The sequence below is a fragment of the Streptomyces sp. NBRC 110611 genome, from assembly GCF_001590865.1.
Classification (GTDB): Bacteria; Actinomycetota; Actinomycetes; order Streptomycetales; family Streptomycetaceae; genus Streptomyces.
The window spans coordinates 557,554-614,282 of the sequence record NZ_BBUY01000001.1; the positions used below are offsets into that span (position 1 = coordinate 557,554).

Below are 56,729 nucleotides of genomic sequence, written 5' to 3' on the forward strand. Positions count from 1 at the left end.
CGCCACGGCGGGAAAGCCAAAAGCGTGGGAGGGCAGCCAAGCGCTGCGGAACGGTGGGAATGCCGACAACGCGGGAAGGGAATACCCCTGGCAGGTCGGCGTCCGGAACAAGCCATCGGGCGCCGCATCTCAGCGGACGGCATGGGGCCGTCCGCCCGGGAGGCCCTTTGCACATCACGGACATCCGTGCGGACCGCACGGGCGACGCGAGGGGCCGGTGCTCGGCCCGTGCATCGGGGCCCGGCCCGGTCCGGTCAGGAGATGGCCGGGGGTCCCGGGGGGCCACGCCCCTTGGGAGCACACCGCCCCGCGACGCCGTCGCACCCCAACCTCATCCGAGGGGGTTCGTCCACCCGTGGTGAACAGCAAGCAGCGCCGTGATAGCGACCGGCGTACGTATGTCCTCGACACCAGTGTGCTGCTGGCGGATCCAGGAGCCATGGCCCGCTTCGACGAGCACGAGGTCGTGCTGCCGGTCGTGGTGGTCACGGAGTTGGAGGCCAAGCGGCACCATCCGGAGCTCGGCTACTTCGCCCGGAAGGCGCTACGCCTCCTGGACGAGTACCGGGTGCGGTTCGGGCGGCTGGACGCGCCCCTTCCGATCGGAGAGCTCGGCGGGACACTCCGGGTCGAACTCAACCATTCCGACCCGGGCGTGCTGCCGGCCGCGTTCCTGAACGGGCACCGGCTCGGTGACAACGACTCACGGATCCTCGCGGTCGCGCGCAACCTCCAGGCGGAGGGGCTCGACGTCACCGTCGTCTCCAAGGATCTGCCGATGCGCATCAAGGCGTCCTCGGTCGGCCTGCTGGCCGAGGAGTACCGCGCCGAACTGGCCATCACGGACTCCGGCTGGACCGGTATGGCCGAACTGACCGTGCCCGCCGAGCAGGTCGACGAGCTCTTCGCCGCCGAGACCGCGAACGTACCCGGCGCCTCCGAACTTCCGGTCCATACCGGACTTGTGCTGCAGTCCGAGCGCGGCAAGGCGCTCGGCCGGGTCACCGCCGAGGGCGCGGTCCGGCTGGTGCGGGGCGACCGGGAGGCCTTCGGCATCCACGGCCGCAGTGCCGAGCAGCGGATCGCGCTGGACCTGCTGCTCGACCCCGACGTCGGCATCGTCTCGATGGGCGGACGGGCCGGTACGGGCAAGTCGGCACTGGCGCTGTGCGCGGGCCTGGAGGCCGTACTGGAGCGCCGGCAGCACCGCAAGGTGATGGTGTTCCGCCCGCTGTACGCCGTCGGCGGGCAGGAGCTGGGCTATCTGCCGGGCAGCGAGGCGGAGAAGATGAGCCCCTGGGCGCAGGCGGTCTTCGACACCCTGTCCGCGGTGACCACCAAGGACGTCATCGAAGAGGTGGTGGAGCGCGGCATGTTGGAGGTACTGCCGCTGACCCACATCCGAGGGCGGTCGCTGCACGACGCGTTCGTCATCGTGGACGAGGCCCAGTCGTTGGAACGGAACGTCCTTCTGACTGTTCTGTCCCGCATTGGGGCCAACTCCCGAGTTGTTCTGACGCATGATGTCGCACAACGCGACAATCTCCGGGTCGGGCGGTACGACGGAGTAGTCGCGGTCGTTGAGAAACTGAAGGGACACCCGCTCTTTGCGCACGTCACCCTGAACCGCTCGGAGCGGTCACCGATCGCCGCACTGGTGACCGAAATGCTGGAGGACGGCAGGATCTGACCGGTTGTAGGTGTGCAGGGGCGCCGCCCGGCGAAGCGCAGGAGCATAGCCGGGCGGCGTCGTGCTGTGGGGCGATATCCGAAATTCCCCCCGGGTAAACGGGGTGTGAGCTTTCACACCCGGATCGGAATTGATTCCCGGTGTGTCGTTCGGGCAGAGTCTGGGTCCTGTCAGGCCCCGCATACGGCAGCACAAGCACCCCCAGCGGTGCGGAACGAACTGAACTTCATAGCGAGTCGCCGTGTGCCGCCCGAGCACCACGCGGACCCCGAGGGGGACGTACCGGGCCAGTGCCTCCCGTGACCAGCCGGACCCGTCCGCTCAACAGGGCCCGGAACAAGGGGAGACCAGCGCCAGGGGCACGATTGCGTCCGCGAGGTCACCTATGCGGGCGATGCTGGAAGGAAAACGTGTGAGCCGGATTTCGGTCCGGGGATTCGCCGTGGCATCCGCCACCGCGGTCACCACCGTCGGCGCCGTCGTCGGTGTCGCCGCGGGACAGCCCTCCTCGGTAGGCAACACCGAGGCCGCGGCTGCCGACGCGACGATCGCCGATATCCCCGCAGGCGCTCAGGCACAGGTGCAGACGGCTTCGCTGACGCAGCAGGCGGACGACCAGTCCGCCCAGGCGGACACGGCGGCCCTCAAGTCCGCGCAGGAAGCCGCCCGCAAGGCTGCCGCGGAGACCGCACAGAGCAAGAAGGACGCCGCGGACGAGGCCAAGGCGAAGAAGGAAGCCGAGGAGCGCAAGAAGGAAGAGCTGGCCGCGTCCCGCTCCTCCGCGCGTGACGTCGGCGACCTGCTCGGCAAGAGCTCGTACACGATCGCCGAGACGCAGGCCATCGCACGCCAGATGATCCCCGGCGACCAGTTCCAGTGCTTCAGCAACATAGTGGACCACGAGTCCAGCTGGAATTACCGCGCCAGCAACGCCTCCTCGGGTGCCTACGGGCTCGTCCAGGCACTGCCCGGCTCCAAGATGGCCTCGGCCGGTGCCGACTGGCAGACGAACCCGGCGACCCAGATCAAGTGGGGCCTCAACTACATGAACGACCGCTACGGCAGCCCCTGCGGCGCCTGGTCGTTCTGGCAGGCCAACAGCTGGTACTAGGCCGCACCACCGCGCTCCCCGAAACCCCCGAACGCGACGGCGTCGGGGGTTTCGCTCGTCCGGCACAGGTAACGTCGTGCCGTCGGAGTGTGGCGCGTGGGAGGAGAAGAGGAACGGCCATGTCCAGATTGCCTCAGTGGGTCGGCGGTATCGGCGCCGGTCTGACGCGTCTCTCGCAGCGGCTGGAGGAACAGCGCCGCCGCGCGGAGGCCGCGGCGGCGGCGAATGACCCGGTAGAGCTGAGGCGTGCCGGACACGCCGAGGCGTCGGCGGTCGACGGCTCGGTGAACGGTTCGTCTGCCGTCCCCGCGGGGGGCGCCGCGGTGAGCGGCTCCCCGGTGGGCACGCTCACCGCCACCCGTATGTCGTATCAGTTGCCGGAGGCGGGGGACGGCGTACCGCACCCCTCGGCGGACGGGGAGCACCCGCACGCGCAGTCGCGGGAGCGGGCGGCCGCCGCCGCACGCCCGCCGGAGTCCGTGCCCGCACCCCCGGACTACGCCCCGGCCGTCATGGCCCGTCCCGATCCGGTCGCCGCCGTGCCATGGGGGGTACGGGTCGCCGCCGAGGTGGGCTGGCGGCTGCTGGTGCTGGCCGCCACGCTCTGGGTGCTGGCGAAGGTCATCACCGCCATCGAGCTGGTCGTCCTGTCCTTCACCGTGGCGATGCTGATCACCGCGCTGCTGCAGCCCACTGTGGGCTGGCTGCGCCGTCGCGGGCTGCCGCGCGGGCCGGCCACCGCACTGACCTTCATCGGCGGCTTCGTCATCCTGGGCCTGGTCGGCTGGTTCGTCGTCTGGCAGGTCCAGGACAACGTCGACTCGGTCTCCAGCCGGGTCCAGGAAGGCATCACCGAACTCAAGGGCTGGCTGCTGCGGAGCCCGTTCCATGTGACCGAGAGCCAGATCAACGGCATCGCCAAGAACCTGCAGGACGCCATCGGCGCCAACACCGAGGCGATCACCTCGGCCGGGCTGGAGGGCGTCACCGTCGTCCTGGAGGTCTTCACCGGCATCCTGCTGGCGATGTTCACCACGCTCTTCCTGCTCTACGACGGCCGGCGGATCTGGGAGTGGCTGCTCAAGCTCGTACCGGGCGCGGCCCGGGAGGGCGTGGCGGGGGCCGGACCCCGGGCCTGGCGGACCCTGACCGCCTACGTACGCGGCACGGTCATCGTGGCGTTGATCGACGCCATCTTCATCGGCATCGGCCTGTACTTCCTCAACGTGCCGCTGGCCGTTCCGCTCGCCGTCTTCATCTTCCTGTTCGCCTTCATCCCCCTGATCGGCGCGGTGGTGTCGGGCGCGCTGGCGTGCGTCGTCGCGCTGGTCACCCAGGGCGTGTTCCCGGCGCTGATGGTGCTGGCGGTCGTGCTGGCCGTCCAGCAGATCGAGGGGCACGTCCTCCAGCCGTTCATCCTGGGGCGGGCGGTCCGGGTGCACCCGCTGGCGGTGATCCTCTCGGTCGCCGCGGGCGGCCTGATCGCCGGCATCGGCGGCGCGGTCGTCGCGGTCCCGCTGGTGGCGGTCACCAACACCGTCGTCGGCTATCTGCGCGCCTACTCCAGGGAACAGGCCCTGCGGATGTCGGTCGCTCCCCGCGGCGCCACCGCCCTCGACGTCGCTCCGACCCTTCCGCCGTCGGCCCACGCGGACCCATCGGACAGGCCCTAGGGCCTGTTACGTGCGGATACACACGGAACCCCGCAGACGTGGTGGTCTGCGGGGTTCCGTTTTTTGAGCCTGTGCGGGCCCGTGGGCGTTGCCTCGGGTTACTCCGAGAGGGTGGCCTCGGCGTCCAGGGTGGCGCCGACGGCCTGGAGGACGGCCGAGATCTTGACGGCCTCCAGGATCGTCTCGCGCTCCACACCGGCCTTGCGGAGTACCTGCTCGTGGGAGTCCAGGCACATGCCACAGCCGTTGATCGCCGACACGGCCAGCGACCAGAGCTCGAAGTCGACCTTGTCCACGCCCGGGTTGCCGATGACGTTCATCCGCAGACCGGCGCGCAGGTTGCCGTACTCCGGGTCCGACAGCAGGTGCCGGGTCCGGTAGAAGACGTTGTTCATCGCCATGATGGCGGCGGCCGACTTGGCGGCGGCGTAGGCCTCGGGGGAGAGGTTCGCCTTCGCCTCGGGCTCCAGCTCACGCAGCACCTTCGGCGAGCGCGAGGCGATCGCGCAGGCGAGCACCGTGCCCCACAGCTGCTGCTGCGGCAGGTCGCTGTTGCCGATCACCGAACCGAGGTTCAGTCGCAGGTCCTTGGCGTAGTCCGGAACCGCGGACTTCAGGTCATCGAGAGCCATGGGTGTCACTCACCAGCCAGCAGGGCGACCGGGTCGAGGGTCTCGTCACCCTTGCTCCAGTTGCACGGGCACAGCTCGTCCGTCTGGAGCGCGTCGAGGACCCGGAGGACCTCCTTGGGGTTACGGCCGACGGAGCCGGCGGTCACCATGGTGAACTGGATCTCGTTGTTCGGGTCGACGATGAAGACCGCACGCTGCGCGAAGCCGTCCTCGCCCTCGATGCCGAGCGCGCGCATGAGCTCGTGCTTCGAGTCGGCCAGCATCGGGAAGGGCAGGTCGGTCAGGTCCGGGTGGTCCTTGCGCCAGGCGTGGTGCACGAACTCGGAGTCACCGGAGAAGCCGAGGATCTGGGCGTCACGGTCGGCGAACTCGTCGTTCAGCTTGCCGAAGGCCGCGATCTCGGTCGGGCACACGAAGGTGAAGTCCTTGGGCCAGGCGAAGACGACCTTCCACTTGCCCTCGTAGGTCTTGTGGTCGATCTGCTCGAATTCCTTGCCCTTCTCCAGGGAGACACAGGCAGTCAGGTCGAACTCGGGGAACTTGTCACCGACAGTGAGCACACGCTCTCCTTGTTGCGCAGAAAGCCCCTTGTGGGGACTTTCGGACTTTCTCTGAGGCTTGGACGAGTTACACCGTGCCACAGGAGGCATTGATCAGGGAAATAGCTAGACTGGTTGATGTTGATCGGAGGTGGTTATCAGTGGCCTCACCAGCCAGTGGCGGACGAGCCCGCCAGCCCAGCCTCGCCCAGCTGCGCGCCTTCGCCGCGGTGGCCGAGCATCTGCACTTCCGCGAGGCGGCGGCCGAGATCGGTATGAGCCAGCCCGCACTGTCCGGCGCGGTCTCCGCGCTGGAGGAGACGCTCGGGGTGCAGCTCCTGGAGCGTACGACGCGCAAGGTGCTGCTCTCGCCGGCGGGGGAGCGGGTGGCGGCTCGCGCCCGTACGGTCCTGGAGGCCGTCGGCGATCTGATGGAGGAGGCGGAGGCGGCCCGGGCCCCCTTCACGGGCGTGCTGCGCCTCGGCGTCATCCCGACCGTCGCGCCCTACCTCCTGCCGGCCGTCCTGCGGCTGGTCCACGACGCGTACCCCGCCCTCGACCTCCAGGTGCACGAGGAGCAGACCGCCTCGCTCCTGGACGGCCTGGCGCACGGCCGGCTCGACCTGCTCCTCCTGGCCGTGCCCCTCGGCATCCCTCAGGTCACCGAACTCCCCCTCTTCGACGAGGACTTCGTCCTGGTCGCCCCCAAGGACCACTGGCTCGGCGGCCGCGGTGACATCCCCCGCGAGGCGCTGCGGGAACTTGACCTGCTCCTGCTCGACGAGGGGCACTGCCTGCGCGACCAGGCCCTGGACGTCTGCCGGGAGGCGGGCAGGGACGAGAACGCCCCTATGACGACCAGCGCGGCGGGGCTGTCCACCCTGGTGCAGTTGGTGGCGGGCGGGCTGGGGGTGACCCTGCTGCCGCGTACCGCGCTACGTGTGGAAACCAGCCGCAACGACCAGCTCACCACCGGCTACTTCGCGGATCCGGCCCCGTCGCGGAGAATCGCCCTCGCCATGCGCACGGGCGCCGCGCGCCAGGCGGAGTTCGAGGAGTTCGCGGCGGCGCTGCGGAGGGCGTTCGGGGGGTTGCCGGTGCGGGTGGTGAAGGGGTGAGGAGCGTCAGGGGCGGGCGGCTTCGAGGATCGCCCCGACGTCGAGGGTGACCTCGGCGCCGAGGGATGCGGGGAGTGTGATGCGCTGGCCCGGGGCGTGGACGTGGTGGTTGCGGTATGTGCCGCCGCACGGGTCGGTGAGGACATGGATGCGGTCGTCGCGGCGGTTGACGATGACGTAAACCGGGATCTCGGCACTGGCGTAGGCGGAGACCTTTGAACGGAGTTCGTTGCCGTTACGTTGTGCAGGTCCGCTTCGCCGAACAGGCGCAGGAGATCGGTCAGCACCAGCGCATGCGACACATTCGGGATCGGCGTCACGCTGATCTCGCCGAAGAGGACCTCGAAGCGGATGCCCGGCAGGTGGTCCATGAACCAGTCGACTTCGTCGAGCAGGGTGGGCGGGTGGGGCGGCACAGGTGACTCCTGACGGTGGTGGCGTCAGGGCATCGTCACCGGGTGGGGAGCCGGGCGGTGGGGGAAAGGCGAGCCTTCACCCGATAGTGGATCACTCCGTACGAAGCCCCTCCGGGCGCATCATGCGCCACAGCGGCGGAAGGCTCAGGGCGGTGACGAAGAGGATCACCCCGCCGCCGATGGCGGTCATCGCCGCGACCACCGGCCAGTCGACGATCACCGCGCTCTCGATCATGGAGAGCAGCAGGGAGCCCAGTGCCAGGCCGCAGGCCAGCGCGAGGGCCAGGCCGAGGGCGACCGGGACGGCGGTCTGCCAGAGCACCGACCAGCCCAGGGTGGCGCGGCGGGTGCCGTAGGCGTCGAGGACGGACAGCAGGCGGCGGCGTTCGTAGAGCTGCTCGACGGTGGTGATGATCAGGCCCGCGCCGATCAGCAGCAGGGTGATCACCGAGCCGATGAACAGCGCGTTGCGGACGCCGCCCAGCTGCGCGTCATGGGGGTTGTCGACGACGGAGAACTCCCGCATCGGCGGGGCGAAGCGAGCGGCGGTGTTGCGGATGTACTCGACCGCGTCGGGGGTGTTCCGGTCGAAGTCGACCCTGAGCTGTGCGGTGGGGTCGGAGAGCCGGGCGAGGTTGACCGCGGAGGGGGTGAGCAGCAGGTCGTACCCGTCGAGGCCGGGGCCGTACCCGGGGTGGTGCAGCCGGGCGTCACGGGCGGTCCCGGGGATCTTCCAGGGGCGGGGCGCCACCGGCTTCTCGTCGTACTCCGGGGCGTTGAGGTCGAGGGTGAAGCCGGGCGCCAGGGCGGGGTCCCGGGCCGGGATGTTGGTGCTGAGGAAGACATCGCCGTCGCGGCAGGAGGGCAGGTCGGCGAGGCGGCGCAGTTCGGCGCAGCTGCCGACGGCGAGCGAGGTGTGCGGGGAAGCGGCCGGGTCCCGGCCGGGGGCGGGCATCCGTCCGGCCCAGGACTCGATGGTGCCGCGGGCGGACGTCACGCCGGGGGTGGTACGCAGGTCGGCGAGCGCGCGCTGGGCCTGCGGCCAGTCCCTGGTGCTGCCCCACAGCGTGAGCTGCGGCAGCTTGCCGGACTCCGCGTACGACTGGGCGTAACCGGCCTGCATCCCGGTCATCAGCATGTGGATGGCGATGGCGCCGGCCACCGCGACGGTGATGCCGCCGACCGCGCGGGTGGCCGAGGCGCTGCTCAACTGGAGCCTGCGGACGGCCAGTTGCCAGGGCACCGGGCCGCCGCGCAGCCGGCCCACCACCGCGTCCACCAGCCAGGGCAGCAGCGCGGTGACGCCGAACAGCAGCAGCATCGAGCCGGCCGCCAGCCGGATGGTGTTCAGCGGGGTGTCGCTCCACGGCTGCTCCCAGGCGAGCGGGACCAGCAGCAGGATGCCCGTGGCGGGCAGCACGAGCCGCCACCACAGCCGGCGGCGGACGGCCGGGCGGGCGCGGACGATGCCCAGCGGCTCGACCGTGACGCCGCGCTGCGCGAACAGCGTCACCAGCACCGCAGCGGCCGGGACGAGCAGCCCGATCAGCGCGGCGGCGACCGGCCCCGGCGTCACGTCGGCGGAGAAGACGTTGATGTCCCAGAGGGTGACCAGCGGGGCGAGCTGCCGGATACCGAGGAACAGCGCGCCGCCGCCGAGGAGGCCCAGCAGCGAGCCGAACAGCGCCTCGCCGGAGGCGATCCGGCGGGTGGTCCGGACGTCGGCGCCGACCAGGCGCAGCGCGGCCAGCCGGCGCTCGCGGCGCTCGTTGCCGAAGCGTACGGACGTCCCGATGAAGACCATCACCGGCATCATCAGCGCTACACAGGTCATGGTCACCAGGAGCACGACCGGCGTCCCCAGCCGGTCCGGCTCCCAGTCGCGGTGGCCGAAGCGGCTGATGTGGTAGCCGCTGGTCAGGCTGGCGTTCTGGGCGAAGTAGGTGAGCTCCCGTGGGCCGAGCAGGCCGGCGTCACCGATGGTGCCGGCGACGGTGTAGTCGAGGCGGTCGCGGAGCAGGGCGCCTTGGGGGGAGTCGAGGAGCTCCTTGAGGGCCGGTGAGACCAGCATCCGCCCCGGGCCGGGGAGGTGGGCCACGCCCGGGGGCAGCGGCGGGTGCGCACCGTCGGGACGCACCACCCGGCCGCGGATCGGGGCGCCGTGGTAGGCGGTGTCGGCCGAGGCGTAGCGCAGGGTGGTGTCGCCGGGGCGGGGCTCATGCTTCTGGCCGAGGTTCTCGCGGGCCTGCTCCCGGCCGTGCCGCGCGTCCATCAGGGTCGGTACGGACGCGCCGATGAGCAGTACGGCCACGCCCAGGGCGACGCCGACGGCGGTCAGTGCCGTACGGATCCAGCCCTCGCGGCCACCGCCGGCCGCGAACCGCATCCCCATCGCCAGGTCGCGGGCCCACGCGGCGGGGCCGGTGCGCGGGGCGGCGGGCGGGCTGCCGTACGCCGGGGCGGGGTGCGTGCGCTGCTCGCCGATGCCGCCGCCGATGCCGCCGGCGCCGTCGGAACCGGCGTCGGCGGGCGAGCGGAGCGGGTTCATATCAAGCCCGCCATCATGTCCTTCACCTTGCCGTCGCGGACGACGATCTCGCGGTCGGAGTAGGCGGCCACCCGGGCCTCATGGGTGACCAGCACGACCGCGGCGCTGGTGTCCCGGGCGGCGTCGGTGAGCAGGGTCAGCACCCGCTCGCCGTTGAGGGAGTCCAGGGCGCCGGTCGGCTCGTCGGCGAAGACCACCCGCGGCCGGGTGACCAGCGCGCGGGCGACCGCGATCCGCTGTCCCTGCCCGCCGGAGAGCTCACCGGGCCGCCGGCCGCGTACGCCGTCGACCTCCAGCCGCTCCAGCCACTCGCGGGCCTGCGCCTCGGCGGCCTTGCGCCTGGTGCCGTTCAGCCGCAGCGGCAGTGCGACGTTCTCCAGCGCGGTCAGCTCCGGGACGAGCTGGCCGAACTGGAAGACGAAGCCGAAGTCGGTCCGGCGCAGCGCGCTCCGCTGGGCGTCGCTCAGGTCGGTGAGGGTGTGCGGGCCGTAGCGGACGGTGCCGGAGTCGGGGCTGATGATGCCGGCCAGGCAGTGCAGCAGGGTCGACTTGCCGGAGCCGGACGGGCCCATGACGGCGACCACCTCGCCGGGGTGGATGGAGAACTCCACACCGTCCAGCGCGGGCGTGGGGCCGTACGCCTTGTGCAGCCCCTCCGCGGCGAGCAGGGATCCTTCCGGTGTCATGGGCGGACCGTCTCCGCCAGTTTGTCGAGGCGGGCGGCGGTCAGCTCCAGCCAGCGCAGATCGGCTTCGAGGTGGAACAGGGCGTGGTCGCAGATCAGCTGGTCGGCGAGGTCGCCGGAGCGCTTGCGCTCGGTCAGTCCGCGCATCAGCCGCAGGTGCTCGGTGCGCTGGGTGTCCAGCAGCTCGGCGGCGTTGCGGTCGGTCATCAGCGCCAGCACCACCTTGGTGTAGAGCGTCGACTGCAGATACGGCTCGGGCTTCTCCGGACGGGCCAGCCACTGCTCGACGTCGGTGATGCCGGCGTCCGTGATCGCGTACCGCTTGCGCTCCGGGCCGGCGCCGGCCTCCACGCCGTCCACCTCGACCAGGCCGTTCTTCAGCAGCCGGGACATCGTCGAGTAGACCTGCCCGTAGTGCAGCGGGCGGTCGTGGCCGAAGTGCTCGTCGAAGGCCCGCTTGAGGTCGTAGCCGTGGCGGGGGCCGGACTCCAGGAGGCCCAGGAGCGTATGACCGATTGACATGCCGACCACCTTACTCGGGGCTCTAACGCTGGTGTATACACGTGGTGAATAGGGGGAGCCCCGGGGCCGTCGGACGCCGGCCCCGGGGCGTGGCACGCGGTCGGGTGAGCACTCCGTACCCGCCCGTACCCGCGGCGTACGTCAGGGCCTGTGTCGGAAGTCCCGCCTGCCCCGCGGCGCCCGGCACGGCACCTCGCCGCGTTGTCGGGCTCGCCCCGATACGCCCAGTATCGGGACGACCCTCCGCCTTGCGATGCACCGCACCGGACGCCGCGGGGCCCGCCCTCCGGGCGGACGACGGGACTTCCGACGCAGGCCCTCACTCCGTCCGCAGTCCGTCCGGGCGCATCATCCGCCACAGCGGCGGCAGGCTCAGCAGCGTGACCACCAGCACCAGCCCGGCACCGGTCCCGACCAGCGGCCAGACCACCGACCAGTCCATGCCGGTACGGCCCACCATGCGCAGCAGGACGTACGCCAGGCCCAGGCCGCCGGCGACGGCCAGGGCGAGCCCCAGGCCGACGGGGAGCGCGGTCTGCCACAGGACCGACCAGCCCAGCGTGGCCCGGCGGGTGCCGAAGGCCACCAGGACGGACAGCAGCCGACGGCGCTCGCGCAGCTGCTCCAGCGTCGTGACGAGCAGACTGGCCGCGATCAGCGCCATGGTCGCGAGGGAGGCGATCATCAGGCCCCGGCTCACGCTCGCGAACCGCTTGTCGGTCGACGTGTCGTTGATCGTGTAGACATTGGCTCCCGGGTCGATCCGGGCGGCCGTGTTGCGGGCGTACTCGGCGGCATCCGGGACGCTCCGGTCGAGCTGCACCATCGCCTCGGCCGTCGGGTACTGCAGCTGTGCGACGTCGACCGCGGACGGGGTGGCGAACAGGCCGCTCAGGGTCCCGCCGTGCGGATCGGGCCGGGCCTCGACCGTGCGGAGCGCCGTGGGGACGGTCCACTGCCGCGGCCGCTTCCCGGAGGTGCCGTCCGGCCGGCCCGCGTCGAGGTCCACGCGGGCTCCGGGGCGGAGGAACGCATCGGAATCGGGTCCGTCGGGGGCGGGGTCGGCGCCCTTCACGAGGAAGACCTCGCCGTCCTTGCAGGAGTCCGCCTTCGTCAGCTCGCGCAGGGTGGTGCAGCTGCCGACCGAGAGCATGGCGCTCGGCGGGTACTCCGCGCCCTTGTCCGGCGGGCCGGGGCGGGTGACCGACGAGCGGACGCTGGCGATCACGCCGCGCACGCCCTTGGTGGCGTGGAACTCGTCGATCATCCGCTGGGCGGCGCCGCCGTCCCGGGTGGGCTGCATCACCATCAGCTGCGCCCGGCTCGAGTCCTGCCCGGTCGCCTTGACGTAGTCGGCCGACGCGGACGAGAAGAGCATCTGGAGCGCGATGGCCCCGGCCACCGCGACGGTGATGCCGCTGACCGCGCGGGCCGCGCTGCCGCTGCTCAACTGGAGTCTGCGGACGGCCAGTTGCCAGGGGACCGGGCCGCCCTTCAGGCGCCCCACGACCGCTTCGACCAGCCACGGCAGCAGCATGACGACGCCCAGCAGCACCAGTGCCGCTCCGCTGGAGATCTGGTACGCGTTGACGTCCCGGGTCTCGTTGTCGACGGTGCCGTACGCCACCAGCAGCGCCACACCGATGGCGGGAACCGGCAGCCGCCACCACAGCCGGCGGCGCCGGGTGGCGGCGCTGCGGACGACGCCCAGCGGCTCGATGGTCACCCCGCGCAGGGCGAGCAGCGTCACGCCGACGGCCGCGGCCGGGACGGCCAGCGCGATCAGCGCGGCCAGCGCCGGAATCGGGGTCAGGTCGGTGGGGAAGACACTGGCGCCGTGGTACTCGACGAGCTCGGCGAGCGGCCGCCCGGCCAGGAACAGGACGGCGCCCACGGCCAGCCCCAGCACCGAGCCGAGCAGCGCTTCCCCGGCGGCGATCCGCCGGGTGGTGCGGGCGTCGGCGCCGATCAGGCGCAGCGCGGCCAGCCGCCGGTCGCGGCGCTCGCCGCCGAAGCGCACGGCGGTGGCGATGAAGATGGCCACCGGCATCAGCAGGACCACACAGCCGACGATGACCAGCACCAGCAGGACGGGATCCACCCGTGCGGACTCCGGTTCCCCGCCGAAGCCGGTGATGCGCAGGGCGCCGTCCTCGGGCGTGACGCGGTCGCTGCCCGCGTAGTACAGCTGCTCGTTCGGCCCCATCAGGCCCGCGTCGCCGATGGTGCCCACGATCCGGTAGGGCAGCCGCTCGCGCAGCAGTCCCGAGTCCGGGGCCTGGAGCAGCTCCTTCAGGGCGGGGGAGACCACCATCTCGCCGGGGCCGGGGATCTTGGCCACGCCGGGCGGCAGCGGCGGCCGGCTGCCGTCCGGGCGCAGCAGCATCCCCTCGATACCGGTGCCGCGGAAGTCGGTGCCGGTGCGCTGGACGGCGACGGTCGTGGCGGAGGGCTTGAGTTCCCCCTCCGAGTCCCCGGAGCCCGCGGCGTCCCCGGAGTCCGCGGGGGACGTGATCATGCGGGCGATACTGCGTTCGTTGCGCTGGTCCTGCATCGTCGGAATGGAGGCGGCGCCCAGCAGCAGGGCCACCCCGAGCCCGACGCCGAGCGCGGTCAGGGCCGTACGGACCCAGCCCTCGCGCCCGCCGCCCGCGGCGAAGCGCATGCCCATCGCCAGGTCACGGATCCAGATGGCGGGCCTCATATCGCGGCCAGCCTCTCCCGCGCCTTGCCGTCGCGGACGGTGACCTCGCGGTCGGAGTACGCGGCGACGCGGGTTTCGTGGGTGACCAGGACGACGGCGGCCCGGGTCTCGCGGGCGGCGTCGGTCAGCAGTGTCATGACGCGTTCGCCGTTGAGGGAGTCGAGGGCGCCGGTGGGTTCGTCGGCGAAGACGACGCGGGGGTTGCCCACGAGGGCGCGGGCGACGGCGACGCGCTGGCCCTGTCCGCCGGAGACCTCACCGGGCCGCTGGCCGCGTACGCCGTCGACCTCCAGGCGCGTCAGCCACTCCAGGGCGCGCTCCTCGGCCTCCTTGCGCCGGACGCCGCTCAGGCGCAGCGGCAGCGCGACGTTCTCCAGGCAGCTCAGCTCCGGGACGAGCTGGCCGAACTGGAAGACGAAGCCGAAGTCGGCCCGGCGCAGGGCGCTCCGCTCGGCGTCGTTCATCGCGGTGAGTTCGTGGCGGCCGTAGCGGACGGTGCCGGAGTCGGGGCTGATGATGCCGGCCAGGCAGTGCAGCAGGGTCGACTTGCCGGAGCCGGACGGGCCCATGACGGCGACCACCTCACCGGCGTGGACCGAGAAGTCCGCACCGTCCAGGGCTGGTGTGGGTCCGTACGCCTTGTGCAGCGCGTCGGCTTCGAGCAGGGAACCGGCCGGGGTCATCGGCGGGCCTCCGGGAGTGCGGGCAGGGGGCATCGCCCTGCGGTGGCTATGGGCATGCCGAGCACTCTACATGAGGTGTATACCTGCGATGTATAGACGGGGTTTCTAGATGGGGGCGGGGTTCCGGCGGTGGGGCGTGGGATGCAGCGGCAGGAACGCGGCTGGGGCCTGTCCGATGGGTCGCCGCGGGCCCACGCGGACCCACCGGACAGGCCCTAGGCCGTGTCTTGTGGATCAGTCCGGCTGACCCAATAGACACGGCCTAGGCGCGCCCCTCGTCCTGGGGCGGGACCTTGGGCGGGCGGCCCCGTCGGGGGATCGCCCCCGCGCCCCGGGGGAGCCGCCCCGCGTCGGACAGTGCCTTGCGGAGCAGGAACTCGATCTGGGCGTTGGCGCTGCGGAGCTCGTCGTCGGCCCAGCGGGCCAGGGCGTCATGGATCAACGGGTCCAGCCGCAGCAGCACCTGCTTGCGCTGCTGCGGCCGTCGCGCGGGGGGCCGTCCGCTCGTGGCGTCGGCCCCCTCGGGGGGCTCCGTGCTCATCGGTGGGGGCTCACTGGTAGAGGGAGCCGGTGTTGAGGACCGGCTGCGCGGCCCGGTCGCCGCACAGCACCACCATCAGATTGCTGACCATGGACGCCTTGCGCTCCTCGTCCAGCTCGACGATGCCCTGTTCGCTGATCCGCTCCAGCGCCTGCTCGACCATGCCGACCGCGCCCTCGACGATCTGCTGGCGGGCCGCCACCACCGCACCGGCCTGCTGGCGCTGGAGCATCGCGGAGGCGATCTCGGGGGCGTAGGCGAGGTGGCTGAAGCGGGTCTCGATGATCTGGACGCCGGCCGCCTGGACCCGGGCGGTCAGCTCCACGGCGAGCTTCTCGGTGATCTCCTCGGCGTTGCCGCGCAGCGACAGACCGTCCTCGTCGTGGGCGTCATAGGGGTACTCGATGGCGATGTGCCGGACGGCCGCCTCGGTCTGGGTGGCGACGAACTCCAGGAAGTCGTCGACCTCGAAGAGCGCCTGGGCGGTGTCCTGGACCTTCCAGACCACGATCGCGGCCAGCTCGATCGGGTTGCCGTAGGCGTCGTTGACCTTGAGGACCGCGGTCTCGTGGTTGCGCACCCGGGTGGAGATCTTCCGGGCCGAGGTCAGCGGGTTGACCCAGCGCAGGCCGTCGGTGCGGATGGTGCCGACGTACCGCCCGAAGAGCTGGATGACCCGCGCCTCGCCGGGCGCGACCATCTTCACGCCGGTCATGCAGAAGAGCGAGCCGATCAGCAGCAGGATGCCGACGATGACCATCGGCACGGCGACCGCGTTGTTGCCGCGGTCGCCGAGGACGGCGGCGACGATGAACATGCCGATGCCCACCGCCACGCCGAGCACGGTCAGCAGCAGGGCGAGTCCGCCCGGGATGCTGTGCGCCGGCTTCTCCCGGACCTGGGGGGTCGGCATCTCGGGGACGTCTCCGGGCCCGGTGGTGCGCTCGGCTGGTGTCTGATCGGTCATCGGTTCCCCGTTTCTCCCGGTGCGGTCCGTGATGTCCACCGCATTCCATGCTTTCGCTGGTCAAGCAAAGTGATAGCACTTTAACCGTCGGCCGGCCGTCCGTCCAGCCCCCGCGCGAAGGCCGGATCGTGGTAAGCGCGCAGGTGAGGCGAGGGCGACGCGGAATACCCACCCCGGGGTTCCGCTCTCCCCGGGTGCTGTTTGTCACGTCGGCAAAAGCCGCGATCGATGAGTAATCGCCGACAGATGCGGTGTTAGCTTCAACAGCTGAGTTAGCTGGGGGCGGAACGACTGGAGTTGCTGGAGCGATGGGCCGAGCGGAAGCAAGACGGGCGCGGCAGGGGAGCGCCCGCCGGGCCAAACAGGCCACGAAACGGACGAAACAGCCTGGGAAGAAGTCCGGCATACGTCGCTTCTTCACCTGGAAGAAGCTCCTGGGAGCCTTCCTCGGGGTGTGCCTCCTGGGCATCCTCGGCTTCGTCGGCCTGTACCTGACGGTGGACGTGCCCAAGGTCGGCAACGAGGACGCCACCCTGCAGAGCAACATCTACCGGTACTCGGACGGCACGATCATGGCCCGCAGGGGCGAGGTGAACCGCGAGACCGTCGCCCTGGACAAGATCCCCGAGAAGGTCCAGCACGCCTTCGTCGCCGCCGAGAACAAGACCTTCTACACCGACTCCGGCGTCGACCTGAAGGGCACCGCCCGCGGCATCCTCAACACCCTCATGGGCAAGGGCAAGCAGGGCGGTTCGACGATCACGCAGCAGTACGTGAAGAACTACTACCTCACCCAGGAGCAGACGGTCAGCCGCAAGCTCCAGGAGATCGTGATCTCGCTCAAGGCCGACAACAAGTACGACAAGGACGACATCCTCGCCGGCTACCTCAACACCAGCTTCTACGGGCGCAACGCCTACGGCATCCAGGCCGCGGCGCACGCGTACTACGGCGTCGACGTCGACAAGCTGACCGTCTCCCAGGGCGCCTACCTCGCCGCCCTGCTCCAGGCGCCGAACCAGTACGACTGGGACATCGCCAGTGAGGCCGGCAGGAAGCGCGTCCAGGAGCGCTGGGCGTACGCGCTCGACAACATGGTCGAGATGGGCTGGCTGACGCCCGAGGAGCGCAAGACCCAGAAGTTCCAGATACCGATCAAGACCAAGCCCGACCCCGGGCTGAAGGGTCAGAGCGGCTACCTGATCAAGGCGGCCAAGGACGAGCTGATCAGCAAGGGCGTCGACGCCAAGCTCCTCGCCAGGGGCGGCTATGACATCACCCTGGGCATCGACCGGAAGAAGCAGCAGGCGCTGGAGAAGTCGGTCAAGGAGCAGTTCACCGACGAGCTCGACCCCGACAAGCGCAAGGTCGACCGGGACGCCCAGCTCGGCGCGACCTCGGTCGACCCGAAGACCGGCCACATCGTGGCCATGTACGGCGGCGCCGGCTACACCCAGCACTACCTGAACAACGCCCAGCGCGAGGACTACCAGGCCGCGTCCACCTTCAAGCCGCTGATCCTCGCCGCCGCGATGGAGGGCAACGCGGTGACCCAGGACGGGCGGTTGATCACCCCGAACACGATCTACAACGGTGACAACAAGCGCCCCGTGAAGGGCAGCACCATCCCGTACGCCCCGGAGAACGAGGACCACGTCGACTACGGGCAGATCAGCGTCCAGAAGGCGACCGAGAAGTCCGTCAACAGCGTCTTCGCGCAGATGGGCGTGGACGCCGGGCTGGGCAACGTCAAGAAGCTCGCGGGCCGGCTCGGCATGACCGAGAAGAAGATCGACGCCACGCCCGCCATGTCCCTCGGCTCGATGGGCGCCAGTACCCAGCAGATGGCCGGTGTCTACGCGGCGTTCGCCAACCACGGCAAGGTCGTCGCCCCGGCTCTGGTCGTCGAGGCCAAGCGCACCACCCAGGACAACGTCGAGGAGAAGGTCCAGCTCAAGGACCCGATCGGCGAGCAGGTACTGGACCGCAAGACCGCCGACACGATGACGTCCGTGCTGACCGGTGTGGTCAACGAGGGCGGCACCGGCCGGCGGGTGGTCGACGCCGCCACCGACATCGCGGGCAAGACCGGTACCTCCGACGACAACAAGTCCGCGTGGTTCGTGGGCTACACGCCCAAGCTCGTCACCGCGGTCGGTATTTTCGGCGAGGGCGCCAAGGGCAGCCAGGTCAAGCTCTACGGCGTGGGCGGTAAGGAGCGTATCGACGGCGGTTACTTCCCGGCCCTGGTCTGGTCCGACTACACCCAGTCCGCGCTGGGCTCGGACGCCGACGCCGAGTTCGAGTTGGAAACCAACCTCGGCGCCGGGGTGGCACCCCCGCCCACCACGCCGTCGAAGCCGACCCACACCCCGTCGACGCCCCCGACGCCGACCCGGACGCCGAGCAGCACCCCGTCCCCGACCCGGACGCCGAGCAGCAGCCCGCCGAGCCCGCCCCCGTCCCCGAGCCGGACGCCGAGCAGCAGCCCACCCGTCCCGCCGACCGGTGGCACCGAGGGCGGCACGGACAGCGGCGGCACCAGCTCCGGAACGACCGGTGGCGGTGACGGCGGAACCGGCGGCCAGAGCACCGGCGGCCAGGGCGGCAGCGACAGCCTGCCGAATGTCGGCTGAGACCGGCGCCCCCGCCCGGTACTGAGACAGCCGAAGGCGCCCGGAGCAGATCCGCTCCGGGCGCCTTCGCACATCGTGCGCCGGGTAGCGCCGGCGGACGCCTAGCCCCCGCTAGGGCAGGAGCAGCCCCCACCCACGGACGCCTAGCCCCCGTTCACCTTCTTGGCGATCCGGTCGCCGATGTTCTTGTCGATATTGCGCCAGTACTGCAGCGCGCGCTCCAGCACCGGCGCGCTGACGCCGTTGAGCAGATGGCCGGAGACGTTGTCGACCAGGCGGTCGCGGGCGGCGTCGTCGAGGACGTTGCGGACCATGGTGCCCGGCTGGCCCCAGTCGTCGTCGTCCCGGCGCAGCGTGTAGGCGTTACGGACCATCTCGCCCGCGGTCTCCCAGCCGGCGGCCGGGTCGAACTGGTCGGCGCCGGCGGCCGGCCCGCCGTAGGAGTTCGGTGCATACGGCCGGCCCGTCCGAGCCGGGTCGAAGCGCATCGGGCCGTCCTTGGCGTACGAGTGCACCGGCACATGCGGCCGGTTCGGCGGTAGCTGGGCGTAGTTCGGGCCGATGCGGTACCGGTGGGTGTCCGGGTAGGAGAAGATCCGGCCCAGCAGCATCTTGTCCGGCGAGACGCTGACGCCCGGAATCAGGTTCGCGGGCTCGAACGCGGCCTGCTCGATGTGGATGAAGTAGTCGTCGGGGTTCTGGTTGAGGGTCATCCGGCCGACCTCGATCAGCGGGTAGTCGCCGTGCGGCCACACCTTGGTCAGGTCGAACGGGTTGAAGTGATAGTCCGCCGCGTCCTCGAAGGGCATGATCTGCACATACAGCGTCCAGGACGGGTGGTTGCCGCCCTCGATCGCCTCGTACAGATCGCGCCGGTGGATGTCGGCGTCGGTGCCGGCGAGCCGGTCGGCCTCCTCCTGGGTGAGGAAGTCGATCCCCTGGTCGGTCTTGAAGTGGTACTTGACCCAGAAGCGCTCACCGCCCTCGTTGATCCACATGTAGGTGTGGGAGCCGTAGCCGTTCATGTGGCGGTACGTCTTGGGGATGCCGCGGTCGCCCATCAGCCATGTGACCATGTGCGCGGACTCCGGGGACAGCGTCCAGAAGTCCCACTGCATGTCGTTGTCGCGCAGGCCGTTGTCCGGCCGCCGCTTCTGGGAGCGGATGAAGTCCTGGAACTTGATCGTGTCGCGGACGAAGAAGATCGGGGTGTTGTTGCCGACGAGGTCGTAGTTGCCGACCTCCGTGTAGAACTTGAGCGCGAAACCGCGCGGGTCGCGCCAGGTGTCCGGGCTGCCCTGCTCACCGGCCACGGTCGAGAACCGGGCCAGCATGTCGGTCTTCTTGCCGGGCTGGAAGACGATCGCCTTGGTGAACTGGCTGACGTCGTGGGTGACCTCGAAGGTGCCGTACGCGCCCGCTCCCTTCGCGTGCACCACCCGCTCGGGGACCCGTTCGCGGTTGAACTGGGCCATCTTCTCGATCAGGTAGTGGTCGTGCAGGAGGATCGGGCCGTCGCGGCCGACGGTGAGCGAGTGCTCGTCGCTGTCCACCGGGACCCCGGCGTTGTTCGTCGTACGCGGCACATCGTGGGCGGTGCTGGTCATCGGAGGAATTCCTCCCATTTCGACAGGCGTGGACGGGATGCAAGGGGATAGGGCGATGGGATAATAAGTCCCTTTTGTCCACCCAAGCAGTCAACGCCTCCGACGGCATGTCGGCAAGAGTTGGACCCCATCTGGTCTCAGACGGGGTCCAATATGTGGGACGGGTTATGGGGGACGGGGTTATGTGGGACGAGCAGGGGAGGCGGCGCGCCCGGCGTCAGCGGCGCGGCGCCCCCGACGGCATGGTCAGCTCGAACCAGACGACCTTGCCCATGCTCAGACGGGTCGCGCCCCAGCGCCGGGCCATCCGGTTGACGAGGTACAGGCCCCGCCCGCCCTCGTCCGACGGCCGCGCCTGACGCAGCCGCGGCAGCTGCGGAACGTCGTCCCCGACCTCGCAGCGCAGTACGTCCGTGCGCAGCAACCGCAGCGTGATCGGCCGCTCCGCATACCGCACCGCATTCGTCACCACCTCGCTGACCAGCAGCTCCAGCTGGTCGCTCAGCTCCTCCAGACCCCAGCGGGCCAGCGCCCGCCGGGCCAGCCGGCGCGCCTGCCGGGCCGTCTCCGCCTTCGGGTCCAGATACCAGTACGCGACATCGCTCGGCGCGATCCCGTCGAACCGGGCCGCCAGCAGTGCGATGTCGTCATCGCGGTCGCCGGGCCCCAGCATGTCCAGCACCTCGTCGCACAGCGGCTCCAGCGGCGGCGGGTTGGGGCCGGTCAGCCGGGCCGTCTCCGCCAGCCGCTCCCGCAGCTGCTCGATACCGGTCCACACGTCCCGGATCCGCGACTCGACCAGACCGTCGGTGTACAGCACCAGCGTGGCGCCCTCCGGGGCGTCCAGCTCCACCGCCTCGAAGTCCACCCCGCCGACCCCGATCGGCGCCCCCGACGGCACCCGCAGCACCTCGGCGCGCCCGCCGCGGTGCAGCATCACCGGCGGCGGATGCCCCGCGTTGGCGATCGTGATCCGGTGCGCCACCGGGTCGTACACCGCGTACATGCAGGTCGCCATGCGGTCCGTGCCCAGCCGCTGGGCCTGCTCGTCGAGGTGGTGCAGTACCTCCTGCGGCGGCAGGTCGAGCCCCGCCAGGGTCTGTGCGGTGGTCCGCAGCTGGCCCATGATCGCCGCCGAGGTCATCGAGTGACCCATGACGTCGCCGACCACCAGCGCCACCCGGCTGCCCGGCAGCGGAATCGCGTCGTACCAGTCGCCGCCGACCCGGGCCGTCTCGGCGGCCGGCAGATACCGGCTGGCCAGCCGCACCCCGGTGGGCTGCGGCACCGATCACCCGCCGACGGCCCCGCAGCGGCGCCAGGATCACCCGGTGCCCGCCGGGCAGCCGCGGATCCGGCCCCAGCAGCTCCGGCAGCGCGGTACGCGCCGCCTGCGCCTCACCGAACAGCGGCCGGACGCCCCGCAGCACCTCCGCCAGCGGACCGCCCGGCCGCACCTCGGCCAGCTCCGCCGCGCTGCCGCCCATCGCCGGCCCGAGGTCCGGCTGTGCGGGCAGTACGGGCAGCCGCACGCCGTTGGTGTCCGGCTCCTCCGGGATCCGGTCGGTGCGCCGCAGCCGCAGCACCACCGGCCCGGTCGGCCGCTCGTCGCCCACCGGCAGCGGATCCCGCAGGTACACCAGGATCGCGTCGGCGAACGTCGGCACCGTGGCCCGGCACAGGCCCAGCACGATCTCGTCCAGGTCGATACCCCGGGCGATCCGCCGGGTCGCCGCCCCGATGAACCGCAGCCGGTCCCCGCCCGCCTGCCGGGCCGCCGCCACCTCGGCGCTCTCGCCCGGATGCGCCGAGCGCGCCGGAGGCGGCGGCAGCGGGGCGGACGACAGGCCCTCCGGAGGACCGGCGGGTGCCGGCACCTGGGCCCCGGCACTCCCGCCGCGCGTCCGTCCCGCGTCCTCGTTCCGTGTCCGCCCGGCGTCCTCGTTCCGTGTCCGTCCGGGGCCCTCGTTGTTCCGGGACCGGCCGGTGCCGCCCTCGCCCGCCGGCGCCTGCCCCGGAACCCCCGGGCCCGGCTCGCCGCCGTGCGGCCGCGACCGCTGGACGTCCTCCTCCCGCGCCCGGCCGACGCCGCCGCCGGGCGGGTGCGGACGCTGCCCGCGGTGCGGCTCCTCGCCGGGATCGGGCGCCTCGACGCGGTTCACCGCACCCTGCGCCATCCGCCGCCCGGCCCGGGCCGACTCCCGCCCCGCCTCCGGCACGCCGCCCGGCCGCCCGCTCGCCGGCATGGCCACCTCCCCGTGTGAGTCACCGCCGTACGTGCTCCCGTAGGCCTCGCCGTACGGAAGGGCGGCATCGTCGCGAGCCGCACCGTGGTCCGCGGGCGGCTCGGCACCGGTGTGGTCCGCCTGATCCGCACGGTCCGCGTGCTGCCCGGCACGGCCGGCCGGCGGGCCCGCCGAGGCCGTGACGGCGGCACCCGCCAGGCCGAGGTCGTCACCGCCGCGCACCGCGAAGCCGCTGCCGGGCGACGGGGCGAACCCGGTCGCGCCCGGCTGCTGCCGCAGGGCACTGCGCGGGTCGGGGACCGCGCCGAGCGGCGCCGTCCCGCCCGGTCCCCGCGCGGGGGACGCCGAGGGCGCGGCGGTCGATGCCGACCGCCGCGATTCGTGGGAGGTGGGGTGCTCCGTCACGCGTGGGATTCCATCCGTCCGGGGCTGCGCGCCCGACACGCCGCGTTCCGGGCGCGTCGCCCGTACGGGGCGCGCCCGACGCGCTGCGTCTCAGGCGCGTCGCAGGTGCAGAAAGAGCTGGATCTCGGGTGGTACGTCCGTACTCGCCGGGGCATATGCGTACGCGTCCTCCCCGACGACGTCGAATCCCGCGTCGCACACGACCCGGCGCAGGTCGTCCCGCAGGTAACCCGATACCCGGATCGAGTTGCCCAGGAACGGAATCGTGAAGTCGTCCACATCCGCCTCGACCATCGACAGGGCCAGCAGCCCCTCAGGACGTAGCAGATCATGCAGCAGGGCCAGTGCGTAAGGGATTTCCGCACGGGGCAGCATCAGCAGGGAGAAAAAAGCCGCTATTCCGTCGAAAGAGCCGGGGCCGCCGAGCCGGCCGCCGCGCAGATCGGCGAGATCCAGTCGGTGGAACTCGGCTCCCGGAGCATTGTCGCGGGCCAGCTTCACCATCGAAGGGGAGAGATCGATCCCCACGACGCGGTGCCCGGCCTCCGACAGTTGACGGGCCGTCGGCAGGCCCGTACCGCACCCGACGTCGAGTATCCGCGAGCCGGCGGGCAGCGCACCGGCCAGCCAGGCGCCCGAAGCGAGCTGGCCCTCCTTGTGCGGGAAGGCGTCGTCGTACCGGTCGCCGATCGCGTCGAACGCCTCGGCCTGCCCGGCCCGGTCCAGCGCTAACCGGCTCAGGCCCTCATATGCGTCGTAGCTAGTCGCCCTCACGACCTCGCTCCTCCTGCGACCGCCGGCCGCGGCCAAGCTCGTTTTTCCGTTCTGGAGTTGCGCCTGTGCAGTCTTGCGGAGGACGATCCTACGTTTGAAGACCCATGGCGCAGCAAGGGGGCTCGGCCCCGCTTCCCCCGGCGGGAAACAGCGTCACCCATAGGCGCACCTTTCCATGGTTCGCCTCCTTCACTCCCCCTTCACTCCCCCCGTTTCACTTCACACCCTCACGACCGCAAACGATCCGGTGCGCGGTCCCAGCCCTCCGGCAGCTGTGGGATGCCCCAGGCCGGATCCGGCCGCCAGTCCTCCCAGCCGTCCACGAACGGGCTCCGCCAGGCCGTGATCTGTGCGATCGCGGCCCGGCCGGCGGACCTGACCTCGGCGGCCTGGGCCGGCGACATCAGTCCGTCCTGCTGCGCCTGCGCGAACTCGTCCTCGTCCCGCCACTCCCAGCGCCGGTCCGGGTAGACGCAGATGTCGAGAAAGTGGTCCTCGGAGTCGATCCCGCCGGCCCAACGGCGGCGCGGCTCCTCCAGATTGACGTACCAGTTCTTGAACTGCCACCCGCGCTCCCAGAACAACCACACCGACCAGGGATCGCCGGGCCGCGCCAGCTTCAGCACACCCGCCCCGAACCACTCGCCGCGGGTGGTCCGGCGGGGCTTGGTGTAGCGGGTGGACAGCGGCTCGCGGTGCACGGGCGTACCGTCGGCCAGCACCGGACGGATACACGGGGTGCCGGGTGCCATCCACACCACGAGCAGCTCCTCGGTGTCCTGCACCACCGTCATCGGCCGGCAGATGTGGAACTGCCGCCGGTCGGCGTTGTCCCGATAGCGCCACAGAATGTGCTCCCCCACGACCCAGCGCCCGTCCGCCGTACCGCCCTCCGCCGTACCGGCGGCTTCCTCCACGTCCCCCGATTCCCCAGATTCCCCCGATTCAGCCGATTCCGCCGTGCTGCCTTCCGCTGTGCCCACCATGTCCGCTGTCATGAGCGAATTTTAGTGGCGCCCCAAGACGCGCGCCGTGATATGGACCGCACCCACCGTTACGAGCGGGATAACGCGCCCCCACCGCGCTGTTACGGCTTGGTGGAGGCGCGTGCGTACGCCCGTACGTACTTACTTACGGCCGCGTCATCCGCAGCACATCCAGCGCCGCGTCCAACTGCTCCTCGGTCAGCAGCCCGCGCTCCATATACCCGCCCTCGACGACCACCTGACGGATCGTCTTCCGCTCGGCGAGCGACCGCTTCGCCACCTTCGCCGCCTCCTCGTACCCGAGGTACTTGTTCAGCGGTGTCACCACCGACGGCGACGACTCCGCGTACTCCCGGGCCCGTTCCGTATTCGCGGTGATCCCGTCGACCGTACGGTCCGCCAGCAGCCGCGCCACATTCCCGAGCAGCCGAATGGACTCCAGCACATTCCGCGCGATGACCGGCAGCATCACATTCAGTTCGAAATTGCCGGACGCCCCCGCCGCCGCCACCGTCGCATCATTTCCGGTGACCTGCGCCGCCACCATCAGCACCGCCTCCGGAATCACCGGGTTGACCTTCCCCGGCATGATCGACGACCCCGGCTGGAGGTCGGGCAGGTTGATCTCGGCCAAGCCCGTCCGCGGTCCGGAAGCCATCCACCGCAGGTCATTCGCGATCTTCGTCAGCGCCACCGCGATCGTCCGCAGCTGCCCGCTGGTCTCGACGATCCCGTCCCGCGCCCCCTGCGCCTCGAAGTGGTTGCGCGCCTCCGTCAGCGGCAGCCCGGTCGCCCGCGCCACTTCGGTGATCACCGCAACCGAGAACCCCGGCGGCGTATTGATCCCCGTCCCCACCGCTGTACCGCCCAGCGGCAACTCCGCCAGCCGCGGCAACGAACTCCGCAGCCGCTCGACGCCGTACCGCACCTGCGCCGCGTACCCCCCGAACTCCTGCCCCAACGTCACCGGCGTCGCATCCATCAAATGCGTCCGCCCCGACTTCACGACCCCCGCGAATTCCTCGGCCTTCCGCTCCAGCGCCTCCGCCAGATGCTCCAGCGCGGGAATCAGGTCGTGAAGAACGGCCGAAGTCGCCGCGATATGAATCGACGACGGAAACACATCATTCGACGACTGACTCGCATTGACATGGTCGTTCGGATGCACAGCCCGCCCCAGCCGCTCACCGGCCAGCGTCGCGATGACCTCATTGGTATTCATGTTCGACGACGTCCCGGACCCCGTCTGGAACACGTCTACGGGGAAATGCTCGTCCCAGTGTCCTCCCGCTACCTCCGCGGCCGCCTCTTGGATCGCCCCGGCAATGTCCTCGTCCAGCACCCCCAGCTCGGCGTTGACCTTGGCGGCCGCCCCCTTGATACGCGCCAGCGCCTCGATGTGCGCCCGCTCCAGCCGCTGCCCGGAGATCGGGAAGTTCTCCACCGCCCGCTGCGTCTGCGCCCGCCACTTCGCATGCGCGGGGACGCGCACCTCACCCATGGAGTCGTGCTCGATCCTGAAGTCACCGTTTTCGCTCATGCTTATGACAGTGCACGCGACCGCCGATCTGTTCCCGGCGACAGCACCGCGTCACACCACTTCAACCACTTCAGCCGATTGTTCAGCTGTTCAGCTACGACATCGGCGAGAATTCGTACTGCAGCTCGTACAGATGGCCCGCTTCGACGGTGTCGTTGACCTCGACCGGCCGGTCGTTGTCGCTGTACACCACGCGGAACGTCCGCAGCACCGGAAGGCTGCTGGGCAGCCTCAGCAGGGCGTACTGCTCCTGGGTCGGTATCCGGGCGGACACCGAGTCCACACACCGGCGCGGCGGATAGCCCAGCTGTGACAGCAGCGTTGGGGTACCCCCGCGAACCCTGCGGCGTTCCATCAGGGCGGTGCCACGAGCGATATCCAGGGGGAAATACGACTTGACCACTCCGACAGGCTCGTCGTCGAACGTCAGAACCTGGGAGCGCAGGACGGCGGCGCTCCAGGCGGCGCTCAGCCTGAGCGCCTGAACCACCGGAGCCGGGGGTTCGGCCACGACCTTGACCTCCAGCAGGGCACAGCTTGCACGGACCCCACGCTTACGGGCCTCGACGATCCAGCGGTACGGCTGACCGGGGACGGCCGGAGTCAGGCCCCGCGACGGCCGCATGGTCTTCTGCCGGTGCTGAAGTACCAGCACGTCCGGTGCGGCCGCTATCCCCGCATCCCCTGTGATCAGGCCCTCGTCCTCAAGCATTTCCAGTGCGCGGAGCACGGCCGGCCCGGAGGCGGCGAACCGATGGCGGAGTTCATCGGACAGCAGGGCGGTGCCCGGGAGGACCGCTCCCGACAGGATCTCGTCCCGTAGATCCGCGGCGATGCGCTCGTGCAGGGGGCGCCGGTCGGTGGTCTGTTCGCCTGTGGTCGTCATGGCTGCCAGTTATGCGGGAACGCCTGCCGCATGGCCAGAGCGCCGTTTCAGACACCGAGGTCCCCGGCTCGCACGCCCGCCACGAACGCGGCCCAGGCTCTGCCGGGTATGAGCAGGACTGGACCGTGGGGGTTCTTGCTGTCCCGTACGGGGACGAGGCCGGGGAGGCCGTCGGCGACCTCGACGCACACGCCCCCGTCGTTGTTGCTGTAACTGCTCTTGCGCCACTGGGCAGCGCCGGGAAAGCCTTCCGCCACCTCGACGCACTCGCCTCCGTCAGCGTTGCTGTAGCTGCTCTTGCGCCAGACAGCCGTGCTCAGGTCCGGGGTGGTTCGCATGGCGTCCAGTCCTCCATTGCCGCTCGAATCATCGCCTCGGAGTCGGGAGGCGAGAGGGCGTGGGCCCTTAGCAGATCGTAGGACTCCCGGCGCTGCGCCACCTTGTCCGGATCCTCGATGATGGTCCCGGACCGGCTGCCTTCTTCGTAAGCCACCAGCGGTTTATCGGGCACGGTGTAGAGCGTGAACGCGCCGCCCAGCACATCCGGGAACTCTCCTGCTTTGAACGGCAGGACCTGCAGAGTGATGTGGGACGCTGTCCCACGCTCGATCAGGGACAGCATTTGGCGGCACATCACCTGCGGCCCGCCCACCTGGCGGTGTAGCACCGCCTCGTCGAGGATGAACCAGCAGCGCGGCGGCTTCTGGCCGCTGAGACGCGCCTGTCGGTCGATCCGAGCTTTCACCAGTGCTTCGATCTCCGCATCCGGGGCGTGGGGATGCCCGCATCGCAGCCATCTCTGGACCGTCTCCGGCGTCTGAAGCAAGCCCGGGACAGAGCCAGTCACGTACTGCTCGATGACAGTGGCCTGGCTCTCGATCTCGATCACACGCCGGTACTTGCCGGGAAACGGCTCCTTCTTCGCGAGCTCGTACAGGCTCACGAACAGCCCCTCCGTGCCGAAGCAGGCGTCCAGCTTCTGCGGCAGGTCGTCGTACGGCAACGACTCCGCCTTTTCGTACCGCGCGAGTTGGGACTTGCTGTAGTAGTCCAGCACCTCGGCGAGCCGCCTCAGCGACATCCCCGCCTTCTCGCGGTGATGCCGGAGCCTGGCGCCGAACAGATCGCGCGCCGAGCGGTCCGGTGAGAGAGCGTGCGGCTGGAACGTCATCGGCCCATCTCCTCCATGTCCCCGTCGAGTCCCGGGACAGAAACCCTCTGTCGATCGTAGTCAGCACAGGGCAACTATGGGGCCACACAAAGTAATTGCACCGAACGCGGCAGACCCCGGCGACCGACGCGACGGCCCCGGGGCACGGCCGCCAGCTAGTAAGGGAGCTGACGACAATGCTGGACTCTATCGGGCGCTGCCTCGCCTGGGCGAGGGCGATGTTCGCCCCGGGTGGGCGCCATCGCGCCAAAACCGGCGCGCACACCTGCACTTGTCGCACGGTCGTCGTCTGGCCGTGGAATCCACCGCACGTGCCCTCCGCAGCGCGTGCCCGCAAGCCGCGCGCCGTCGACTTGCCGATCGACGGCGACAGGTCGCCCCTCGTACGCCCGTACTACCGCGTCTACGAGCAACAGCCGCAGCCTGTCGAGGTGGTCTGGTGAGTCCCGACCGCGAGCAACCAGGTCCGCCCCGGCCCCAGCAGTCCCTGATGACCCTGCGCGTCTATACCACCGGCCCCGACGGCTCCGTACGGGAGGAACGGGGGCAGATCCGCGTTCTGGCCGGCGAACCGGTCAACGTGTACGGGCTCAGCCAGGTATGGCCCCCGTGCGCCTGCCCCCGCCACCGGGGGCGCTGGTAAGCACGGAGCCCCCGGCCAGTGCGGCCGGGGGCTCCGTGTCTCAGGCTGTGTCTCGGGCTGCTGTCAGGACGACCGCACCGGGATCGACGTGAACGTGGGCGTCGTCGGGGCCGGGTCCTGGAAGAAGTCGTTGCCCTTGTCGTCGACGACGATGAAGGCGGGGAAGTCCTCGACCTCGATCCGCCAGACGGCCTCCATGCCCAGCTCCTCGTACTCGAGGACCTCGACCTTCTTGATGCAGTCCTGGGCCAGGCGGGCGGCGGGCCCGCCGATGGAGCCGAGGTAGAAGCCGCCGTGGGCGGCGCAGGCGTCGGTGACCTGCTGGGAGCGGTTGCCCTTGGCGAGCATGACCTTGGAGCCGCCGGCGGCCTGGAACTGCTCGACGTAGGCGTCCATCCGGCCGGCGGTCGTCGGGCCGAAGGAGCCCGAGGCGTAGCCGTCGGGGGTCTTGGCGGGGCCCGCGTAGTAGACGGGGTGGTCCTTGAGGTACTCCGGCATGTCCTCGCCGGCGTCCAGGCGTTCCTTGATCTTCGCGTGGGCGATGTCGCGGGCGACGACCAGCGTGCCGGTGAGCGAGAGGCGGGTCTTGACCGGGTGCTTGGTCAGCTCGGCGAGGACCTCGTCCATCGGGCGGTTGAGATCGATGGCGACCGCGTCGAGGTCCGGGCCTGCGCCTTCGGTCAGTTCGGCGTCGGTGGTGTCCGGGAGGAAGCGGGCCGGGTCGGTCTCCAGCTGCTCCAGGAAGACGCCCTCTGCGGTGATCTTCGCGACGGCCTGGCGGTCGGCGGAGCAGGAGACCGCGATGGCGACCGGGCAGGACGCGCCGTGGCGGGGGAGCCGGACGACGCGGACGTCGTGGCAGAAGTACTTGCCACCGAACTGGGCGCCGATACCGATCTTCTGCGTCAGCTCGAAGACCTTCTCCTCCAGCTCCTTGTCGCGGAAGCCGTGGCCGGCCGGGGAGCCCTCGGCGGGCAGCTCGTCGAGGTAGTGCGCGGAGGCGTACTTGGCGGTCTTGAGGGCGTACTCGGCCGACGTACCGCCGACGACGATGGCCAGGTGGTACGGCGGGCAGGCGGCCGTACCGAGGGAACGGATCTTCTGCTCCAGGAACTTCATCATGGAGGCCTCGTTGAGGACCGCCTTGGTCTCCTGGAAGAGGAAGGACTTGTTGGCGCTGCCGCCGCCCTTGGCCATGAAAAGGAACTTGTAGGCGCCGCCGTCGGTCGCGTACAGCTCGATCTGGGCGGGGAGGTTGGAGCCGGTGTTCTTCTCGTCCCACATGGTCAGCGGGGCCATCTGGGAGTAGCGGAGATTCAGCTGGGTGTAGGCGTCGTAGATGCCGTGGGAGAGCGCCTCCTCGTCCCGGCCCTCGGTGAGGACCTGCTGGCCGCGCTTGCCCATGACGATCGCGGTGCCGGTGTCCTGGCACATGGGGAGGACGCCGGCCGCGGCGATGTTCGCGTTCTTGAGGAGGTCGAGCGCGACGAAGCGGTCGTTGGCCGAGGCCTCGGGGTCGTCGAGGATCTTGCGGAGCTGGGCGAGGTGAGCCGGGCGCAGATAGTGCGAAATGTCGTGCATCGCCTCGGCGGCCAGCTTGCGCAGCGCCTCCGGCTCCACCTTGAGGAACGTCCGGCCGTCGGCCTCGAAGGTGCTCACGCCCTCCGAGGTGACGAGCCGGTAGGGGGTGTGGTCCTCGCCGGTGGGGAGCAGGTCGGTATAGCTGAATTCCGGGTGGGCCGGGCGGGAAGAGACCGACATGAGGCGATGAATCCTTACTCGGAGGTGTGAGCTGGCTTCTACGGCAGCGCTTCCACAGCGTAGAACCCTGCGGCGTGGCTGCGGTGGTGAGGTAAGGCTCACTTGGTGCGGGCCGGGGAGACCACTAGTCGCGATCTATCGCGTTTCGGTAGGCTGGGGCCGTGGATGCTGAGAACGGGGGACGTCCGGGCCCCGAGACCCCGCCCGGAATGCTGCGGAAGCCGGAGCACATGACGCGGAAGCCGGAAGAGAGCCCTGGCTCGCCCGCGGTGAAGCTGACCAAGACGGTGGCCGAGGGCGAGATACGGGCGTCCGACGCGGACCGCGACCGGATCGCCGAGATCCTCAGGGAGGCGCTGGCCGAGGGCCGGCTGGACCCGGAGGAGCACTCCGAGCGGATCGACGTGGTCTACCGCGCCAAGACCATGGGGGAGCTGGAGCCGGTCATACGGGACCTGCCCGCCGCCGGTGGCGGACGCCCGGCCCCTGAGGCCGGTGCGCATCAGGCCCATGCGTACGCGCCAGCCGCTCCGCTGCCGGACCAGAACCTCGTCGCGATCTTCAGCTCCTCCACCCGCAAGGGCCGCTGGCGGGTCCCGGCGCGGATCAACGCCGTGGCGGTCTTCGGCTCCGTCGAGATCGACCTGACCGAGGCGGTCTTCCCGCAGCAGCAGGTCCTGATCAACGTCACGGCCATCTTCGGCAGCGTCGAGATGCGGGTCCCGGAGAACGTCACGCTGCGCAGCAGCGGCTCCGGGGTCCTGGGCAGTTTCGAGATCGAGACGCATGAGGCGGTGGACGGCGACGCCCCGCAGGTGCACATCAACGGCTACGCCATCCTGGGCAGCGTCGAGGCGAAGCCCAAGCGCGGCGCCGTGATCCGCGACCTCGTACGCGACCTGCGCCGCCGCATATAAGGGCCGGCGTGAGGACCGGCTGGCCGGGCGGCCGGGCGGCCGAGAACGCGATTTTCGCCTTGTCGCGATGTCTCGTTTCCGCACGATCGACACGGTGTGCATAAGCGTGCGTACAGCGGGTAGGGCTGGTGCATCGTCTCTCGTGCGGCTGCGGGGTGCGAAAAAAGCCGTGCGCAGCGAGACGGTCAAGGGTGAATTCTCTCGCCGAAGCCGTCGTCAGGAGTAGACCGTGCTGCTACCGCATCAGCCCCTGCAGGATGCCGCTGTCGTTCCGTCCCCGCGAGTGCCTGCGCGCGACGAGTCCGGCCCCTGGCATTCCGAGGCGGTGTGCCGCCGGGATGAAGCCGGGCTGTTCTTCGCCCCGTCCAAAGAGCCGACCGCCGCGCGGCTGGCCAGGGAGGAGGCGGCGAAGCGGGTCTGTGCCCGCTGTCCCGTGATGGTCGAGTGCCGGGAGCATGCGCTGCTCCAGCCGGAACCGTACGGCGTCTGGGGCGGCCTGACCGCGGCCGAGCGCCGGGTGGTGCTGACCCGTCGGCGGCGCCGGGAGGCCGAGCTCCAGCGTGTCGCCCGGGTGCCCGCGGCAGGCTGACCATGCTCACGGACCACCCTTGACCCGCGCGGCGGGCGGGGGTGGGCCGGATGGGGTGGATGGGTCGGGTGAGCCGCTTCGCCCCCGCCGGAGAGTCCCCGGAGCTCCCAGAGCTCCCGGAGTCTCCGGCGGGGGCGAAGCACGTGACCGGGGGGAGAGCGGGCCGGCCTGCCCGGGCGGGCAGGGGTCAGCTCGGGCGGGCAGGGGTCAGCTCGGGCGCTCGAAGTCCACCGAGCTGTACGCGCGCAGCTTGGACAGCCGGTGCTGGGAGTCGATCGTGCGGATCGTGCCGGACTTGGACCGCATCACCAGGGACTGGGTGTAGGCGGTCTCGGCGCGGTAGCGGACACCGCGCAGCAGCTCGCCGTCGGTGATGCCGGTGGCGACGAAGAAGACGTTGTCGCCGCTGACCAGGTCGTCGATCTGGAGGACCTTGTCGAGGTCGTGGCCGGCGTCCAGCGCGCGCTGCCGCTCGTCATCGTCCTTGGGCCACAGCTTGCCCTGGAACGTGCCGCCCATGCACTTCAGCGCACAGGCCGCGATGATCCCCTCGGGCGTACCGCCGATGCCCAGCAGGAGGTCGACGCCGGTGCCCTCCCGGGCCGCCATGATCGCGCCGGCCACATCGCCGTCGGAGATGAACTTGATCCGCGCACCGGCCTCCCGGACCTCCTTGACCAGGCCGTCGTGGCGGGGCCGGTCCAGGATGACCACGGTGACGTCCTCGACCGCGCACCGCTTCGCCTTGGCGATCCGCTTGATGTTCACCGCCACCGGTGCCGTGATGTCGACGAAGTCCGCCGCCTCCGGGCCGGTGGCGAGCTTGTCCATGTAGAAGACCGCGGAGGGGTCGAACATGGTGCCGCGTTCGGCGACCGCGAGGACGGAGACGGCGTTGGCCATGCCCTTGGCGGTCAGGGTGGTGCCGTCCACCGGGTCCACGGCCACATCGCATTCGGCGCCGGTGCCGTCGCCGACCCGCTCGCCGTTGTAGAGCATCGGAGCGTTGTCCTTCTCGCCCTCTCCGATGACCACGACGCCGTTCATCGAGACGGTGTGGATCAGGGCGCGCATGGCCCTGACCGCCGCGCCGTCTGCGCCGTTCTTGTCACCCCGGCCGACCCAGCGGCCCGACGCCATGGCACCGGCCTCGGTGACCCGGACGAGTTCCAGGGCGAGGTTCCGGTCCGGCGCTTCGGGGCTGACTTCGAGTGGGGACGGGAGATGATGCTCGGACATCGAGCGCACCTTTCTGTACGGCGACGGCCGCGAGTGATGAGGGTAGGTACGACCTTATCCGGCGGCCGCGAAAATGAGCAGGGGGCCCTACGCATGAGCGGCGTCAAGGAACCCCGGGGCCAGCGGCTGCCGCGCAGGTAACGGCAGGTGAGGGGGTGGGTGACGGTGGTCACCGGGGGGCCTGTCGGAGCCGCTGCGGGGATGGGAGACCATAGGGACGTGGCAGGTATGCGAGGCAGGCAAACGGTGCGGGACATGGTCCTGTCGCTGGCGGTGATCGGCGTCCTGGTCGGGGCGATCTACTTCTTCATCCCGCACGACGACAGCGCCGACGCGGAGCAGAACGCGGTCAAGAGGGTCGACTACCGCGTCGAACTGATCACGGCCCGGCGGGCGGCGCCGTACCCGGTCGCCGCGCCCGAGGGGCTCCCCGAGACCTGGCGGGCCACCTCCGTCTCGTACAAGGCGAGCAACGACCGCAGCGGCGGCGCCTGGCACCTGGGCATGCTCGACCCCGAGCAGCAGTACGCGGCCGTCGAGCAGAGCGATGCCCCGGCGCAGCCGTTCATCCGCAGCGTCACGCTCGGCGCCACGAAGGTCGAGGGCAAGCAGGCCGTCGGCAACCAGAAGTGGGACCGCTACCAGGGCGAGAAGTACCGGGCGCTGGTCCGTGAGGAGGCGGGGGTGACGACGGTCGTCACGGGTACCGCGCCCTACGGGCGGCTCGCGGACCTGGCCGCCGCGCTGGTCGCGAAGAGGGCTGAAGACGGGCCGAAGAAGGGCTGACGCCGGGCCGCAGCCGCGTACGACGAGGCCGCCGCACCCGGGAGGGGTGTGGCGGCCTCGTCGTATGGGGTGCCTGGGTGCCTGGGATGGCTGTCCTCCGGCTGTCCCTCTGGGGGCTTCCGGGGCTGTCCTCCGGCTGAGCCTCAGACGGTGGCGGCGGCCTCGTCGAAGGACAGGCGCGGCGAACGCGGGAAGAAGGCGTCCGGGCCCGGCTTGCCGACGTTGATCACCAGGAAGGCCTTCTGCTTGCCGTCGGTGAAGAACTCCTGGTTGATACCGGCGAAGTCGAAACCGGTCATCGGGCCGGCGGCCAGCCCGGCGGCGCGGATACCGAGGATGAAGTAACCCGCCTGGAGGGTGGCGTTCTGGGTGCCGGCGGCCTCGCGGACGGCGGCCTCGGAGAAGAAGGCGTCCTTGACGTTCGGCGCGTGCGGGAAGAGCGTCGGCAGCTTCTCGTGGAAGTCCAGGCCCGCGGACAGGATGACGGTCAGCGGGGCGGTGAGCGTCTTGTCGCCGTTGGCGCCCATGGCGTACTTGACCAGGCGCTGACGGGCCTCGGCGGAGCGGACGAGGGTGATCCGCAGCGGCGACTGGTTGAACGCGGTCGGGGCGTACTTCACCAGGTCGTAGATGGCCTGCACCTGCTCGTCGGTGACCGGCTCCTCCGTGAACGTATTGGCGGTCCGGGCCTCACGGAAGAGGAGGTCCTGGGCGGCGGCGTCAAGGGCGAGAGACATAAGGGCACCTCGGGGTGGGTCGGGTGGATCGGGGTCGGAACCACTGTAACCCCGTTATGTGAACCTTCAACTAAATCCGGGATGAATGTGAGCCGGTTCACGCGGGGGTGATATTGACCTTCCGGCGATAGGTGCTGGCGGGGCGCCCCTAACGCCCTGATGTCCTGGAGCTAGCCGCGCTCCGTGCCCGCTCCCGTCTCGTCGGACTCCGCCAGCGCCGCGTCCAGCCGGGCGCGCGCGCCGTCCAGCCAGCGTCGGCACACCTTTGCCAGCGCCTCGCCGCGCTCCCACAGTGCGAGCGACTCCTCCAGGGTCGTGCCGCCCGCCTCCAGGCTGCGGACGACCTCGATCAGCTCGTCCCGAGCCTGTTCGTAGCCGAGTGTGGAGTCCACGGCCGGTACCTGTGCCTCCCCGGCGGCTGCCGGGTTCCGCTCACCGTCCTGCTCCGCGTCCTGCCGCGTGTCCTGCTCCGCGTCCGCCATACCGTCCGTCTTCACCTTCGCCATGTCCTCCAGCCTATGCAGGGGGTGTGACAGCGCCGGTCGTGCCGGTCGTGCCAGTCACGTCGGTTGCGCCGTCCACCCGCACCATGAACTCGCCTTCGGCCACCCGGGCCCGCAGCATCTCGTCCGTACTGACCTCCTGCGGCGCCCGTACCGCCGCCCCGTCCGGCTTCTGGAGCACCGCATAGCCGCGCTCCAGCGTCGCCTTGGGGGAGAGCGCGACCACCCGGGCCAGGGTGTGCGCCAGCTCCGAGTCGGCGCGGTCCAGCAGATGGCCCAGCGTCCGCCGGCCGCGCTCCAGCAGCGCCGTGATCTGCTCCTCGCGCTCCTCCACCATCCGCTGCGGCCGCTGTATGCACGGCCGCTGCAACGCCCCGGCGAGCCCGCGCTCCTCCCGCTGCAGAAAGCCGTCCACGGCGCGCAGCGCCCGCTCCCGCAGCTGCCGGATCCGGGCCTGCTCCTCGCCCACGTCCGGCACCACCTTCTTCGCGGCGTCCGTCGGCGTCGAGGCGCGCAGGTCGGCGACGAGATCCAGCAGCGGGGTGTCCGGCTCATGGCCGATCGCCGAGACGACCGGTGTCGTCGCCGCACCGACCGCCCGCACCAACTGCTCGTCGGAGAACGGCAGCAGGTCCTCCACGCTGCCGCCGCCGCGCGCCACGATGATCACGTCCACCTCGGGCAGGGCGTCCAGCTCCTGGACGGCCGCGATCACCTTCGGCACCGCCTGCGCCCCCTGCACGGGCACCGTGCGCACCTCGAAGCGGACGGCCGGCCAGCGATGCCGGGCGTTCTCCAGCACATCCCGCTCCGCGGCGCTGGCCCGTCCGCAGACCAGCCCGATCAGCTGCGGCAGGAACGGCAGCGGCTTCTTGCGCTCCGCCGCGAAGAGCCCCTCCGCCGCCAGAGACTTCTTCAACTGCTCCAGCCTGGCGAGGAGTTCACCGACCCCGACCGGTCTGATCTCGGCGGCCCGCAGCGACAGCTGACCACGCGGGGCGTACCACTCCGGCTTGGCGTGCACCACGACCCGCGCGCCCTCGCTGATCACATCGGCGACCTTGTCGAAGACCTGGCGGAAGCACGTCACGCTCAGCGAGACGTCGTACGACGGATCGCGCAGCGTCAGGAAGACCACCCCCGCGCCGGGGCGCCGCGAGAGCTGGGTGATCTGCCCCTCGACCCACACCGCGCCGAGCCGGTCGATCCACCCGCCGATGAGCCGGGACACCTCGCCGACCGGGATCGGCGTTTCCGGGGACGTTGAGACAGCCATGCGACCGAGAGTAGCGGCGGCCACCGACAACGAGCGGCGACTGACGACCAGCGGCCGCTGACAACGAGGGGCACTGACGACGAGGGGCACAGTCACGCACGGCCGGCCGGCGGCCACCGTCTCACCGTCAGCCGCCCACGCTGCCGTCTCAGCCGCCCACCCCGCCATCAGCCCCCGTCCCGCCGCCCCTGCGCGCTTTCGCCCTTCGCTGCTGCACCCACATCACCACCAGCCCCACCGCACCCCACACCCCACCCACGACCTGTGCCGTACGGGACGCCGAGACGATCACCGCCACCACCACCGCCAGCCCCAGCAGCGGAACCACCCCGTGGCGCAGCACGCTCGGTGCCGCTCCCCGCCGCCGCACGTGGAACCAGCCGATCACCGAGGCGTGCAGCAGCCCGAACGCGGTCAGCGCCCCCACGTTCACCACCGACGACAGATGCGCGAGCCCGTCGTCCCGGCGGGCCGCCCACACCGCCGCCACCAGGGACACCACGGCCGCGCCCAGCAGTGCCCGGCGCGGCACCCCACTGCCCTCGTCCACCTGTGACATCGCCCCGGGCAGCCGCCGGTCCCGGGCCATCGCGAACAGCAGCCGCCCGGCGGCCGCCTGCCCCGCCAGCGCCGCGAACGCCGCCCCGATCGCCTTGCTCGCCGCCACCAGCTTCTGCAGCCACCCACCCACGGCGTCCCGCGCCGTCGCATAGAACGCGTCCGCCTGCGTGCCCGGTTTCGCCGCCAGGTCCGCCGCCGACATCGGGGCGAGCAGCGCCGCCAGGTACGTCTGGACGGCGAACAGCACCCCGGCCACCACCAGGCATGAGAGCACCGCCCGCGCCACCCGCCGCGCTCCTCCCGCGGACTCCTCGGCGAACGACGCGATCGCGTCGAAGCCCAGATACGACAGCACCGCGACCGACGCCGCCGCCAGCACCGCGCCGACCGAGAAGCCGCCCTCGCCGGTGAACGGCGCCGTCCAGCCCCGCTGCGCCCCGTGCGCGATCAGCACGTACCCGGCCGCCACGACGAAGACGACCAGCACGACGATCTCCATCGCCAGCACCGCGAACCCCACCAGAGCCGCGGCCCGTACACCCCGCAGGTTCAACAGCGTCGTCACCACCACCGCGATCGCCGTCCACACCCACGCGTGCACCGACGGCACCAGCGCGTGCAGCGCGATCCCGGAGAACAGGTACGCCACCGCCGGAATCAGCAGGTAGTCCAGCATCGCCATCCACCCGGCGACGAACCCCGCCCCCTCGCCCAGCCCCACCCGGGCATACGCGTAGACCGACCCGGCCCGCGGGACGACCCGCACCATCTGGGCGTACGAGTACGCCGTGAACGCCATCGCGGCCGTCGCGACGATGTAGACGGTTGTGATCGCACCGTGCGAGGTGGCCTCCAGCGTGCCGAAGATGCCGACCGGTGCCATGGGGGCGATGAAGAGCAGCCCGTAGACGATCAGATCCCGGAACGTCAGCGTCCGCCGCAGCGACCCCATCCGCCCGCCTTCCACCTCGTGCCACCTCGTGCGATGCCTCGTGTGGTGTACCGCTCCCAGTCTGGGCCAACGGTGCGATCAACCGGAGCCTTACGATGGACCGCATGGATGCCCGCACGTCGCCCGCCACCACCCCGAGCCGAGACGCTGCGCGTCGTAGTGACGATTCCGCCCGCAAGGTCCTGCTCGCCGCCCCCCGGGGGTACTGCGCGGGCGTGGACCGCGCCGTGATCGCCGTCGAGAAGGCCCTTGAGCAGTACGGCGCCCCCGTCTACGTACGCCACGAGATCGTCCACAACAAGTACGTCGTGAAGACTCTCGAGAAGAAGGGCGCGATCTTCGTCGACGAGACGGAAGAGGTCCCCGAGGGCAACATCGTCATCTTCTCGGCACACGGCGTCGCCCCGACCGTCCACGAAGAGGCCGAGCGCGGCAAGCTCGCCACCATCGACGCGACCTGCCCGCTGGTCACCAAGGTCCACAAGGAAGCCATCCGCTACGCCAAGGACGACTACGACATCCTCCTCATCGGCCACGAGGGCCACGAAGAGGTCATCGGCACGAGTGGTGAGGCGCCCGAGCACATCACCCTCGTCGACGGCCCCGAGGATGTCGCCAACGTCGAGGTCCGCGACCCGGAGAAGGTCGTCTGGCTCTCCCAGACCACCCTCTCGGTCGACGAGACCATGGAGACCGTGGGCGCCCTCAAGGGCCGCTTCCCCAACCTCCTCTCGCCGCCCAGCGACGACATCTGCTACGCCACCCAGAACCGCCAGACCGCGGTGAAGCAGATGGGCGCGCAGGCCGACCTGGTCATCGTCGTCGGCTCCAAGAACTCCTCGAACTCGGTCCGGCTGGTCGAGGTGGCGCTGGGCGCCGGCGCCCGCGACGCCCACCTGGTCGACTACGCCGAGGAGATCGACGAGAGCTGGCTGGAGGGCGTCGGCACGGTCGGCGTCACCTCCGGCGCCTCGGTCCCCGACATCCTCGTACAGGGCGTCCTGGAGTGGCTCGCCCAGCGTGGCTACGAGGACGTGGAGACGGTCACCGCCGCCGAGGAGTCCATCGCCTTCTCCCTCCCCAAGGAGCTCCGCCGCGATCTGCGTGCCGAGGCCAAGGCGGCCGTCGAGGGCACCGAGGACACCGACCGCACCGAGGGCGGCAAGGGCACCGAGGGCGGCAAGGACACCGAGGGCACCAAGGGCTGACACGACCGGTTCCGGTTACCGGGTCCGCGCTTCCCCCTGGGCGGCCGGAGCCGTCCCCGCCTAGCCTTTTCCCATGAAGGTCTTCGGCGTGGACATCGGCGGATCGGGGATCAAGGGCGCCCCGGTGGATCTGGAACGCGGCGACCTCGCCGAGCCGCGCTACAAGGTGCTGACCCCGCAACCGGCCACCCCCGAGGACGTCGCGGACCGCGTCCGTGAGGTCGTGGCGCACTTCGGGTGGTCGGGGCCGGTCGGGGCGACCTTCCCCGGAGTGGTCACCGGCGGTGTCACCCGCACCGCCGCCAACGTCGACAAGCGCTGGATCGGCACCGACGCCGGCGCGCTGCTCACCGCCCGGCTGGGCGGCGAGGCCGGCGGCTGCCCGGTCACCCTCCTCAACGACGCCGACGCGGCCGGCCTGGCCGAGATGCGCTTCGGCGCGGGCCGCGGCCGGGCCGGCACCGTCATCGTGCTGACCTTCGGCACCGGCATCGGCAGCGCCGTCTTCACCGATGGCCGGCTCGTCCCGAACACCGAGCTCGGCCACCTGGAGCTGAACGGACACGACGCCGAGACCCGCGCCTCCAGCAAGGCCAAGGAGGCCGGGGAGCTGAGCTGGCCGCGCTGGGCACGCCGGGTCCAGAAGTACCTCGCCCATGTGGAGATGCTCTTCTCGCCCGGGCTCTTCGTGATCGGCGGTGGGGTGAGCCGCAAGGCGGCGAAGTTCCTGCCGTTGATCGAGGGCATCAGGGCCGAGATCGTGCCGGCTCAGCTTCAGAACAACGCGGGGATCGTCGGGGCCGCGATGGCTGCGTACGCCGCTCGGGCGGGTGAGCCCCCGGGTACGGACGGCTCCCCGGCCGCCCCTCTCCGGTCGTCCGCTCGGCCGGCCGACCCCGCGGCCCGTACGGCCCGCTCCGTGGTCGACTCGCCGGTCGGCTGGCCCGACGCCGCGCGATGAGCGCCGCCCGGCGGACGAGCGCGATCAGCGCGCAGATCAGCGTGCCGGCGTAGAGCCAGCCGGCGTCCAGCGCCAGGACGGTGAAGACGCCCATCGCCACCCCGCCGAACCCGTCCCCGCCGCGCTGCACCGGCAGCGCCCCGATGGTGAACGCGAGCGGCATCGTGACCGGCGCGCAGATCAGGTCGTACGGCCGGACCCACACCGCCGCGCCCATACTGACCAGCACGAAGCAGCCGCCGTACACGGGCAGCGCACCGCCGCACAGCAGCCGGTCCAGGGACGCGAACGCCAGCAGCGCCAGTGTCGCCAGCAGCCAGCAGCCGAGTCCGGTGAGCTTGGCCGCGGGCAGCCGACGGGGCCTCCGGCCCGTCGTGCGGCCGGCGGACGCCCCCGGAACGGCAGCCCGCCGCGGCGGCCGCCCCGCCACCCCATAGCCACCCGCCGAAGACGCCCCAGGCCCCACCGGCAGCCCACCGCACCCACCGCACTCTTCACACTCACCGCACTCTTCACACTCATCCGGGCACCGGCCCGGACTCCTGGCCTCCGTGGCATCCGCACCGCCCGTCGCCCGTGCCGCACGCGCCGGCGCCCCGGGTGGCCGGGCCGGCGCCCAGAGGGGCCCGCGCGCTGCCCCCGTCGGCCCCCGCCCCGGGGCCGGGGCCGGCGCCTGGGCCGGTGAGCGCGCCGGTGCGGGAGCCGACACCGGTACGGCGATGAACCCGGAGGCCCGCATCGCCGACAGAAAGGCATCATCGGGATCGAGCTCAGCACCAGACCCGGAGCCGGACCCAGAGCCGGACCCGGGGCCGGACGCCGGCCCCTCCGCAGGCCGCGGAAACCGGCTCCCCGCACCCGTCCCCGTACCCCAATCCGTGCCGCGATCCGTATCCCAGCCCGTCCCCCCGTCGGTGGTCGCCCCGCCCGTGATCCCCCCATCCGTTCCCGAGCGTCCGGGCGGAGGAGGCGGCGGACCGTGCGGACCGTGCTGATGCGTGTGCGCTTCGTGTTGCTCCACTCGCCAACGGTAGGCCGCTAAGTGGGATTAACCGGCTGCGGGACACGCGGTTTGCCCTGAGCCGACCCGCGTTCGACACCACCCGGCGGACCCCCGCGCCCCGCCGACGCACATCAGCCGCACACCAACGGGGTCAGCCCCCGACGTCAGCCCCCGACGTACCGACGGCATCGGCCGCCGGCGACCGCTCGCCCCGGCCCGCCCCGCCCGCCCCGGCTCACCCCGGCTCACCCCGGCCCGCCCCGGCCTGCCCCGCCCGCCCCGTAGACTGGTGGATCGGCCCTCCCAGGGCCCGTGCCCGCTCCGGGCCCGGTCCCGGAGCGGTTGCCCACCCACCACCTCCCTTCGGAAGTCGAGTCGCCACGTGTCGCTCACGATCGGAATCGTCGGTCTGCCGAATGTCGGCAAGTCGACCCTGTTCAACGCCCTGACCAAGAACGACGTCCTGGCGGCCAACTACCCGTTCGCCACCATCGAGCCCAATGTCGGCGTTGTCGGCGTTCCCGACACCCGCCTCGACAAGCTCTCCGAGATCTTCGGCTCCCAGCGGATCCTCCCCGCCACCGTCGACTTCGTCGATATCGCCGGTATCGTCCGCGGCGCCTCCGAGGGTGAGGGCCTGGGCAACAAGTTCCTCGCGAACATCCGCGAGTCCGACGCGATCTGCCAGGTCATCCGCGCCTTCAAGGACGAGAACGTCGTCCACGTCGACGGCAAGGTCTCGCCCAAGAACGACATCGAGACCATCAACACCGAGCTGATCCTCGCCGACCTCCAGACCATCGAGAAGGTCCTGCCGCGCCTCCAGAAGGAGTCCCGGATCAAGAAGGACATCGCCCCGAAGGTCAAGGCCGTCGAGGAGGCCAAGGAGATCCTCGAGAAGGGCGACACGCTCTTCTCGCAGGGCATCGTCCAGGGCGGCGAGCGCTCCGAGCTCCTCCACGACCTCCACCTCCTCACCACCAAGCCCTTCCTCTACGTCTTCAACGTCGACGAGGACGAGCTGACGGACGAGGACTTCAAGAACGAGCAGCGCGCCCTGGTCGCCCCCGCCGAGGCGATCTTCCTCAACGCCAAGCTGGAGGCCGACCTCGCCGAGCTCGACGAGGACGAGGCCCTGGAGCTGCTCCAGTCCGTCGGCCAGGACGAGCCCGGCCTCGCCACCCTCGCCCGCGTCGGCTTCGACACCCTCGGCCTGCAGACCTACCTGACCGCCGGCCCCAAGGAAGCCCGCGCCTGGACCATCAAGAAGGGCGCCACTGCCCCCGAGGCCGCCGGTGTCATCCACACCGACTTCCAGAAGGGCTTCATCAAGGCCGAGGTCATCTCCTTCGCCGACCTCGTCGACACCGGCTCGGTCACCGACGCCCGCGCCGCCGGCAAGGCCCGCATGGAGGGCAAGGAGTACGTGATGCAGGACGGGGACGTGGTGGAGTTCCGCTTCAATGTGTAGCGGGTGACATACCACCACATCGCTGATCTGGCAAACATGCAGGTCAGAGGGGGTCTGATCCGTTGGGGTCAGGCCCCCTTTTCGCTCCCGTGCTGACTTGGTGCTGACCTGGAAGCACCTGTCGTCACCCCTGGGAACCCCTTCCGTGCTGACTTGGTGCTGGGATGCCGGACGGGCTGGGGTTGGTCATGTGGCCAGCCGGTCGTGCGGCTGCGGGGGAATGGCCGACAGGGCGCCACGGTTTTCCGGCAGTAGACGGCAGGGGAGTCATGGCGCCTGACCAGGAGATCACGATGACCTGCGGAGGGTGACGTGTCCGATGACCAGCCGTTCAGCCCGCAAGATGTAGAGCGGGTTTTGTCCGGACAGGCCGAGATCTATGCCAGCTACGCAGACCACTCCATCAACAAGTCGGCAGAGATGCAGTCGTATTTGATGCTGGCAAAGCATTCGTTTTCGAGCTTTGCGGAGCAGGCGTATTTGAACTGGGCAGAGGCGAAGTCCGCGGAGATCACACAGAAACTCAACGAGATGTTCGCAGGGAAGGCGCCAACAGAGTGGGGTTCCAGTGCAGCGGAAGACGTACACCGTGTTCTGTCCGAGCCGCACCTCGTGAACGCTTTCGCAGACCACTTCCTCCAGGACTCCTTTTCAGCGGGCCACCTCAGACTGCCGCAGCTCAAGTCGGCAGTGTCGCAGTGGTATCGGAGCTGGGCAGGGGAACAGTCCCCGAAGATCGCACAGGCATTCGTCGAGGTGCTCGAAGGCAACGGCGAGTGAGAGACGACCCTGTACGTGCGCGCCCGCTGCTACGGTCGCCACATGACGCTCTCGGCATCTGCAACCCCTTCTGTCGACTTGCGGGTTGAACCGGTCACTGACCTTCTTGATCGTGTGGAGCGGTCGCTACAAGCGCGCTTCGATCGAGACTCTGTGGTGCGTAAGCGCCGCTCGGTCGGCGCTCGGACTGATCGCGACACCTGGGTGCGCATCGAGAGGCGCGGGCTCGACAAGATCGGGATTCAGGGGTGGAACGGGACCGAGTGCGCCGCGCGTCTGGACGGCGTCGCCCAGCCCGCGTGGCAGGGCTGTGTGGTTTGGCGGGACGCAGACGAGCCCGTGATGTGGCGGGCTGACGAGACCGAGCTTTTGCCTGGCATGCCTATCGGAACCGCTGTGCTCAGTGAAGACCCGAAGCTGCCAGATGAGTGGTGGTGGGCGTTCAGCTCTGCGATGGATGCCCTTGCCGCTCATGAGACGCAGCGCGTTGCTACACCGGACACGGTGACCGTCACGCAGGCCCTGGTGACCGACTCCATCCGCACTGCCTTCTCCGGCGACTTCGACACGACCGTCGAGCGCTGGGTGCCGGCGCACGCGGATCTGAACTGGGCCAACATGACCGCGCCGACGTTCAGCCTCTTCGACTGGGAGGACTGGGGGAACGCACCGCAGGGGCTCGACGCCGCCTCATTGTGGGGAAGTTCCCTTGCCGTCCCAGCTCTGGCCACTCGGGTGCTGCAAGAGCGGCGATCTGACTTCGAGAGCCGGGACGGCAAGCTGATGACGCTGTTCGTGTGCTCGAAGATCCTCGGACCGCATGCGCACCCGGAGGACCCTCGACTGGAGCCCGCCCGCCGCATGGCAGAGCAGGTCATCGCAGAGCTTCAGACTGGCTGAGAGCGCAACCGATCTCGCAGTAGAGACCGGTACTCGCGGATTGCCCGCTCGTCGACCTTGCCGGCCAGGGCGCCGAGCAGCTCACCCAAGTGGGTGGGCTCGTCGGTGCCCACGGCGATCGTGCTGACCTGCGGGAGGTGAAACGCGGCGCGGAAGGCCGCCTGTATGCGGGAGAAGCCGTTACCCCCTTCGAGGAAGACTCGGGGATCGCTCTTCTCCCATATGGGGGCGCGGGTGCTGCCTCCAAAGGGACTCATCCCCCACACCGTGCCTTCCTCCAGGCCCCATGCCTCGGCAAGTGCCTCCGTAGCGTCGAGCGTTCTGGTCCCGACCAGCAGGCCAGCGCGGACCATGAGGACGGAGGGTTTTGGCACGGTCGCATCGATCAGGCTCGGCAGCGGTGACGGGTCCCAGGACGCGACGCCCCAGGCACCGCACAGCCCCTTCGCTGCGGCTGCGTTGAGGGCGGCGCACGCCTGGGCCAGGATGTCTCGGCTGTAGGGCGCGGCTTCCTGGAGCGAGTGCTCGGGGTTGTGCAGGAACACGAGATCCGGCTCCCGCCCGAGGTCCCGAACCGCCTGCTCCACAGCCGCGTGCAGCCGGTCCGGGCTCAAAGAGTGCTCCGTCCTGTCCGGCCCCGGAAAGTAGCCCACCTTGGTGGAGAGCGAGAACTTCGGCAAGAGATCGCCCGCTGCCGCCGCAAGAATCCGATGCGATCGGAAGCCGAGGTAGTTGGTGCTGGTGTCGAGCGCGGTGACGCCGAGGTCGAGCGCGCCGGTCAGGAGACGGCGTTCGTGACCAGACCGGTGTAGCCCGAGGACAATTCGGGGGTCAGCGGCGCGCATATCTCCTCCTTCACCAGGATCTCGGCTACCTCCGCAATTTCGGTACCGACGACAGCCGCAGCCTCGGCCAGCGGTACGGGCTCGCCGCCGAGCAGCAGACGCAGCGCGGGCAGGGCCTTGGCCGCGAGGGTGATCTTCTTCCCCGAGGTCACGACGACGACGGTCTCGCCGTTCTCCCGGATCTTGGGAGCGAAGTGGGTAGTGCACACCACGGCGTCGAGCGGCCCGAGGATGTCGAGGTACGGCACGTGCCGGGGCAGTGTCGTCTCCTGCTCGTACGCGGTCAGGAAGTCGGCCGGAGGGCGCTCTCCGATCAGACGGACGGCGGCCTCGGTCAGTGTTTCGCTGCCGGTTCCGTGCCGGCGGTCCAGGTCGTGCCGGAATACCTCATGTTCACGGCACCAGTCGGCCAGCCAGACGAGCCAGCTCGCCCCTGTGCGCTTGGTGATCCCGAACGTCACGTGAAGGCTTTTGCCCGAACCGCTACCCGCCCGGGTCGCCTGGTGCCAGTGGCCCCGGGGGATGTGCATGACATCGCCGGTCTTCATGGTGCCGGACCAGATGACCTCGTCGGTCGGGGTGTCGTTGGGGTCGGAGTCCCGGTACATGGGGACGTTGCGGGAGGCGCCTCGTACCTCCCACTCCTTTTCCCCGGCAAGCTGGATGATCAGGACATCGTGATCGTCCCAGTGCAGAGGGAAGCCCGCAGCGTCGTTTGTCGTCAGGTAGGCGTTGACCTGTACCCGTTCGTGGGACCACCATTGCAAGGCGCGGCACGTGACTTCCATCGTCGGGTCGAAGACGTTGACCTGATCGAGGATGAGTGTCGCGCCCTCCCGCAGGAGTCGTCCCAGGCTGCGCATATTGGCCATGGGGATGCTCTGGCCCCGGGGGCTGACGCTGTCGGTGTAGTAGATAGCCGGGTGGACTTCCTCGCCCTTCTGGAAGCAGCGGAACTGAGGGCGGTTCAGGCTCCGGCGCATCGCGATGTCGAGCAGGCGGTTCGGGGTCAGGATGCGGGAGAGGAGCGCGGGATTGTCCATGCGGCCCCGCGCGAAGCCCTGGCCCAGTTCTTCCGGTCCGTTCCATCCGAGCGTCGTTTCGATGGCGCTGATCAACTGGTGTTCCATCGTTGCCTCCTCGTAATCCGATCAGGGGAAGTGGACACAGCGGGGGCCCGACGCGGCGGACCGCTCGGACCCCCGCCAGTCGGCACTACTCGGTGTCGCTCAGGTTGCCGTCACCGCCCGGCCAGGGGGCGTCGCCGGAGCTTCCGGCGTTGTCGGACCGGAGGCTGTCGTACCGGTCGTGGACGGCGGTCAGCTCTTCCACCGCCACGAGAAGGCCGCTCTGGGCCGGAGGTGGAGTCGTGCTCTGTGTCACTTCGTGCTCCTTCCTCTTCGGTTCTCCCGCCGGCGGTTCCGGCGGGAAGCAAGGCCGCCCCCACGGCCGTGGGAGATGTGGAATGACGTGGGGGCGGGGTCAATAGGGGCCGCGCTGGGATGCGGCTCTGCGGTCGCGGCCCGTGTCGCGAAGTCGGGCCGTGCGGTTGCCGGGTAGGGCGCTCGCGTCCTTGCGCATGTTCGCGGCCAGGACTCGTTGGTCCAGTTGGTAAAGGCATGCGCGGCAGGCGTAGAGGGCAGCATGCATACCGCTGGACCGGACAGGCCCGATCCACGTCACCTCGACGTCATCGCGCCCGCACCAGAGCCAGCACTCACCCCTTGGCTGCCACTCGTGGCGGTCCCAGAGGGCGCTTTCCGTGGGCTTTCCTGCGACCGGGTCGACATCCCGGCGGGTCGGCCGGAAAACGACGTCCGGGTCGGGCAGAGGTGACCGGCGTAACGCGTGTCTCCCCATCAGGCCACTGCCAGGGTGAGTTGCTGAAACGATGACGCGCTGACGTTCGGATTCGACCGAGCCGTGAAGAACTTGCGAAGCACTGCAACTCGCATCGAGGGCACTGGCCTTGGAATCGCGACTTCGGCCCAGACCCGCTTTCCGTCCTCGACGGGCTGCCACCCCGACCGCACCGCGAAGAAATCGACCAAGGCTAGGCCGCGCCCACCTTCGTCCGTTTCTCCAGCACAACTCATCAGTGGAGCGTTGGCGTTGATGTCGAGTACCTCGATCACCAAGCGGCCGGGGCGGTGGTACAGCCAGATGGTGACGGCCCCTTGCCCGTGGACCACGGCGTTGGTGATGAGCTCGGAGGCGATGAGGCGGATGACGTCGGTCGTCTCGTCGTCCAGAGGGACACCCCACGCCCGTACTTGATCAACGACCTTACGCCGGGCAGCGGAGACTTCTTCCTTCGCACCAGCAAGGGCGATACGAGCGACGAGCGTAGGCATGGCAGACGCCTCCGAAGCGGATGGGAAAGGCGGCTCCACCCCCCGACCGGGGGGAGCACGGGTGATGGAGCCGCCGATCTGGGTAGCCGTCCGCGAGGCTGTCGCTCAGTGTGCCCGCCTTCGGAACGGCTGATGCTCAGTCAACGGCCCCAGCGTGCGGTCGCGGAACGTTTCTCGGGGGTTTCTCCTGCGAGACGCGCCCTCACCACCGCACACACAGGGAGTACCTTCGAACCACGCTGCGAGGGGCAGATGGGAGCAATGACGTGCCTGGTGAGCCGTTACCAGTCCACCCGCTGAGCTTCATCCTCCACCTGCGGGGGTGGGGGAAGATCGAATTCGCCCGACTCATGCGGACGCACGGGAAGTCCCTCGGAATACCGCTGGCGACCAACCGCACGACCGTGTGGAAGTGGGAGCAAGGGCAGGAACCGGATGCGGATGCTCAGCGCGTGCTCGCTGACCTGTTGGGGGTCCCGTACGAGCACGCACGCGCCCAAGGGTGGCCTCGGTGTCTCCCCGTATGGGAAGTGACCGGGCTTACTGTTCCCTGGACCGAGGCCGGTACCGTTGAGACATTGGCTGATCTGGTAGGGAGTGGCCGCATGGACCGTCGGGGATTTCTCACCATTACGGGCGCTGCACTGACGGGGCTGGCAGCGAGTTGGGCCGAAGCGCCATCGGCGTTTGCTTCGGCGCTCGATGGAGATCGAGTCACGGACAAGATGGTCTCGACGATCGAGCAGCGCGTCAGCACTCTCCGAACGCTAGACGACCAACTCGGGGGCGCACGGCTGCTGGAACAGGCCCGGGGCGACCTCGCCCTGATCTCCGGACTCCTCAGCGCCGGCCGGTACACCGATGAAGTGGGCAGCCGCTTGTACGCGCTGGCGGCGCGCGTGTCGCATCTGACGGGCTGGATGGCGTATGACGCTGGCCTCCGGTCTGCTGGACAGCAGTATTACGTGGGGGCTCTCCGCAGTGCTCGCACCGCCGGGGATGACGCCTTCGGGGCCTTCGTCCTCGCAGAGATGGGCGTCCACGTCTCCGAGGCCGGGCGGACCGCGGAACGCGTCGGACTCATCTCGACCGCCATCGACAACGTTCCTCGAAAGCTGTCGCCCTACACCCAGTCGTTCCTCCACCTGCACCAGGCCGAGGCCCACTCCCGCGACGGCGACCATCAGAAGGCCGGCACAGCACTAAACCGCGCCCTCTCCCTCTGGGATCGCCACGCGGGAGACGAATCCCCTGACTGGCTCGACTGGTACGGCGAAGCGCAACTGAAGTCGACCGAGGGCAAGGTCATGCTGCGCTCTGGCCAGGTGGAGCGGGCCACGAGTTCCTTGGAGACCTCCGTCAAGAAGGCCGCGCCCCGGGACAAGGCCGTCAGGTCCAGCCGCCTGGCCGAAGCCCGGCTCGCCGGCAACGACCTGGACGGAGCGCTCGACGCCGCGAACTATGGGGCCGAACTGCTTGAGGACAAGGTCAGTTCCGTGCGGGCCGTGGACCGGCTGAAGGAGTTCTCTGAGCGGCTGGGTCCGCACAGGTCGGTTCCGGCCGTACGTGAGTTCCGAGAGCGGCTGAGCGCCCTGCCGACCGCCGCTTGAGATTGGTGTAGTGCGCCCCTGCCCATTATGGGCCTGGGATTTCCCCCGCCTCGGTGCGATTTATCGATGAGGCGGGGACCCAGTTATGAAATGGCCCAGTGCAATGGCTACTTGCCTGTGGTGTCCCACGGAGGGTTGAGCGGACGCCGGTACCAGTACCACGCGCGGCCAGTAATCGGCACGTTCGCAGCTGTGGAAAGATTTTCCCCGTCATCTTCGACGGTGAGTTCGCGGTACTTCTGGTCAATCTGCTCAAGAGCTTCCCTGGCGGATTGCCGTTCGTCCTCAGGTAGCTGTTCGATCGCGTCGGCCACCTGATCACGCAGTTCAAGATCCTCCACGTACAGGGAAGCCGGGTACCAGGCCGATGGAGGCCAGCCTGTTGCCATGCGGACCGTGAGGCGCTCCCAGTTCACGAGTAGACTGCGAACTTCTCGCCGATCTTCCGAGATCCCCTCGGGTAGGAGCGAATCAGTAAACTCGCTAGGCAGCTGAAGTTCTTTGATGATCTCGCGAAACTTGGTGACGGTTGCGTGCGGAAACTCTGGGACGAGTTCCTCGACAGCGTTAACTGTCAGCCTCTCCGATTCGCTTTCAGGCTCAGTCACGCGTGCATGCGTAAGGCGGCCCTGCGGCGTGGCGACCCGCCAGACGCTAGGGACAGTCTGGGTCGCAGGGAAGAGGACGGCCACGCCAAACCGTTGCGCTACCTTCAGCGCGAGGGCCTCCTCTGAAGGGCGCTGCTGTACGACGTCGGTCGCATAGATGCTCACCGACCAGTTCAGGTCACCGTGAACTGCTGAGTATTCGCAGGTGACTTCGGCGTCCCAGTTTCGTGAATCGAAGTCGGATTCCTCCGACACATCAACATCGGCGAGGGCGACGCCGAACACGTCAGCAAGGAGTGGTGCAAGCCGTGCCGGGAGCTGCTGCCCAGTGGTGATCAGATTATATGTCATCAGTGGTAGGTCCTGTAGAGCTCCAGAGCCTTTTCTACGGCTTGCGGGTTGTTTTTGAACTTCGGTGCATTGCTGAACATTATCTCCAGCTTAGTCATGTCGCCGTCCACGCGCGTGATGTGCTTCAGTGCATCGTATTCGACGCGATCGAGATTGAGGTTACCGGACCGGAATCGGGGAAGACGGTCCCGGAATCCTCGATGCCATAAGTTCGACCATTAACCTCGTATCGCTGGGCCACATTATCCCATTTCGCGTTTCCCGCGGCGATCTCGGCGATGTCCTTGTCCACGGCTTGCCGATACTCAGGCAAGATAAGGCTGTTTTTCCCTCTGACCTCCCCGTTCTTCACGCCTCCAATGGTGTGCCTGGGGTGAGGTGCGCGAAGAGTCCTGCCTTTCGCTGGGCCTGGGATGGCGTCCGAAGCTGACCATGACGCACGACCTCTGCCTCCACTTCCCTGAGCTTCGCGCATCATTGGGCGCCAGGTCGGGCCAACAGGACCGACGGGCCCCTCGCCAGCCATCGCGAAGCGCGGGCCACCCAGGTTGGGCATCGATATCTCGAAGTTGCGCAGTGGGTTCTTGAAGGTGCCCAAGCTGTTCAACTTCATGTTGCCGAAGGCGTTCTTGAACCCGCCAGCGTCGCCTACAGCCTTTGCCGCACGGCCCGCGCCGCCCAGGGCGCCGCCTAGCAAGAGCCCGGTGGTTCCGGCGTCCTTGATCTCGGCAAGGTTGATGCCGTGTTGGTCGCCGAGGAGATTGCGTCCGCCCTGGGCAACGACCACGTCAACGGTGATGGCTTCGATGCCACCGATCGCGGCGGTGGCCAGAACCGTCCCAGCGATCTCAGCGACAGTGGCAGAGACAGCGATTCCCGCTGTACTCGCTGCGGCGACGATCGCTTCGGTTGCGCCGACTGCCGCGACTTCGCTGATGCCGCCGGTGAAAACGGCCAGGGCCGTGCCAGCGACCAGGACCGCGCCGGCGATCTCCAGCTCGTGCTCGATCTTCTTCTTCGCGTCGGCAATCTGGTCCGCGAACTTATCCAGTGCCTTGGCCATGTCCTCCGCAGCGGAAGCAACGTCGTCCAGGTAGCCCTTGCCGCCGCCGTGGTACTTGCGCCAGAAGTTCTCGAAGGCATCAATCGACTGGCCCTTGTTGTTGTCGATGATGTCCTGTGCGGACTTATGCGTCGCGGAGGTGATGTCCTTTACATCGTCGGCAAAGGTTCGCCAAGCTCGCGCGGCTTCCGGAGCTCATCTTCGTCGCCCTCCGGCCACCACATGCCGGTGAGGTCCTGAACGATCTCCTTGACCTTGTCTCCGGCACTCAATGTGCACCGCCCCCAGGGGACTTAAAGCCCGAAGCGCTGGAGTGATCCGTGCCCTCATGGTTATCGGCCATGTCCTTCATGGACTTGTGGATGCTTTCCAGGCCCTTCACCAACGCTCGGGTGGCACGCTCGATTTGGGTTCGGTGCGGGCTGTAGACGCCCTCGAACTTCTTCCCCTGCTCGTCGTTACCCCACGGCTCACCGAGCCCATCGAGTGAGTGCTTCAGCTTTTCTGCCGCCTTCGCCAAGGCGGCTGACTCCCTATGAAATTTTGGTGCTTCATTCTTTAGGTGGTCTGTGTCGACGTCGAAGCCGGAAGCGGCCACTGTTCCCCCCGGAGTGTGTGCCTTCAGATGCACTACAAACCTACCCTGTGCCACTGACAGTGCACCCGGCTGGCTTTGCCCGGCAATCCTTTTGTCTGCTTCGCCATGATTGGGTGTGCTATGCGAGGGGGGATTTGGTCAACGGTGGCTCAAATACGTGCAAATTGTAGGCTGTTCAACTAATGGGAACCCGGCGGAAGTCGTCGCCGCTCTGCGGAAAGAGGAATTGATCCAACTAAACCGACCGGGGTGCATGAATCCGTAGAGCTCGCCGACGCATGAACAATCATTGCGAGCGCCCCACCCCTCAACAGGGATGAGGCGCTCCGCTTCAGTCGACAGTGGTGGGCTCCTCGTACCCATCCACGTACTCAAGGCCGTTCAGACAAGCGGCGATCTTTCCAACACCCCTTTCGCAGCGGTAGCGAACTGCTCGCCCCGTGACCCCTTGGAGAGCTCCGGACTCATCGTCCGGGAGGTCAGCGCCGTACCGGAGAACGAGGGCCTGGCGCTCGCCGAGCGAAAGCGGGGCGGTCGCCCAACCGTGCCGGATGTCAGCAAGGTGAGCGAACAGGATGCTCGCGGCCTTCTTGTCGACCGTGCCCTTCGGCATGTCGGCGTCCGGGGCCTGCGGGTTGCGGATGCCGTATGCCGCCTCTGCATCCCACACCGCCGGGAGGAGATGTTCGACGAGGCGGCGGTCGTAGCCGGTCACAACCCCGTCCCCTCTGCCGCGTGGCAGGCAGCTCCGTAGGAGACGTGCCCCGCTCGGTGCTTCGCCTCAGTCAGCCAGCGGTCGCGCAGTCTCTGAGAGAGCCAGCGGTGCAGCAGTCCGGCAGGCGCTGGGCAGCGTCTCCAGCAGGTGCTGCTGCTCGTCCTTGACCTTGTCGAAGAGCGGCTCGGCACCGGCGACCGACTCCGGCTTGTGAGTCAGCGCAGGCAGCGGGGCATCCGGGAGGAGGCCGAGGCCGGCGAAGATGCAGTAGTAGCTGCCGTTGGTCCAGAAGTTGCGGAACTCGGCCTCGAAGTTGCCGTAGTAGGTGCCCTCGTCGGTGATCGGCAGGTTGATCGGCAGGCCGGCGCGGTAGGCGCTGATCTTCTCCTGGATGTTGTCGGGGAGGGCGAGCTCCTTGTTCGCCTTCCAGAAGGGCGTGTCATTGCGGGGCGCGAAGTAGAAATGCGCCGGCGCCGGCCCGCTGTTCGGCCTCGCGGACGCGTGCGCACTCCGCCGGCGGCAGCCCGTCGATTCCGGCTTCGCCGCGGGTCACCAGGAGGTAGCCGATCTCGCGTCCGGCGGCGGTCCATTCGGCGATCGCGGCCGCGGCGCCGTACTCCAGGTCGTCGGGGTGGGCGACGACGGCGAGCGCCCGCTGCCAGTCCTCGGGCATGGGGGAGAGCGGGAGCGGGGGTTCGGCGGGCATGTTCCTGGCTTCCCTTCCTGTGGCCGGCGGGTTGGGCCGATGGGCTCCAGCCGATCGTGCGCCGATCGTGACACGTCGGGGGCGGGGTGGCGCGCGGCCTGAGCCTGGGTGTGCTTCCCGGCGGACTGAACTGGGATTCATCACATCAGGTGAATATCTGGCCCAAGGTTGCGGATGGATACGCGGAGTTGCCACGCTGTTGCTGACTGTCAAGCTGTTGGAGGGGCACGTGCCTTTCGGTGAGCAGCCCGCGTACCTCCGCGTCGCCGGCGACCTGCGCCAGAAGATCGTCGACGGGGTGCTGCCACCGCACACCCGCCTTCCCTCCCAGGCCCGGATCCGCGAGGAGTACGGCGTCTCGGACACCGTCGCGCTGGAGGCGCGCAAGGTGCTGATGGCGGAAGGGCTGGTCGAAGGGCGGTCGGGGTCGGGTACGTACGTACGCGAGCGGCCGGTACCGCGCCGTATCGCCCGCGTCGGGTACCACTCCGTCGGCGGCTGCACGCCGTTCCGGCAGGAGCAGACGGACGAGCGGGTGCGCGGCACGTGGGAGTCCAACAGCGAGCAGGAGTCGGCCAGTTCGGTGGTCGCGGCCCGGCTGCGCATTCCGCCGGGCGGCAGAGTGATGCGGACCCGCTACGTCTTCCGGGCGGAGGGTGAGCCGGCGATGCTCTCGACGTCCTGGGAGCCCCTGGACGTGACCGGGCGGACGCCTGTGATGCTGCCCGAGGAGGGGCCGCTGGCGGGGCGCGGGGTGGTCGAGCGCATGGCTGCCATCGATGTGGTGGTGGACAACGTCATCGAGGAGGTCGGGGCGCGGCCCGCGCTGGCCGAGGAGGCGATGGCGCTGGGGGGCGTACCGGGGCATGCGGTGCTGGTGATCTCTCGGACGTACTACGCGGGCGGCCGGCCGGTGGAGACGGCGGATGTCGTCACGCTCGCGGACCGCTATCGCGTGGCCTATCACCTGCCGGTGAAGCAGTAGGCACCTGCCGGTGAAGCAGCAGCAGGTACCTGCCGGTGAAGTGGGTGAAGTAACGGTCACCCGTCGGCGCCCTCGCACGCTCGGCGCCCCCGGCGCCTTCCTGCTCCGCTTACCTCTGGTTACGCCCGGTTGCCTCTGCTGTTCGGCTCTCCTTCGCTTCGTCGAGCGGGCTCTCCCGGCGCCCCGTTAGCGATCCTTGACCGCTTTCGGCCTCAAGCTCGATGTCCGAATTGCGGTGATATGCGAGCAAATGTTGGCCGGATCTTGGTGTTGGAAACCTCACAGACCCTCAGCTGGGCGGGAATTTTGGCCAGCTGCGGGCAGGTGATCTTCCGATTCGCTCTTACGATGGCGAAGTTTGTGCACGGCACGGGGGAAGACCAGGAGACCAGCACGTGAGCACGACGAAAACCCCGGGTGCGGAGCAGGGTTCGCATTCGAATTACCGTCGGTCCCTCGGGACCATCGCCCTGACCGCCACTGGTCTCGGGTCGATCATCGGGTCCGGCTGGCTCTTCGGAGCCGAGCGGGCCGCCGCCATCGCCGGCCCCGCCGCGATCCTCGCCTGGGTCATCGGGGCGGTCGTCGCCCTGACCATCGCCCTGACCTACACCGAGCTCGGCTCGATGTTCCCCAAGGCGGGCGGCATGGTCCGCTACGGTCAGTACTCGCACGGTTCGCTGGCCGGCTACCTGGCGGCGTGGGCCAACTGGATCGCCATCGTCTCCGTCATCCCCGGTGAGGCGACCGCCTCGGTCCAGTACATGAGTTCCTGGGACTTCGGCTGGGCCAAGGCGCTCTTCGACGGGAAGGAGCTCACCGGCTCCGGCGTCGCGGTGGCCAGCGTGCTGCTGATCTTCTACTTCTTCATGAACTGGTTCGCGGTGTCGCTGTTCGCGAAGACCAACACCGCGATCACCGTGTTCAAGGTCGTCGTGCCGATCCTCACCGCGGGCGCCCTGGTGCTCGCGCACTTCGACACCGGCAACATCGACCGCGCGGGCGGGTTCGCTCCCAACGGCTGGAGCGCGATCTTCAGCTGCGTGGCGCTCTCCGGCATCGTCTGGGCCTACAACGGCTTCCAGTCGCCGCTGAACCTCGCCGGCGAGGCCCGTAACCCGGGCCGGTCGCTGCCCAAGGCCGTCGCCTTCTCGATCATCATCGCGCTGGTCATCTACCTCGCGCTGCAGGTCGCCTTCCTCTTCGCGGTCCCCGCCGCCGACCTGAGCGCCACCGGCTGGGGCGGGCTCAACTACCACTCCCCGCTCGCCGAGCTGGGTCTGGCCTGGGGCCTGAACTGGCTGGCCCTGCTGCTGTACGCGGACGCGTTCGTCTCCCCGTCCGGCACCGGCATGATCTACGCGGCCACCACCTCGCGCATGATCCAGGGCGTCCAGGAGAACGGCCACCTGCCGGGCGTCTTCGGCAAGGTGGACCCCAAGACGGGCATCCCGCGTCCCGCCCTGGTGCTCAACCTCGTCGTCGCCTTCATGTTCCTGGCGGTCTTCCGCGGCTGGGGTTCGCTCGCCGAGGTCGTCTCCGTCGCGACCGTCATCTCCTACATCACCGGACCGGTCGCCGTGATGGGTCTGCGGCGTATGTCGCCCCATATGAAGCGGCCGGTGAAGCTGCGCGCCATGCCCGTCATCGCGCCGATCGCGATGATCTTCGGCTCGCTGGTCCTGTACTGGGGCAGGTGGCCGCTCACCGGCAAGGTCATCTTCATCATGGCCGTCGGTCTGCCGGTCTGGGCCTGGTACGAGATCGTCCGGCCGTGGAAGCAGGGCCGCAGCCCGTGGCGCGAGCTGATGCCGCACCTGAAGGCGGGGGCCTGGATGGTGGTCTACCTGCTGGTGATGGCGTGCGTCTCCTACCTGGGCGGTAAGGAGTTCGGCGGCAAGGGCTATCTGCCGGAGGGCATCGACATCGCGGTCGTCGCGGCGATCGCGCTCGCCTTCTACTACTGGGGCGTGCGCAGCGCCTGGCGCAACCCGACGCTGGTCCAGGTGGAGGCCGAGATCCAGGCGGCGGACGAGGCCCGTGGGGCGGACGGGTCCGGGGAGGCCGCGGGGGCCAAGGCGCCCGTAGGGGCCTGAGTCAGCCCGGCAGCCCGGCGCCACCGCACTCGTTCCGTACGGTCACGACGCACGTCATCGCGCACGTCATTACGTACGTCATTCCGCACGTATGCCCGAGACGATCGGGCGCAACCGGCCACTCGCAGGCCGATTCCGGTTCGCCGGGGTCTGCGGGTGGCCGGTTCGGTATCTCTTTGTGTAATTCCATATCCGGTGCGTAAAGGTCGGGCGTACGCTCGGGCATATGCGGATTGCGATTTCGGCATCAGCGGACGAGGGGCGCGCGACAGCGCGCCGCGCGGCGGACGGAGGGGCGCAATGACCGATGGCGGAGCGGTGCTCCCCTGGGTCGTCATCCGCCAGGACGAAGGCGGCAACCGGTATCGCGTCGGCCGCTATGCCACCCGAGTGGAGGCGGAGAAGGTGGCCGACCGGCTCGACGCCCGTGG

At 69.6% G+C, this 56,729-nt stretch carries 50 protein-coding genes and 4 pseudogenes (1 of these 54 running past the window's edge); 19 read left to right on the top strand and 35 right to left on the bottom strand.

The annotated features are described in order from the left end of the window. The first annotated feature begins 355 nt into the window (after positions 1–355). The 3 genes from AZE13_RS02450 to AZE13_RS02460 all read left to right on the top strand — a co-directional run bounded on the left by AZE13_RS02450 (position 356) and on the right by AZE13_RS02460 (position 4,474). Entirely contained in the window at positions 356–1,690 is a 1,335-nt protein-coding gene (locus tag AZE13_RS02450; protein WP_066926278.1) for a PhoH family protein, read from the top strand. Positions 1,691–2,102: 412 nt separating this feature from the next. Beyond that, on the top strand, positions 2,103–2,801 hold the full coding sequence (locus tag AZE13_RS02455; RefSeq protein ID WP_066926281.1) for a transglycosylase SLT domain-containing protein: 699 nt from the start codon (positions 2,103–2,105) through the stop codon (positions 2,799–2,801). A gap of 119 nt (positions 2,802–2,920) precedes the next feature. Next, entirely contained in the window at positions 2,921–4,474 is a 1,554-nt protein-coding gene (locus AZE13_RS02460) for an AI-2E family transporter (protein ID WP_066926283.1), read from the top strand. A 98-nt stretch (positions 4,475–4,572) separates the two neighbouring features. On the opposite strand, the gene AZE13_RS02465 is transcribed toward AZE13_RS02460, so the two are convergent. Continuing rightward, on the bottom strand, positions 4,573–5,106 hold the full coding sequence (locus AZE13_RS02465) for an alkyl hydroperoxide reductase (RefSeq protein WP_066926286.1): 534 nt from the start codon (positions 5,104–5,106) through the stop codon (positions 4,573–4,575). 5 nt (positions 5,107–5,111) lie between these two features. Further along, a complete protein-coding gene (locus AZE13_RS02470; RefSeq protein ID WP_066926289.1) occupies positions 5,112–5,666 on the bottom strand; it encodes a peroxiredoxin in 555 nt (184 codons plus the stop codon). Positions 5,667–5,806: 140 nt separating this feature from the next. Here AZE13_RS02470 and AZE13_RS02475 point away from each other — a divergent pair, with 140 nt between their 5' ends. After that, the gene (locus AZE13_RS02475; RefSeq protein WP_066926292.1) at positions 5,807–6,763 is read left to right on the top strand and encodes a hydrogen peroxide-inducible genes activator; all 957 of its coding nucleotides are present in this window, start codon (positions 5,807–5,809) and stop codon (positions 6,761–6,763) included. A 6-nt stretch (positions 6,764–6,769) separates the two neighbouring features. On the opposite strand, the gene AZE13_RS38945 is transcribed toward AZE13_RS02475, so the two are convergent. From AZE13_RS38945 to AZE13_RS02515, 8 genes are all read right to left on the bottom strand, one after another. Then, positions 6,770–7,207 (bottom strand): Uma2 family endonuclease, encoded by a 438-nt coding sequence (locus tag AZE13_RS38945; RefSeq protein ID WP_079123685.1) that lies wholly within the window; start codon positions 7,205–7,207, stop codon positions 6,770–6,772. Between the two features lie 63 nt (positions 7,208–7,270). Further along, a complete protein-coding gene (locus tag AZE13_RS02485; RefSeq protein ID WP_079123629.1) occupies positions 7,271–9,727 on the bottom strand; it encodes an FtsX-like permease family protein in 2,457 nt (818 codons plus the stop codon). Further along, positions 9,724–10,413 (bottom strand): ABC transporter ATP-binding protein, encoded by a 690-nt coding sequence (locus AZE13_RS02490; RefSeq protein WP_066926298.1) that lies wholly within the window; start codon positions 10,411–10,413, stop codon positions 9,724–9,726. The genes AZE13_RS02485 and AZE13_RS02490 overlap by 4 nt, the downstream gene beginning before the upstream one ends. Continuing rightward, positions 10,410–10,934, bottom strand: a complete 525-nt coding sequence (locus AZE13_RS02495) for a PadR family transcriptional regulator (RefSeq protein WP_066926301.1) — start codon at positions 10,932–10,934, stop codon at positions 10,410–10,412. The genes AZE13_RS02490 and AZE13_RS02495 overlap by 4 nt, the downstream gene beginning before the upstream one ends. Before the next feature lie 319 nt (positions 10,935–11,253). Continuing rightward, positions 11,254–13,638 (bottom strand): FtsX-like permease family protein, encoded by a 2,385-nt coding sequence (locus AZE13_RS02500; RefSeq protein WP_066926304.1) that lies wholly within the window; start codon positions 13,636–13,638, stop codon positions 11,254–11,256. Next, positions 13,635–14,321 (bottom strand): ABC transporter ATP-binding protein, encoded by a 687-nt coding sequence (locus AZE13_RS02505; protein WP_066926307.1) that lies wholly within the window; start codon positions 14,319–14,321, stop codon positions 13,635–13,637. The genes AZE13_RS02500 and AZE13_RS02505 overlap by 4 nt, the downstream gene beginning before the upstream one ends. A gap of 262 nt (positions 14,322–14,583) precedes the next feature. After that, positions 14,584–14,862, bottom strand: a complete 279-nt coding sequence (locus AZE13_RS02510) for a hypothetical protein (RefSeq protein WP_066926312.1) — start codon at positions 14,860–14,862, stop codon at positions 14,584–14,586. Positions 14,863–14,872: 10 nt separating this feature from the next. Beyond that, positions 14,873–15,829 carry an SPFH domain-containing protein gene (locus tag AZE13_RS02515; RefSeq protein ID WP_066927164.1) on the bottom strand — a complete coding sequence of 319 codons (957 nt, stop codon included), beginning with the start codon at positions 15,827–15,829 and terminating at the stop codon, positions 14,873–14,875. A 308-nt stretch (positions 15,830–16,137) separates the two neighbouring features. On the opposite strand from AZE13_RS02515, the gene AZE13_RS02520 reads away from it, so the two are divergent. Beyond that, positions 16,138–18,465 carry a transglycosylase domain-containing protein gene (locus AZE13_RS02520; RefSeq protein ID WP_066926315.1) on the top strand — a complete coding sequence of 776 codons (2,328 nt, stop codon included), beginning with the start codon at positions 16,138–16,140 and terminating at the stop codon, positions 18,463–18,465. 143 nt (positions 18,466–18,608) lie between these two features. Here AZE13_RS02520 and AZE13_RS02525 read toward each other — a convergent pair whose 3' ends face one another. From AZE13_RS02525 to AZE13_RS02560, 8 genes and pseudogenes are all read right to left on the bottom strand, one after another. Then, the gene (locus AZE13_RS02525) at positions 18,609–20,072 is read right to left on the bottom strand and encodes a catalase (protein ID WP_066926317.1); all 1,464 of its coding nucleotides are present in this window, start codon (positions 20,070–20,072) and stop codon (positions 18,609–18,611) included. A 217-nt stretch (positions 20,073–20,289) separates the two neighbouring features. Continuing rightward, positions 20,290–22,318, bottom strand: a pseudogene (locus tag AZE13_RS02530) (SpoIIE family protein phosphatase). A 495-nt stretch (positions 22,319–22,813) separates the two neighbouring features. Beyond that, complete coding sequence (locus AZE13_RS02535) at positions 22,814–23,497, bottom strand: class I SAM-dependent DNA methyltransferase (protein ID WP_066926318.1); 684 nt, start codon at positions 23,495–23,497, stop codon at positions 22,814–22,816. A 227-nt stretch (positions 23,498–23,724) separates the two neighbouring features. Then, on the bottom strand, positions 23,725–24,495 hold the full coding sequence (locus AZE13_RS02540; RefSeq protein WP_107288219.1) for a DUF402 domain-containing protein: 771 nt from the start codon (positions 24,493–24,495) through the stop codon (positions 23,725–23,727). 133 nt (positions 24,496–24,628) lie between these two features. Then, positions 24,629–26,023 carry a class II fumarate hydratase gene (locus AZE13_RS02545; RefSeq protein ID WP_066926320.1) on the bottom strand — a complete coding sequence of 465 codons (1,395 nt, stop codon included), beginning with the start codon at positions 26,021–26,023 and terminating at the stop codon, positions 24,629–24,631. Positions 26,024–26,117: 94 nt separating this feature from the next. After that, on the bottom strand, positions 26,118–26,909 hold the full coding sequence (locus AZE13_RS02550) for a GntR family transcriptional regulator (RefSeq protein ID WP_066926323.1): 792 nt from the start codon (positions 26,907–26,909) through the stop codon (positions 26,118–26,120). Between the two features lie 47 nt (positions 26,910–26,956). Then, a complete protein-coding gene (locus AZE13_RS02555; RefSeq protein ID WP_066926325.1) occupies positions 26,957–27,247 on the bottom strand; it encodes a DUF397 domain-containing protein in 291 nt (96 codons plus the stop codon). Continuing rightward, positions 27,226–28,080 carry a helix-turn-helix domain-containing protein gene (locus tag AZE13_RS02560; protein WP_066926326.1) on the bottom strand — a complete coding sequence of 285 codons (855 nt, stop codon included), beginning with the start codon at positions 28,078–28,080 and terminating at the stop codon, positions 27,226–27,228. The genes AZE13_RS02555 and AZE13_RS02560 overlap by 22 nt, the downstream gene beginning before the upstream one ends. A gap of 311 nt (positions 28,081–28,391) precedes the next feature. On the opposite strand from AZE13_RS02560, the gene AZE13_RS37765 reads away from it, so the two are divergent. Then, on the top strand, positions 28,392–28,523 hold the full coding sequence (locus tag AZE13_RS37765) for a hypothetical protein (RefSeq protein WP_258527542.1): 132 nt from the start codon (positions 28,392–28,394) through the stop codon (positions 28,521–28,523). After that, complete coding sequence (locus AZE13_RS36205; protein WP_147264596.1) at positions 28,520–28,723, top strand: hypothetical protein; 204 nt, start codon at positions 28,520–28,522, stop codon at positions 28,721–28,723. Before AZE13_RS37765 ends, AZE13_RS36205 begins: the two co-directional genes overlap by 4 nt. Positions 28,724–28,786: 63 nt before the next feature. On the opposite strand, the gene AZE13_RS02565 is transcribed toward AZE13_RS36205, so the two are convergent. Next, positions 28,787–30,484 (bottom strand): fumarate hydratase, encoded by a 1,698-nt coding sequence (locus AZE13_RS02565; protein ID WP_066926328.1) that lies wholly within the window; start codon positions 30,482–30,484, stop codon positions 28,787–28,789. Between the two features lie 230 nt (positions 30,485–30,714). Between AZE13_RS02565 and AZE13_RS02570 the strand changes: the two genes are divergently transcribed. Both AZE13_RS02570 and AZE13_RS02575 read left to right on the top strand, forming a co-directional pair. After that, positions 30,715–31,401 carry a DUF1707 domain-containing protein gene (locus AZE13_RS02570; RefSeq protein WP_066927166.1) on the top strand — a complete coding sequence of 229 codons (687 nt, stop codon included), beginning with the start codon at positions 30,715–30,717 and terminating at the stop codon, positions 31,399–31,401. 229 nt (positions 31,402–31,630) lie between these two features. Beyond that, the gene (locus AZE13_RS02575; RefSeq protein ID WP_066926330.1) at positions 31,631–31,990 is read left to right on the top strand and encodes a WhiB family transcriptional regulator; all 360 of its coding nucleotides are present in this window, start codon (positions 31,631–31,633) and stop codon (positions 31,988–31,990) included. 207 nt (positions 31,991–32,197) lie between these two features. On the opposite strand, the gene glpX is transcribed toward AZE13_RS02575, so the two are convergent. Then, a complete protein-coding gene (gene glpX, locus AZE13_RS02580) occupies positions 32,198–33,229 on the bottom strand; it encodes a class II fructose-bisphosphatase (RefSeq protein ID WP_066926333.1) in 1,032 nt (343 codons plus the stop codon). A 228-nt stretch (positions 33,230–33,457) separates the two neighbouring features. Here glpX and AZE13_RS02585 point away from each other — a divergent pair, with 228 nt between their 5' ends. Further along, a complete protein-coding gene (locus AZE13_RS02585; protein WP_079123632.1) occupies positions 33,458–34,015 on the top strand; it encodes a DUF4245 domain-containing protein in 558 nt (185 codons plus the stop codon). A 143-nt stretch (positions 34,016–34,158) separates the two neighbouring features. Here the strand turns inward: AZE13_RS02585 and AZE13_RS02590 are convergent, their stop codons facing one another. The 4 genes from AZE13_RS02590 to AZE13_RS02605 all read right to left on the bottom strand — a co-directional run bounded on the left by AZE13_RS02590 (position 34,159) and on the right by AZE13_RS02605 (position 38,044). Next, entirely contained in the window at positions 34,159–34,752 is a 594-nt protein-coding gene (locus AZE13_RS02590; protein ID WP_066926337.1) for a malonic semialdehyde reductase, read from the bottom strand. A 170-nt stretch (positions 34,753–34,922) separates the two neighbouring features. After that, positions 34,923–35,258, bottom strand: a complete 336-nt coding sequence (locus AZE13_RS02595; RefSeq protein ID WP_066926339.1) for an exodeoxyribonuclease VII small subunit — start codon at positions 35,256–35,258, stop codon at positions 34,923–34,925. Positions 35,259–35,268: 10 nt separating this feature from the next. Further along, entirely contained in the window at positions 35,269–36,531 is a 1,263-nt protein-coding gene (gene xseA / locus AZE13_RS02600) for an exodeoxyribonuclease VII large subunit (RefSeq protein WP_066926341.1), read from the bottom strand. A 148-nt stretch (positions 36,532–36,679) separates the two neighbouring features. Continuing rightward, positions 36,680–38,044: an APC family permease gene (locus tag AZE13_RS02605; protein WP_066926343.1), complete on the bottom strand. Its 1,365-nt coding sequence runs from the start codon at positions 38,042–38,044 to the stop codon at positions 36,680–36,682. Positions 38,045–38,139: 95 nt separating this feature from the next. On the opposite strand from AZE13_RS02605, the gene AZE13_RS02610 reads away from it, so the two are divergent. Continuing rightward, positions 38,140–39,252, top strand: coding sequence for a 4-hydroxy-3-methylbut-2-enyl diphosphate reductase (locus tag AZE13_RS02610; protein ID WP_398780085.1), 1,113 nt, complete (start codon positions 38,140–38,142; stop codon positions 39,250–39,252). Positions 39,253–39,325: 73 nt separating this feature from the next. Then, positions 39,326–40,213, top strand: coding sequence for a polyphosphate--glucose phosphotransferase (gene ppgK / locus AZE13_RS02615; protein ID WP_066926345.1), 888 nt, complete (start codon positions 39,326–39,328; stop codon positions 40,211–40,213). A 61-nt stretch (positions 40,214–40,274) separates the two neighbouring features. Here ppgK and AZE13_RS38950 read toward each other — a convergent pair. Next, positions 40,275–40,952, bottom strand: a pseudogene (locus AZE13_RS38950) (DUF6542 domain-containing protein); the annotation flags it as partial. 646 nt (positions 40,953–41,598) lie between these two features. Here AZE13_RS38950 and ychF point away from each other — a divergent pair. The 3 genes from ychF to AZE13_RS02635 all read left to right on the top strand — a co-directional run bounded on the left by ychF (position 41,599) and on the right by AZE13_RS02635 (position 44,367). Further along, the gene (gene ychF / locus AZE13_RS02625) at positions 41,599–42,687 is read left to right on the top strand and encodes a redox-regulated ATPase YchF (RefSeq protein WP_066926349.1); all 1,089 of its coding nucleotides are present in this window, start codon (positions 41,599–41,601) and stop codon (positions 42,685–42,687) included. A gap of 312 nt (positions 42,688–42,999) precedes the next feature. Continuing rightward, positions 43,000–43,467 (top strand): hypothetical protein, encoded by a 468-nt coding sequence (locus AZE13_RS02630; protein ID WP_066926351.1) that lies wholly within the window; start codon positions 43,000–43,002, stop codon positions 43,465–43,467. Between the two features lie 42 nt (positions 43,468–43,509). After that, positions 43,510–44,367, top strand: coding sequence for a hypothetical protein (locus AZE13_RS02635; RefSeq protein WP_066926353.1), 858 nt, complete (start codon positions 43,510–43,512; stop codon positions 44,365–44,367). On the opposite strand, the gene AZE13_RS02640 is transcribed toward AZE13_RS02635, so the two are convergent. The 4 genes from AZE13_RS02640 to AZE13_RS35400 form a co-directional block, all read right to left on the bottom strand. Beyond that, a complete protein-coding gene (locus tag AZE13_RS02640; protein ID WP_066926355.1) occupies positions 44,355–45,212 on the bottom strand; it encodes an aldo/keto reductase in 858 nt (285 codons plus the stop codon). The two genes, AZE13_RS02635 and AZE13_RS02640, sit on opposite strands and share 13 nt — an antisense overlap. After that, positions 45,146–46,342 carry a JmjC domain-containing protein gene (locus AZE13_RS02645; RefSeq protein WP_066926357.1) on the bottom strand — a complete coding sequence of 399 codons (1,197 nt, stop codon included), beginning with the start codon at positions 46,340–46,342 and terminating at the stop codon, positions 45,146–45,148. Before AZE13_RS02645 ends, AZE13_RS02640 begins: the two co-directional genes overlap by 67 nt. Before the next feature lie 85 nt (positions 46,343–46,427). Further along, entirely contained in the window at positions 46,428–46,595 is a 168-nt protein-coding gene (locus AZE13_RS36685) for a hypothetical protein (RefSeq protein WP_181690231.1), read from the bottom strand. A gap of 476 nt (positions 46,596–47,071) precedes the next feature. After that, positions 47,072–47,566, bottom strand: coding sequence for an ATP-binding protein (locus AZE13_RS35400; protein WP_066926359.1), 495 nt, complete (start codon positions 47,564–47,566; stop codon positions 47,072–47,074). A gap of 266 nt (positions 47,567–47,832) precedes the next feature. Between AZE13_RS35400 and AZE13_RS02655 the strand changes: the two genes are divergently transcribed. Then, entirely contained in the window at positions 47,833–49,176 is a 1,344-nt protein-coding gene (locus tag AZE13_RS02655; protein WP_079123633.1) for a transcriptional regulator, read from the top strand. 107 nt (positions 49,177–49,283) lie between these two features. Here the strand turns inward: AZE13_RS02655 and AZE13_RS02660 are convergent, their stop codons facing one another. From AZE13_RS02660 to AZE13_RS02680, 6 genes and pseudogenes are all read right to left on the bottom strand, one after another. Then, positions 49,284–50,135: a hypothetical protein gene (locus AZE13_RS02660; protein ID WP_066926361.1), complete on the bottom strand. Its 852-nt coding sequence runs from the start codon at positions 50,133–50,135 to the stop codon at positions 49,284–49,286. Between the two features lie 124 nt (positions 50,136–50,259). Beyond that, a complete protein-coding gene (locus AZE13_RS02665; RefSeq protein ID WP_066926363.1) occupies positions 50,260–51,198 on the bottom strand; it encodes a hypothetical protein in 939 nt (312 codons plus the stop codon). Between the two features lie 268 nt (positions 51,199–51,466). Next, positions 51,467–51,718, bottom strand: coding sequence for a hypothetical protein (locus tag AZE13_RS02670; protein WP_258527544.1), 252 nt, complete (start codon positions 51,716–51,718; stop codon positions 51,467–51,469). A gap of 409 nt (positions 51,719–52,127) precedes the next feature. After that, positions 52,128–52,511 carry a hypothetical protein gene (locus tag AZE13_RS02675; protein WP_066926367.1) on the bottom strand — a complete coding sequence of 128 codons (384 nt, stop codon included), beginning with the start codon at positions 52,509–52,511 and terminating at the stop codon, positions 52,128–52,130. A 66-nt stretch (positions 52,512–52,577) separates the two neighbouring features. Continuing rightward, positions 52,578–52,979, bottom strand: a pseudogene (locus AZE13_RS33630) (tryptophan 7-halogenase); the annotation flags it as partial. A gap of 1 nt (position 52,980) precedes the next feature. After that, positions 52,981–53,217, bottom strand: a pseudogene (locus AZE13_RS02680) (PIG-L deacetylase family protein); the annotation flags it as partial. Positions 53,218–53,446: 229 nt separating this feature from the next. Here AZE13_RS02680 and AZE13_RS02685 point away from each other — a divergent pair. From AZE13_RS02685 to AZE13_RS02695, 3 genes are all read left to right on the top strand, one after another. Next, complete coding sequence (locus AZE13_RS02685) at positions 53,447–54,202, top strand: GntR family transcriptional regulator (RefSeq protein ID WP_066927170.1); 756 nt, start codon at positions 53,447–53,449, stop codon at positions 54,200–54,202. Positions 54,203–54,597: 395 nt separating this feature from the next. Then, entirely contained in the window at positions 54,598–56,298 is a 1,701-nt protein-coding gene (locus AZE13_RS02690; RefSeq protein ID WP_066926369.1) for an APC family permease, read from the top strand. Positions 56,299–56,598: 300 nt separating this feature from the next. After that, positions 56,599–56,729, top strand: partial view of an SPOR domain-containing protein gene (locus AZE13_RS02695; protein WP_066926371.1) — the 5' portion only. The gene runs 49 nt beyond the window's last position; 131 of the gene's 180 nt are visible here — the first part of the coding sequence; the start codon lies at positions 56,599–56,601; the stop codon falls past the right edge of the window.

Bases quoted from the DNA above. Each gene is read 5' to 3' on its own strand.
- AZE13_RS02460 (WP_066926283.1), top strand. From the start codon at position 2,921: ATGTCCAGATTGCCTCAGTGGGTCGGCGGTATCGGCGCCGGTCTGACG.
- AZE13_RS02465 (WP_066926286.1), bottom strand. From the start codon at position 5,106: ATGGCTCTCGATGACCTGAAGTCCGCGGTTCCGGACTACGCCAAGGAC.
- AZE13_RS02485 (WP_079123629.1), bottom strand. From the start codon at position 9,727: ATGAACCCGCTCCGCTCGCCCGCCGACGCCGGTTCCGACGGCGCCGGC.
- AZE13_RS02490 (WP_066926298.1), bottom strand. From the start codon at position 10,413: ATGACACCGGAAGGATCCCTGCTCGCCGCGGAGGGGCTGCACAAGGCG.
- AZE13_RS02495 (WP_066926301.1), bottom strand. From the start codon at position 10,934: ATGTCAATCGGTCATACGCTCCTGGGCCTCCTGGAGTCCGGCCCCCGC.
- AZE13_RS02500 (WP_066926304.1), bottom strand. From the start codon at position 13,638: ATGAGGCCCGCCATCTGGATCCGTGACCTGGCGATGGGCATGCGCTTC.
- AZE13_RS02505 (WP_066926307.1), bottom strand. From the start codon at position 14,321: ATGACCCCGGCCGGTTCCCTGCTCGAAGCCGACGCGCTGCACAAGGCG.
- AZE13_RS02510 (WP_066926312.1), bottom strand. From the start codon at position 14,862: ATGAGCACGGAGCCCCCCGAGGGGGCCGACGCCACGAGCGGACGGCCC.
- AZE13_RS02515 (WP_066927164.1), bottom strand. From the start codon at position 15,829: ATGACCGATCAGACACCAGCCGAGCGCACCACCGGGCCCGGAGACGTC.
- AZE13_RS02520 (WP_066926315.1), top strand. From the start codon at position 16,138: ATGGGCCGAGCGGAAGCAAGACGGGCGCGGCAGGGGAGCGCCCGCCGG.
- AZE13_RS02525 (WP_066926317.1), bottom strand. From the start codon at position 20,072: ATGACCAGCACCGCCCACGATGTGCCGCGTACGACGAACAACGCCGGG.
- AZE13_RS02540 (WP_107288219.1), bottom strand. From the start codon at position 24,495: ATGACAGCGGACATGGTGGGCACAGCGGAAGGCAGCACGGCGGAATCG.
- AZE13_RS02545 (WP_066926320.1), bottom strand. From the start codon at position 26,023: ATGAGCGAAAACGGTGACTTCAGGATCGAGCACGACTCCATGGGTGAG.
- AZE13_RS02550 (WP_066926323.1), bottom strand. From the start codon at position 26,909: ATGACGACCACAGGCGAACAGACCACCGACCGGCGCCCCCTGCACGAG.
- AZE13_RS02555 (WP_066926325.1), bottom strand. From the start codon at position 27,247: ATGCGAACCACCCCGGACCTGAGCACGGCTGTCTGGCGCAAGAGCAGC.
- AZE13_RS02560 (WP_066926326.1), bottom strand. From the start codon at position 28,080: ATGACGTTCCAGCCGCACGCTCTCTCACCGGACCGCTCGGCGCGCGAT.
- AZE13_RS02565 (WP_066926328.1), bottom strand. From the start codon at position 30,484: ATGTCGGTCTCTTCCCGCCCGGCCCACCCGGAATTCAGCTATACCGAC.
- AZE13_RS02570 (WP_066927166.1), top strand. From the start codon at position 30,715: ATGACGCGGAAGCCGGAAGAGAGCCCTGGCTCGCCCGCGGTGAAGCTG.
- glpX (WP_066926333.1), bottom strand. From the start codon at position 33,229: ATGTCCGAGCATCATCTCCCGTCCCCACTCGAAGTCAGCCCCGAAGCG.
- AZE13_RS02585 (WP_079123632.1), top strand. From the start codon at position 33,458: ATGCGAGGCAGGCAAACGGTGCGGGACATGGTCCTGTCGCTGGCGGTG.
- AZE13_RS02590 (WP_066926337.1), bottom strand. From the start codon at position 34,752: ATGTCTCTCGCCCTTGACGCCGCCGCCCAGGACCTCCTCTTCCGTGAG.
- AZE13_RS02595 (WP_066926339.1), bottom strand. From the start codon at position 35,258: ATGGCGAAGGTGAAGACGGACGGTATGGCGGACGCGGAGCAGGACACG.
- xseA (WP_066926341.1), bottom strand. From the start codon at position 36,531: ATGGCTGTCTCAACGTCCCCGGAAACGCCGATCCCGGTCGGCGAGGTG.
- AZE13_RS02605 (WP_066926343.1), bottom strand. From the start codon at position 38,044: ATGGGGTCGCTGCGGCGGACGCTGACGTTCCGGGATCTGATCGTCTAC.
- AZE13_RS02610 (WP_398780085.1), top strand. From the start codon at position 38,140: ATGGACCGCATGGATGCCCGCACGTCGCCCGCCACCACCCCGAGCCGA.
- ppgK (WP_066926345.1), top strand. From the start codon at position 39,326: ATGAAGGTCTTCGGCGTGGACATCGGCGGATCGGGGATCAAGGGCGCC.
- AZE13_RS02635 (WP_066926353.1), top strand. From the start codon at position 43,510: ATGACGCTCTCGGCATCTGCAACCCCTTCTGTCGACTTGCGGGTTGAA.
- AZE13_RS02640 (WP_066926355.1), bottom strand. From the start codon at position 45,212: ATGCGCGCCGCTGACCCCCGAATTGTCCTCGGGCTACACCGGTCTGGT.
- AZE13_RS02645 (WP_066926357.1), bottom strand. From the start codon at position 46,342: ATGGAACACCAGTTGATCAGCGCCATCGAAACGACGCTCGGATGGAAC.
- AZE13_RS35400 (WP_066926359.1), bottom strand. From the start codon at position 47,566: ATGCCTACGCTCGTCGCTCGTATCGCCCTTGCTGGTGCGAAGGAAGAA.
- AZE13_RS02660 (WP_066926361.1), bottom strand. From the start codon at position 50,135: ATGACATATAATCTGATCACCACTGGGCAGCAGCTCCCGGCACGGCTT.
- AZE13_RS02665 (WP_066926363.1), bottom strand. From the start codon at position 51,198: ATGGCCAAGGCACTGGATAAGTTCGCGGACCAGATTGCCGACGCGAAG.